Here is a 54,377-nt window from a genome sequence, read left to right on the forward strand (position 1 = left end):
TAGAACCGGCGGAGTGGTGGGCCATGCCTGTCAGTGCACCGCACATAAGCCCACAGTGCACGACGCACCACGCATCAGAGCCTGCGGTTCGGCCTGGTGGACCGGGGTTGGCGCACGGGCGCGAGACGCCGGGCCGGCTGCCCTGAGATAGCCGCAAGGCGGTGGCCCGCTTCCTGGCCGCGGAGCGTGAACGAGTCCGCGGCCAGGAAGCGCTGGAGTTGTTCGCCGAAGAGGAAGAGGCCTGATCTCTGCGAGCCGAAGCTCAGCGTCACGGTCGCACCGGCGTTACCAGCGGAACCACGAATTGACGTGAGGCCCCGTCGCCGTACCGACGCCGATCTCGCGAATTCACGCGATGCACTGGCACCCACACACTGACACGGTGTTTTCAGTAGCACGTAGGCAGAAGGGTGGAGATCATGTCGGCGGATGTTCTGGAAATGAGCGCGTCAGGTAGCTTCCATACCACCGAGTCATTGCCGGTCGCCCGCAGACGAGCCTACTGGCGCGAAGCCCTGTCCCGGACCTTCGGCGCTGTGCACATGACCGTCTCCGACGAGGTGTATTCCGGCACGATCCGCACAGCACAGCTCGGCCGAGTACAGGCAGTCACGGTGGACGGCGACTGCCTGTCTGCCCTGCGGACGCACCGGCTTGTCGCACAAGGCAACGAAGAAGACTTCGTGGTGGTGAAGTTGCTGGACAGAGGAGTTGGCCGAATCGAACAGGACGGCCGCGAAGCATTTCTTGAACCAGGAGGCGTTTTCGTTTACGACATGGCGCGCCCCGTTCGACTGGATCTCCCTCAGGCTTTCCGAACCAAATCCATCGTCATGCCGCGAGGAATCCTTGGGTTGAAGGAATCTGACGTCGCTGAGGTGACGGCTTTCCCGCTCTCGACCGGCACCCCCGTGGGCAGGCTGCTCTGCCCCTTGCTGGCCGGGCTTGTGGATGGCGCGGGAACCTTTCCGCCACACGCCAGCGAACTACTGGTTCGGAACGTCGTGGATCTACTCAGCGTCTTCGCCGACGAGGCGCTCCGCCGGTCAACCACGGACGCATCCGCCGGGAACCGGATTCTGCTGCTGCGAATCCAGACATTCATCGACCACCATCTCGCGGATCCCGACCTGACGCCTCAGGTAATCGCACAGGCCCACCACATATCCCTGCGCTACCTGCATAAAATATTCGAGAGCGAAGATGTCACTGTCGGTCGCTGGATCCAGCAGCGACGCCTGGAGGAATGCCGACGAGACCTGAGGCGCCGTAGGAACAATTCCACCATCGCCGCAGTGGCACACCGGTGGGGTTTTGTCAGCGCCACCCATTTCAGCCGTGCGTTCCGGATCGCCTACGGAATGACGCCTCGTGAATGGCGCGAGAGGCACAGCTGGGCATTGTAGATGCTGCCACCCAATCTGAGCATCACCATCCGGACCCGGCGTTGGTTTCTCTTGCCGCATGCCCTGTGCATTTTGGGGGAGGTTGATGCTCCCCCAGCGCCTTAGGGTCATGCAAAGAAATTCTCTCCTGCATCCTTATTGAGGAACGAAATGAGCCAGTCTCCGCAGTCGGTCACGAGCTCGGTGCGTGTGCACGTCGGCGTCCGGAACGGGTTGCCAGCACCGCTACCCGCAGAGCTGCACTACGACACGACAGACCCTTACGCCGTGCGTCTCTCCCTCGGTGCGCCCGCGACCAGACCCGCGGACTGAGATGATGTCTTAGATGATGATCTTTGTGAGTCTGCGGTAACAGGTGAGGGCTGCTGCGAGGGCGAGCAAGGCGTGGAAGAGGTGGCCGTGGCGTTCGTAGCGGATGCCCAGGCGGCGGTAGCCGAGCAGCCAGGAGATGGTGCGTTCGATCTTCCAGCGATGTGTGCCGAGCCGGTGGCCGGGGTCGATGCCCTTGCGCGCGGTGCGCGCGACGATGCCCCGGTCTCGGATCCAGCGCCGCAGCTCAGCGGACTCGTATGCCTTGTCGGCCCGGATCTTGACGGGGCGCCTTCGGCGGGGTTCTCGCCCGGAGCGGATGCGCGGAATCGCTTCGACGAGCGGCTTGAACATGCGGATGTCGTGAACGTTCGCGCCCGAGACCTCGACTGCCAGGGGCAGGCCGGACGCGTCGGTCAGAACGCGCGAGTTTGCTGCCCTTCTTTGCCTGATCGACCGGATTCGGCCCGGTCAGCGAACCCCCCTTTTCGCCCGGACCGCGGCCGCATCCCCGATCGCACTCGACCAGTCGACCTCACCGCGCCCGCCGAGCTCGTCCAAGACGGCCTGGTGGAACCGAGGCCACAAGCCCTTCTCGGTCCAGAACACGAACCTGCGATGCACCGTCGCCGGCGACACCCCGAACTCCGTGGGCAGATGCCGCCACGCACAACCGCTGGTCAGGACGTAGACGAGCGCGGTGAACACCGCCCGGTCGTCCGACGGCTGCTTCCCGCCGCCCTGAGGCCGCACCGCATACTGCGGTAGCAACGGCTCGACCAACTCCCACAGATCATCCGACACCAACCGCAGCCCGAGAACCGACATCAACACAGTTCCCGATCATCCCACCCGATATCCATCTAAGACACGCTCTAAAGGCGGAATGGGGAGACGAAGTCCCAGATGACGTCGTTCGCGGTGATGTCGTGGGTGGTGCCGCCGAGGAACGGGCCGAGGAAGGGCAGGCCGCCGGGCCAGTTGTGCCCGCCGCCGCGGATCCGGTAGAGGACGACGGGCGCGGCGGCCGGGCAGCCCAGGTAGGTGATGCGGTCGACGGTGGTGCGGTCGGCCGGGTCGAGGTCGGGGAGCGCGGTCTCCTTGGTCTGCGTGGAGCAGCCGTTGCGGGCCGCCCAGAACGCGGCGGCCGGCGGCACCGTCGTGTACGGGACGATCGTGTCGTCGTCGCCGTGCAGGAGGACGATCGGGACGGGGCGGCCCGGCGCGCAGCCCGCGAGGTCGCTGAGCTGCCCGGACACCGGGGCGAACGCCGCGAACCGGGTGTTCTCGCAGGCCAGCGCGCTGGTGAAGAACCCGCCGTTGCTCATGCCGGAGGCGTACAGGCGGGCCGGGTCCGCGTTGAAGCGCTCGACGAGGATGTCCTGAAGGCGGCCGACGAAGCCCGGATCGTCCAGGTCGGGTTCGGCGGTGCCGCCGGGGACGCCCTGCCAGCCGCGCCCGTAGTGCTCGGGGGTGATCATGATGTAGCCGCGGGTCCTGGCGTGGTCGGCCATCCTGCCGAAGAACTCGGCCATCCACGGCGCCTCGATGAGGCCGGGGAAATGGAAGAGGACCGGCCGGGGCGAGCCGTCGTAGTCGTCGGGCAGCCTGAGGATCGCCCGGCGCTCGACCCCCGCGTGGGTGATCCGGATCGCGTGGTCCCCGGGGTCGGGCAGCGCGTCGACCAGGGTGAAGGAGACCGCGCGGCGGGACGTGCCCGCGCCGTCCGTCACCGACGCGGGGCCCTCCCACGCCACCGTCCCGTCCTCGGGGACGGCGACGCCGCGGACGTCGGCCTTGACGAGCACGCCGGAACCCGGATCGGCCAGGGTGAACGACCCGGCGAGCCCGGAGAGCCCGCGCCGCACGTCGAGGCGAGCGGTGGCGTCCCCGCCCGACGGCCCGGGGAACGCCCCCTGCCCGGTGATCCGGACCGTCGCGAAGTCGGCCACCCGGTCGGTGACGGCGAACCCGCCCGAGGTCAGGGCGCCGCCCGCGGCGTACCCGGACCCATCGATCCGGACCGAGAATCGGTCGGCCGCGGGGGGAACGGCCCCGGCCGTGGCCGGGACGGCGGGCGAGAACGCCGCGGCAGCCAGCCCGAACGCCATGCACGACCGTGCGAGCAGCGCTCTCACAGTGCTTCTCCTTCGCTGGGAGCCACGCCGGGGAGCTGGCGGCGGCCGGGTCGGAAAATCGATCGGATACTTTATATAAGTCAGGATCGGCGGATCGGCCAGGCCCAATCGCCCCGCGTCAGCCGGCCGCCGCGCCCGGGCCGAAGAGGGCCTCGGCGCCGAAGAGATCCTTGAAGACCGAGGAGTAGTCGGGGCCTCGGCGCAGGTGGTGGCCGCCGTCGACGTTGAGGATCTGGCCCGTCACCCACGCCGACTCCGGTCCGGCGAGGAAGCGGACGGCCTCGGCGATGTCCTCCGGCTGCCCGATCCGGGCGATCGGCATGCACTCCAGGTAGTCCTGGAGGACGGGGCCCTGGTCGGCGATGCCCGCGACCAGCTCGGTGGCGACGACACCGGGGCGGACGCCGTTGACGCGCACGCCGAAGGCGCCGAGTTCGTCGGCGGCGAGCTGCACGAGATGGTCCACGGCGGCCTTGGAGACGCCGTAGGCGCCGAACCACCTGTGCGTGTTGGACGACGCGATCGAGGAGACCGCGACGATCGCGCCGCCGCCCGCCTCGATGAGCGCCTTCGACCCGTGCTTGATGGTGAACATGGTGCCCGTCGCGTTCAGCTCCAGCGTCGCGCGCCAGGCGTCGGCGTCGAGCGTGCCGATCGGGCCGATCGAGGTCGAGCCGCCCGCGTTGGCGACGATCGCCTTCAGCGGGCCGCGCGCGGCGGCGGCCGCGATGGCCGCGGTGATCTGCGCCTCGTCGGTGATGTCGGCGACCACGTACGCCGCGTTCCGGCCGAGCTTGTCGACGGCGGCCTTCAGCCGTTCCTCGCTCCGTCCGCAGATGGTCACGAGGGCGCCGTCGGCGGAGAACCTCGCCGCGCAGCCGAGCCCGATGCCGCTGCCGCCGCCCGTCACGAGGACGGACGCGCCTTCGAGGGATCCCATTTCCGCTCCTTCTTCCTTCCGGCGGGGTGTGCCGGACTTCTGGGGACGCGCCGCCCGGCCGGGCGCGCGGGTCAGCGGTCTACCGCGGTCGTGCCGCCGTCGACGGTCAGGTGCGCGCCGGTGATGAACGAGGCCTCGTCGCTCATGAGGAAGCGCACCGCGCTCGCGACCTCCTCCGGCAGGCCCATCCGGCCGAGCGGGGACTTGGCGGCGAACTCCGCGCGCATGCCCTCGCCCGCTATCGCCAGCAGAGGCGTGTCGATGTAGCCGGGGCATACGGCGTTCACCCTGACGCCGTCGCCGGCGAGCTGGTGGGCGAGCGCCCGGGTGAGCCCGAGGAGTCCGGCTTTGGAGGCGCAGTAGGACGGGATGAACAACTGCCCGACGAACGCCTCGATGGAGGCGATCCCGACCACCGCCGAGCCGGGGTGGGCCTTGAGGTCGGCGAGCAGCTCCTGCACGAGGAAGGCGTGCGCCCGAAGGTTGACGTGCTGGACGGCGTCCCAGGTCTCCTCGTCGAGGTCGCCTACAGCGGCCGGGCCCGAGATCCCCGCCGCGTGCACGAGCCCCCCGAGGGACCCCAAGGCGGCCCGGCTCCTGCGGACGGCCTCGGGCAGCTCGGCCCTTCGCGTGACGTCGACGGTGACGGCCAGGACGGGCACCTGGAACTCGACGGAGATCTCGGAGGCGACGTCGGAGGCGTCGGAGAGGTCCCACAGGGCCACGGGGCGGCCCACGCGGGCGAGCGCCCTCGCGCACGCCGCGCCGATCCCGGAGGCGGCTCCCGTGACGATCACCCCGGTGTCCGGACCGGGCGAGGGTGTCGGCATTTATATTCCTTATAATTGATACTTGATGCCTTGACCGCTTCACATTAGCGTTCCGTACGGTCCCCGGACAGGGGCCGGATGAGAGCGCCTGGAGGCTCGCCGTGCGGGAACTGCGCGACAGGATCGCGGTCGTCACCGGAGCGGGCAGCGGGATCGGCCGCGCCCTCGCCCTGCGTCTCGCCGACGAGGGCATGGACGTCGCCGTCACCGACATCGACGGCGCGGCGCTCGCCTCCACGGCCGAAGCCGTCGCGGCCAAAGGCGTCCGCACCGTCACGTACGTGGCCGACGTGGGCGAGCAGCCGGAGGTCGAGGCGTTCGCCGAGTTCGTCTACGCCGAACTCGGCGCGGTCCACCTCCTGTGCAACAACGCCGGCGTCTACATGGGCGGGCAGACGTGGACCCGTCCGGCCGCCGACTTCGCCTGGACCCTGCGCGTCAACCTCTGGGGCGTCCTGCACGGGCTGCACGCCTTCGTCCCCCGGATGCTCGACGCGGGCGACGAGGGCCACATCGTCAACACGTGCTCGGTCGCGGGCCTGTTCGTCGGCCCCGGTGCGGCCCCATACACCGTCTCCAAGTGGGCGGCCTTCGCCGCCACCCTCAGCCTCGCGCAGGAGCTCGCCCTGTCCGGCGCGCCCATCGGCGTCTCCGCCCTGTGCCCCGGCGGCGTGACGACCCGCATCCACGAGTCCGAACGCGTCCGCCCCGCCTCGCTGGCCTACGTCCCGGGCGACGACGCGGCCTTCATGCAGACGATGATCGAGCAGACCGTCGAGAACGGCATCTCCCCCGAATCGGTCGCGGACCAGGTCGTCTCGGCGGTCCGCGACCGCCGCTTCCTGGTGCTCACGCACCCCGCGTACGCCGAAGGCCTCCCCGACCAGGCCGCGGCCCTGGCGGACGGCCGCCTGCCCAACATGCCCGACTTCGAATGGCGAGGATAGACATGACGGAAACCGCGAAGCCCAAAGGCATCGACTTGCCCCGCGCGGTCCAGATCATCAAGATCATGTCCCGCGTCAACATCCGCCTCTACCGGCTCACCGGCGGCCGGGTCGGCGGCACCTGGCGGGTGGGCAGCGCCTTCCGCAAACCCGTCCCCGTCTGCCTCGTGACGGTCAAAGGCCGCAAGACCGGCAACCCGCACACGATCCCGCTCCTCTACCTCCCCGACGGCGAGAACGTCATCATCGTCGCCTCCCAAGGCGGCCTCCCCAAGAACCCCATCTGGTACCTCAACATCCTCGCGAACCCCGAGGTGACGATCCAGGTCCGCAAGGACGTCCGCCGGATGACCGCCCGCGTCGCCACCCCCGTCGAACGCGCCGCCCTCTGGCCGAAACTCGTCGCCCAGTACGCCGACTTCGACACTTACGCCGCCCGCGCGAACCGCGAAATCCCCGTCGTCATCTGCACCCCGGCCTGACGGGCCGTCCCCGCCCACCGCGCCACCGGCGAACGGCGTCCGGCGGCGGTGGTCAGCGGGGCGGCGCGCAGACGGCCTGCGCGAAGGCGAGGGAGTGTTCGAAGCAGGCGGTCACCGTCGTGTCGGGCACGCCGGTCCAGAGATGGTCGGCGCCGGGGACGGGGTGGAACTCGACGGGGACGCCCGCGGCGGTCAGCGCCGCCGTCAGCCGCTCGGACTGCGGGTAAGGGACGAGGGAATCGGCGGTGCCGTGCAGGAGGAGAAAGGCGGGGGCGCCGGAGGATACCTGCAAGGCGGGGCTCGCGTCGGCTGCGCGATCGGGTGCGGAGGCCGGAGGAGCGCCGAGGAACAGCGCCTCGAAGGTGCCGGGCGAGGCGGGGTCGAAGCCGCCGCCGGAGTCCTCGGCCAGCGCCGTGAGGTCGGACGGGGCGTACCAGGCGATGCAGCCGGAGAGTTCCGCGCCGGAGGTCCAGGGCCGGGTCAGCGCGGTGAGCGCGGCGAGATGCCCGCCCGCGGACTCGCCCCACAGGACGATCCGCGAGGTGTCGAGGCCGAGTTCGGCGGAGCGGGTGTGCAGCCAGTCCAGCACCCGGCCCAGGTCGTCGCGCTGGGCCGGGTGGACCGCCTCACCGCTGAGCCGGTAGTCCGGGCACGCGACGGCGAAGCCCGCCCGGACGAGCCGCGCGAACGGGCCCGGCCGCCAGGACCGGAAGCGCGGGCCCGGATCGGCGCGCAGGCCGCCGCGCCACGCGCCCCCGTGGACGAACACGATGACCGGCACCGCGGATGTGGGCTCCGCGGGCAGCCAGAGGTCGAGTTCCAGCGGACGGCCGCCTTCCGGCACGTCGTAGACGGCCCCGCCGACGAAGCGGACGCCCTGCTCCGGAGAGGCGGCGGGCGGGAGCGGGAGGACGGCCGGGTCGGGCGGTGCGAGGAGCTCGAACGGGAAGGTCATGCGGAGGTCCCTCCGGTGAGACGGGGCAGGAGGGCGCGCGCGTTGGACGTCGTCAGCGACCTCCAGGTCGCGCCGGGAACGGGCGGCTCGGCCGCGTCGAACGCTCTGGCGGCGGCCAGGGCGGCGGGCGCGGGCGTCCAGCAGTGGTCGGTGCCGAACAGGATCCGGTCCGGCTCCGCCAGGGCCAGCAGCGCCGGGATCTGCCGCGGGAAGGCCGGGCCCGCCGTGTCGTAGTAGAGGCCGCGCAGCTCCGCGAGGGCGTCGGGGGCCTCTGCCCCGGCCGGCATGAACAGCCGCATGAAGCCGTCGATCCGGTCGGCCAGGACGGGCAGCGCCCCGCCGCAGTGCGGCACGATCACCTTGAGGCCCGGGTGCCGCCGCAGCGTCCCGGCGAACAGCAGGTCGGTGACGGTGCGCGCGGTGTCGAAGACGAACTCGATCATGGGCCGGGGCCGTCCGAGCGCCGAGTGCTCCCAGCACACCGGCGACGTCGGGTGCAGGAACACCACGGCCTCGCGCCTGCCGAGTTCGGCCCACACGGGCTCCAGCCGCGCGTCGCCGAGGTAGACGCCGTGCGCGTTGGTCTCCAGCACGACGCCGTCGGCGCCCAGCACGTCGAAGGCGTGGGTGATCTCGGCGAGCGCGCCGTCCACGTCGGGCAGCGGAAGCGAGGCGAACACGCCGAACCTTCCGGGATGCTCGCGGACGAGCTCCGCGCCCTGCTCGTTGACCTCGCGGGCCAGCGCTCGCGCGGCGGCGTCGTCGCCGAAGTGCACGCCGGGCGAGGACATCGACAGAACGGAGGTCGCGATGCCCGCCGCGTCCATCAGCTCCAGGTGGGCGGCCGCGGACCAGGCGGGCCAGGCGGGGACGCCGTCGGGCCGTTCGTGGCCCGCGGCTCTGGCCCGCGCGACGTAGGCGTCGGTGACGAAGTGCGCGTGCACGTCGACGAATCCGTGTTCCACGGGAACCTTCCTCACTTTCGATCTCCAGGGGTGCGCGGCCTTCCGCGCAGGGCGGCGCCGGCCCGTTCGCCGGCGACGATGCCGGCCAGGCCGGTGAGGCCGATCAGCGGTGGCGCGGGCGAGGTGACACCGATCGCCCAGTAGACCCCGCCCATGGCCAGGCCGACGGCGAAGGCGAGCCCGGCCCGCCGGGCGAACCCGCTCACAGCGCCGCCGTCAGGGCGGCCTGGCCCGCGAGCATGCCGAGCAGGCCGAACAGCGCGACCGGCGGAGGCGCGGGGGACTCCACTCGCACGGCCGCGTACAGCAGGCCGACGAGCAGCCCCGCGGCGAGCGCCTGCAGGTGGGCCATCAGGATCGGGTCCGCCATTCCTGGGCGGGGAGGAACCGGACATCGTATGCCTGCGGCACCGTCCCGAACCTGGCGGGCGCGGGCACGACGGGCGCGGGCGGGAGGCCGAGCGCATCGGTGGGCGCGCCGAGGTTCTCGAAGAACCGCTCGAACGTCCCGCCGGGTCCCGCCGCGACGCCGACGATGAGGCTGTGGTGCCGCTCGATCCGGTAGGCGTGCGGGCAGTTCTTGGGAACGAAGCCGAAGTCGCCGGCGCTCAGCAGCCTCTCGTACTGCTCGCCCTCGGTGTCCTCGACGAAGAGACGGACGGCGCCTTGGCCGATGTAGAAGACCTCATAGGTGTCGGGGTGGGAGTGCGCGGGGATGATGTCGCCCTTCGGCCCCTCGCAGGTGAAGAAGTTGAAGGTGTTCTCGGTCTGCTCGCCTCCCGCGTAGATCGTGAACAGGTCGGTGAACAGGTGGGCGCGGTCGCCGAGGCCCTTCTCGATGAAGTAGGGCTTGCCCGGCTCGGGCGGGATCAGCGAACGGCTGCGGTACCGGGTGGCGTACTCGATGGTCATGGGGCGTCTCCTCTCATTATGTCAGGCTACCTGACATAACCTTGCCGGGCTAGGCTCGGCCCGGAGATCTTCAGGAGGAGCGGGCGATGACGCGGAACATTCCCCAGCTGCTCGGCACCGCCCGGCAGTGGTTCGAGACGGCCCTGGGCGCCGCCATGGAGGCCGATGGCGAGCAGCCGATCAGCTGGGCGCAGCAGCTGGTCTTCAGCGCGCTCGATCCCGACGGCACGAGCATCGCCGAACTGGCCCGGCGCATGGGCGTCGCCAGGCAGAGCGCCCACCAGGCCGTGCACGCCCTTATCGCGATGGGGCTGCTCAGCCAGGCGCCCGACCCCGGCTCCGCCCGCCGCCGCCTCATCCGGATGACCGAGGAGGGCCTCCGCGTCGACGCCGTCGCGCGCTCCCACATCGCCCGGCTGGAGCGGATCCTCGCCTCCCGCATCGGCGCCGCCGCGGTCTCGTCCCTCACCGAGGTGCTGCGCGCCGACTGGGGCCCACCGCCCACCCCGCCTTTCACCCAGCCCGGGAGCTGAGATCCGCGGCCGGAAGCGCACGGAAGGAGATCTAGGCGGGCTTCGCCGGAGGATGGGTGTCTCGTGGAGCGAAGGACGGTTTGATTGACATGGGTGCGCGGTCCGGGGGAGGCGTCATGGCGGAGTCCGAGGTCGGGGTTCTGTTCGACGCGGTGGCGGTTCCGCTGGCGTACCTGTCCACCGATCTGGTGTACCTGCGGGTGAACCGGGCCTACGAGCAGGCGGTGGGCAGGTCCAGAGACGATCTGCTGGGGCGGTCGGTGGCCGAGATGTTCCCCGGCAACGAGGACGGGGGAGAGTATCTGGCGCTGCGCAACTCGATGGACCGGGTACTGGCCGACCGCGAGACCGACATCATGGCCGTGCACCGCCACGACGTGGAGGAGTCGGAGAGCTCCGGCGTGATGCGGGAACGCTACTGGAACATCACGAACACCCCGATCCTGGACGGCGACGGCGAGATCGTCGGGATCCTCAACCAGCCCCAGGAGGTCACGTCGTTCATCCGGCCCGATCTCGCCTCGTCCGAGATACCGGTGAACAGGGTGGAGGCACTGGAAGCCCACCTGCTCGCCCAGACCGGCCAGCTGCACGAGGTCAACCAGCGGCTGCGGCGCGCCCAGCTCCGCGAACGCCGCGTCTCGGACGCGCTGCGGCAGGCGGTCAAGGAACAGCGCGAAGCGGTCGCCGACGCCTCCCACGACCTGCGCGGACCGCTCACCGGCCTGCTCACCCGCCTCCAGGTCGCCCTCGACGACCCCGACGCCGACCCCCGCGAGACCCTCCTGGCCACCCTCCAGGATGCCGAACGGCTCGGCGACATCGTCAGCGACATGCTCGAACTCGCCCGTCTCGAAGCCGGCCCGCCCGCCGACACCGAACCCGTCAACCTTCCGCTGCTGGTCGGCGGCGAACTCGTCCACCTCGCGCCGCACAAGTCCGTCACCACCCATCTCGGCGTCGGCGCGATCGTCGCCGCCTCGCGGATCCGGCTGGCCCGCCTCGTCGCCAACCTGCTCGCCAACGCAGAACGCCACGCCCGCTCCCGCCTCGAAGTCACCGTCTGCGTCCAGGACGACCAGGCAGTCCTCGAAGTCATGGACGACGGCCCCGGCATCCCCGACGCCGACAAGGAAGCCGTCTTCCGCCGCTTCTACCGCCGCCCCGACGCCCGCCGCACCGACCCGGGCGGCACCGGCCTCGGCCTCCCCATCGCCCGCGAGATAGCCCGCTCCCACGGTGGCACCCTCGAGGCAGCCGACCGCCCCGACGGCCTACCCGGCGCCCGAATGATCCTCCGCCTCCCCCTCCACCGCACCTGACCTCCGCCGGATGGGCGGACGCGGGCCGGAGGGCGCCGGTGCGGTCAGATCTCCCGTGCCGACTGCGGCGGGTGCTGGTCGTCGGCGTTCGCGGCGGTGAGGAGGCGGGCGGCGAGGGCGCGGCAGCGGTCGGCGAGGGCCGGGGGGTGCAGGGGGCGGAAGGGGTGGCCAAGCCTGACCATGTGCAGGATGACGAAGTCGAGGTCGGCCGCGCCGGCCAGGACCTCGCAGTGGCCGTCGCCCGTGTCGTGCACGACGGCCGCCCCGGCGGGGATCTGGGCGCGGACGGTCGCGGCGGGGGCGTGGACCAGGAAGCGGGCCTGGTGGGGGTAGGCCCGGCTCGCCACCGATTCCTGGACGTACCGGGCCGCGTCGGGCGCGGGACGGGGGCGGAACCGCCAGGTGCGGGCGGTGACCTCGGTCATCCGGTCGACGCGGAAGGTGCGCCAGCCGTCGCGGTCGAGGTCGTAGGCCAGCAGGTACCAGCGCCGGTCGGAGGCGACCAGCCGGTACGGCTCGACCCGCCGCGTCCGCACGCCCTCGCCCGACGGGTAGGCGAAGCCCGCCTCGACCTCGTCGCGGCAGGCGCCGGCCAGCGTCGTCAGCACGGAAGGGTCGACGGGTTCGCGGCCTCCGCCGAAGGACTCCACCGAGCCGGAGAGGCCGCGCACCTCGCCCCGCAGCCGGTGTGGCAGGACGCGGTCGAGTTTCGCCAGCGCGCGCAGCGCGGCCTCGCCGGTGCCGGCGACCGCCCCGGTCCCTGCCGTGAGCAGCGCGACGGCCGTCGCGATCGCCTCCTCGTCGTCGAGGAGGAGCGGCGGGAGGTCACGTCCCGGCCCGAGCCGGTACCCGCCGCCCGCGCCCAGCCCGGCGCGCACCGGGTAGCCGAGCGCGCGCAGGCGTTCCACGTCGCGCCGCACCGTGCGCGGGGTGACCCGCAGTTTCCCGGCGAGTTCGGGGCCCGTCCACACCTGGCGCTGCTGCAGCAGCCCGAGCAGCCGCAGCACCCGTTCCGTCGTGCCGAGTTCTGCGCCTTTTGCCGCGTCCATGACGACACCCTGCCAGAATGCGGACCGATCCTGTCCGCCTACCGTGGCAGCGTGAAGCCCATGAACGCAGACGCTTTCCCGTGGAACCGGACGTTGCGGGAGCAATGGGAGCAACATTGGCAGTACCAGGTGCGCGCCAGGCTTCAGGGACTCACCGACGACGAGTACTTCTGGTCGCCGGTCGCCGACCCCTGGACCGTCCGGCCCCGTGAATCCGCCGGGCCGAACGCGCACGGGGGCGGCGACTTCCTCGTCGACTTCGCCCACCCCGTCCCCGAGCCGGCGCCCTTCACCACGATCGCGTGGCGGCTCGGGCACGTCATCGTCGGTGTGCTCGCGGTCCGCAACGCCGCGCACTTCGGCGGACCACCCGCCTCGTACGAGAGCTGGGACTACGCGGGAGACGCCGCCACCGCCCTCGCCCAGGTGGAGACCCAGCTCGACCGGTGGCTGGCCGGGGTGGCGGCCCTCGGGGAGGGCGGGCTGCGCACGCCGATCGGCCCCGCGGAGCCGTTCCCCGACGCGCCCACCGCCGCCCTCGTCCTGCACATCCACCGCGAACTCATCCACCACATGTCCGAGGTCTGCCTCCTGCGCGACCTGTACCGGCACCAGAGCGGAGCGAGCCGATGAGCCGCCATGTCCAGATCACCTTCGACTGCCACGACCCGCGGGCCCTGTCCCTCTTCTGGCGCGACGTCCTCGGCTACGTCCACCCCGGCCCGCCCGGCGTCGACCTGCCCGAGGGCGCCGACCCGCTCGCCGCCTGGGAAGACTTCCTCGCCCGCATCGGCGTCCCCGAAGCGGCGCGCAACACCCGGTCGGCCATCGAGGACCCCGAAGGGCGGGGGCCGCGCCTGTTCTTCCAGCAGGTCCCCGAAGGCAAGACCGCCAAGAACCGCGTCCACCTTGACGTGCGCGCCGCCCCCGGACTGAGCGGCGACGACCGCATGGCCGCCCTGGAGGCCGAAGCGGACCGTCTCGTCGCCCTCGGCGCGACCCGGGTCCGCCGCCTGGAGCCCGCCCCGCCCCTGGGCGGCGGCCACCTCATCATGGCCGACCCGGAGGGCAACGAGTTCTGCCTCGATTGACGGGCCGCCACTGACGGGCCGCCACTGGCGGCCCGCTAGGGCCGGGCGAAGGGGCCTTCCAAGGCCGCCCAGTGCAGCAGCATGATCGTTTTTCCGTCGGCGACGCGGCCGTCCCGGATCATGGCGAGGGCCTCGGTGAAGGGGACTTCGAGCACCTCGATGTCCTCGCCGTCGTCTTCCAGCCCGCCGCCTTCCGCGGTGCGGTCGGCGGGGGTGTACGGGGCCGCGTAGAAGTGCAGGCGCTCGGTGACGGAACCGGGGCTCATGTACGCGTCGTAGACGTGGGTGAGCGGGCCCAGGGCGACGCCGAGCTCCTCGGCGGCCTCGCGGCGGACCGCGGTGAGCGGGTCGTCGGCGTCGAGGAGCCCGGCGGCGGCCTCGACGAGCATCCCGTCGGGATGGTCGTTGACGTAGGCCGGGAAGCGGAACTGGCGGGTGAGCAGGACGACGCCGCGCCCGGTGTCGTAGGGCAGGACGACGGCCCCGTTGCCGCGGTCGTAGGTCTCGCGCTGCTCGGTCACCCAGCGGCCGTCGCGGCGGCGGTAGTCGAACGTGGTGCGGCGCAGCACGTGCCAGCCCCGCGAGGTCAGCTCGACGTCGCGGACGACGACGCCGGGGTTGCGGTCGAGATCGCGCCCGGCCTGGTCGAGTCCGGTGCGGCCGCGGTGGTCGGGGGTGTCCACGCCGGGGATCACGCGGCCTCCCGGCGGGGGATCTCTGCCACGTCGTGGTAGACGGGCAGGCCGCGGCGGCGGGCCGTGGCGACGTCCTCGTCGGCCCCGGTGGACGCGCCGGGGAGGCGGAGCACCGCGTCGCAGTGGGCGAGGAGCCGCTGCGCGGTCGGGTAGAGGACCGCGTCGGCGAGCGGATCGGTGGGTCCGGCGCCCGCCGAGTGCAGCACGGGCAGGGCGACCCATTCACCGATCATCGGGACGTGGCCCGCCTCGAAGACCGGCCATGCGGCGGCTTCGAGGCGGGCGAGGTTGGCGGCCATGGCGTCCGGGTCGCCGTCGGTGCCGGAGCGGTAGGGGCCGGCGATGAGGATGAGCAGGGGCTTGTCGGTCATGTCCGCTACACTACACGCAGAAACGTGCAGAAACACGAAGGAGTGTGTATGCTCGCCGCTGAGAGGCGCGAACACCTGCTGGGGCTGCTCGCCCGCCAGGGCAAGGTCGTTGCCAAGGACGTCGCCGCCGAACTGGGCATCTCCGAGGACAGCGTGCGGCGCGATCTGCGCGACCTCGCCGCCGAAGGCCTCTGCCACCGCGTGTACGGGGGCGCGCTGCCGGTGTCCCCGGCCGTCGCGGACTACGCGGCCCGCCAGGCCGTCACCCCGGACGGCAAGCGCAGGGTCGCCGCTGCCGCCGCCGCGCTGATCCGCCCCGACAGCGCGGTCATCCTCGACGGCGGCACCACCGCGCTGGCCGTCGCCGAGGCCCTCCCGCCCGAGTTGGCCTGCACCGTCATCACGCACAGCCCGACCATCGCCGCCGCCCTCGTCGCCCACCCGAAGGCCGAGATCTTCCTTCTGGGCGGCAGGATCTTCAAGCACTCCGCGGTCGCCTGCGGCGCCGCCGCCGTCGAGGCGGCCCAGCAGATCTCCGCCGACCTGTGCTTCCTCGGCGTCACCGGCGTCCACCCCGAGGTCGGCCTCACCACCGGTGACGCCGACGAGGCCGCCATGAAACGCGCCCTCGCCGCCCGCGCCGCCGACACCTGCATCCTCGCCTCCTCCGAGAAGATCGGCACCGCCTCCCGCTTCCGCGTCCTGCCGCTCGAAGCAGTGACCGCGGTCATCACCGACGCCACCGGGCACCCCGTCCTCGACGCCCTCCTGGCCCAGGGCGTCGAGGTCCTCACGGCCCCCTGACGCCGGGCCGCCCCGGATGTCCCGGGGCGGCCCGGCGGGGTCAGGCGGCGGCCACGTCGAGGACCCAGGTGATGCCGAACGGGTCGGTGACCATGCCGTAGAGGGGCGCCCAGGCGGCCGGGGCGAGGTCGACCACGACGGTCGAGGGCCCGCTCAGGCGCTTCCAGTAGGCGGTGATCTCCTCGGGGTCCGCGCCGCGGACCGAGACGAAGAAGGGGGCGTCGCCCCGGCTCCACGGACGGGACGACGGGACGTCGTAGGCCATGATGTGGAAGCCGTCGGGGGAGGCGACCTGGCCCCACATGATCTGGTCGGCTTCTGCCGGGTTCTGCACGTTGTGCGCCTCGGCGTAGGTGACGGCGACGAGGTCGCCGCCGAACACCGACCTGTAGAACTCCAACGCCTCCCGGGCGTTCCCGCGCAGGTTGAGGTGCGCGACGGTGCTGATCATCTTTTCCTCCGGTCGTTCGTGGAGGCACCACCATCACGTGAGTAGCGGCCAGGATGTGTCCGCTACTTGGGGCAGGATCTCGGCATGCCGAAAACGTCCGCCCGCCTCCTGGCGCTGCTGTCCCTGCTGCAGACCCGCCGCGACTGGCCGGGCCGGCTCCTGGCCGACCGGCTGGAGGTCAGCCCGCGCACCGTCCGGCGCGACGTCGACCGGCTGCGCGAACTCGGCTACCCCGTCGCTTCGGTCAAGGGCCCCGACGGCGGCTACCGGCTCGACCCCGGAACCCGGATGCCGCCGCTGCTGTTCGACGACGACCAGGCCGTCGCCCTCGTCGTCGCGCTCCGCCTGGCCGCGCATTCCGGCGCCGGGATCGAGGAGGGCGCGGAGCGCGCGCTGCACACGATCCGGCAGGTCATGCCGAGCCGCCTGCGCCACCGCGTCGACGCCGTGCCTGTCGTGCCCGTCCGGCCGCCCGGACCGGAGCCCCAGGTCGACGCGGGCGTGCTGGTCGCGCTCGGCGCGGCGGTCCGCGACCGCGAGACCCTCCGCTTCGACTACCCGTCGGCCGATCCGGACGCGAAGGGGACCGGCCGGCCCCGCCGGACCGAGCCGCACCACCTGGTCGCCTGGAAGGGCCGCTGGTACCTGCTCGCCTGGGACCTCGACCGCGCCGACTGGCGCACCTTCCGCGCCGACCGGATCGGCCTCCGCACCCCGAACGGCCCCCGCTTCGGCCCCCGCCCCCTCCCCGCCGACGACGTCGCCTCCTTCGTCACCGCCCGGTTCCGCGGGTCCGACGGCACCGTGGACTGGCCGTGCCGAGGCGAGGTCGTCCTGGACCTCCCGGCCTCCGCCGTCGCCGCCCACGCCGCCGACGGACTCGTCGAGGAACTCGGCCCCGGCCGCTGCCGCCTGCACGCCGGATCCTGGTCCTGGGCCGCGCTCGCCGCCGCCCTCGGCCGCTTCGACACCGACATCGAGGTCGTCGGACCGCCGGAACTCAAGGACGCGTTCGCCCGCCTGGCCCGCCGTTACGCCGCCGCCGGAGCCTGACCGGCCCACGGGCCGTGCGGACGCGTCAAGGGGCGGAACGTTCCGGAGGGGCCTCCGACAGGCTGTACTTGCCGGGCGGCAGGTCGGCTCGGGCACCGAGGCGGGCGACGAAGAAGGCGCGGAGGCCGGCGAGGTCGGCCTCGTAGGTGGGGAAGTCCGAGTGCGGGAAGGGAAGGCGCGGCATCGTGCCGTCCCGGAGGCGCAGGGCGGGGCAGCGGATGCGGCGGGTGGACTGGGCGTAGGAGGTCTCGGCGAGGCCGGCGATCTCGGACCAGGGGACGTGCCTTCGCCGAAACGTGCGGAACACGACGCCTTCGTCATCGACGCGGACGAACATCCGGTACGCCAGCGGGAAGACGACGGCCGAGGAGAGGAACCCCAGGCCGAGCGTGAAGGCGAGCGGCAGGAGCGTCGACTCCGCCAGCGACAGGAGCACGCCCGCGGCCCCGGTGCCACCGAACGACAACACCACGGGCAGCCACAGGCGCATGCCCGTCGCACGGAACTCCAGGAACGCCGGTGCGTCGGCCATGGTCTCCTCCGGAGGGACGCGTTCCCGGCAGCGTGCCACGCCGCGCCCTCCGGTGTCCGCTTCACCCGGCCGACGCGGGACCCAGGCCCCAGAAGATCAGGACCAACCGCTTGCTTCGGGGACGGTGGAAGGCTCGGCGCGGGGTGGGGGATGCTGGGGAGGTGGACGGATTCGAGGTGCAGCGGCCGCGGCTGATGGGGCTGGCCTACCGGATGCTGGGCCGGGTCGCGGACGCCGAGGACGTCGTCCAGGAGGCGTGGCTGCGGTGGGCGGCGGCGGACCGGGAGAACGTGGCCGATCCGGAGGCGTTCCTGGTCCGGACGACCACCCGGCTGGCCATCGACCGGCTGCGCAGGGTCCAGGCACGGCGCGAGGTGTACCCCGGCGAGTGGCTGCCCGAGCCCGTCCTCACCGCGACGGACGACGCCGCCGACCAGGTCGTGCGGACCGAGTCGGTGACGATGGCGGTCCTCGTCGTGCTGGAGCGGCTGTCCCCGCTGGAACGGGCGGTGTTCGTGCTGCGGGACGTGTTCGAGGAGCCCTATCCGGTGATCGCCGAGGCGCTGGGCAAGGCGGAGCCCGCGGTGCGGCAGCTCGCGGCGCGGGCGCGGGCGCACGTCCGGGAGGGGCGCCCGCGCTACGAGGTCGACCGGGAGCGGTGGGGGACGGCCGCGGCCCAGTTCTTCCTCGCCTGCGCGACCGGCGACATGGACGCGCTCCTCGCGACCCTCGCCCCCGACGTCACGCTGACCGGCGACGGCGGCGGGCTCGCGCCCAACGCCCTGCGGATCGTGCGCGGCGCGGCCAAGACCGCGCGGCTGCTGGTCGGCATCGTCCACGGCCAGGGCATGGCGCACTACCTGGCCCGGCTCGGCCTGCGGGACGCGCAGCCGGGCTTCCAGCTCGTCGACGCCAACGGCAGGCCCGCCGTCGTCCTGACGATGGACGGCCGCCCGGCGGTGTTCTTCCAGCCCACGATCGTCGACGGGCGCGTCCAGGAGGTGTTCGTCATCACCAATCCCGCGAAGATGGCGGGCCTGATGTCACAGAAGGCGGGCCCGCTGCGTCCTTGACGCATGACGACCCTCACCATCATCGGCGGCGGCCTCGCCGGCCTGACCGCGGCGATCAGCGCCGCCGAGCGGGGCGCGTCCGTCGTCCTGCACGAAGCGCACGCCGAACTGGGCGGACGCGCCCGCACCACCGACGGCCCCTACCGCGCCAACGACGGCGCGCACGCCTTCTACGCCGACGGCGCCCCCTGGCGCTGGCTGAAGAAGCGCGGCCTCGTCCAGCCCTTCCATGCCATCCGGCCCTTCTCCCTGACACGTCTGTACTTCCGCCGCGACGGCGCGACGCGGCACCTCCCGCCCGCGCCGCTCCTGCGCGCGATCCTCCTGAGCAGGCGGCACCGCGCGCCCGTCGACCTGCCGTTCCGGCAGTGGGCGACCGAGCGGTTCGGCGAGGCCGCGGCCGAGGCCGCGATCGGCCTCCTCGGCCCCGCCACCTACTTCCACGACCCGGGGGTCCTCTCGGCGGCGTTCTGCCAGGAACGCCTGCACCGGGTCGCCGCGCTGTCCTACCCCGTCACGCGCTACCCCCGCGGTGGCTGGGCGACGATGGTCGGCCGCATGCGGCGGCGCGCCGAAGAACTGGGCGTGCGGATCGAGACGGGCTCCCGCGTCACCGCGCTCCCCGAGGACGGGCCCGTCATCGTCGCCACCTCCCTGGACGCGGCCCGCGGCCTCCTGGACGACCCGTCCCTGACGTGGGAGAGCGGCCGGGCCGCCTGCCGCGACGTCGCCCTGCGCACCGGGCCCGGGGACGCGTTCCTCGTCTTCGACCTCGATGAGCGCTCCCTGGTGGAGGACTACTCCGCCGCAGACGCCATGCTCGCCCCGGCCGGGCACTCGCTCGTGCAGGGCTTCGTCCCGGCGCGGCCCGAGGAGTCCAAGGCCGACGCCCTCCGCCGGCTGGACCGCGCCTTCGACGGGGCGTTCCCCGACTGGAGGACGCGCACCGTGTGGGAGCGCGACCAGATGTCCCACCACCGCACCGGCGCCCTCGACCTGCCGGGCCGCACCTGGCGCGACCGCCCCGCCGTCTCCCGGGGCGACGGCCGCTTCCTGGCCGGAGACGCGGTCGCCGCCCCCGGCATGCTCGCCGAGGTCTCCGTCACCAGCGCGCTGCGGGCCGCCGAGCTCGCCGTGTCCCTGGCGCGCCGGACCTCTGCCGGAAGCCGAGGCCGGTCCGCCTCCTGACCCGGCACGCCCGCCGGGACCGCGCCCGATCGCAGTCCCGGTGGGACGCGCGGGCGGACCCGCGTCAGGTGGGCGGAGGCGGCGGGGCGGCCATGACGGCGGCGAGGGCGGTGGCGAAGCGGGAGGGGGCGACGTCGGCGGGGGAGCGGCCGAAGTAGCCCTGGAGGAGGTGGTAGCCGGTGAGGGCGGAGACCGCCACGGTGAGCAGCGCGTGCGGGTCGTCGTGGGCGGGGCCGCCCGGGAGGTCGCGCACCAGGTGCGCCGCCTCCTCCATGATCCCCTGGTCGACGAGGACGCCGCCGATCTTCAGGGTCAGGTCGGGGAATCTGCCGTGCTCGCGGGCCAGCAGGTTGATCAGCGGTCTGACCCTGGCCATGTAGTCGAGCTGCTGGAGGAAGCGGCGGGTGAGCGCCTCGCGCGGATCGGCGACGGCGCCGCGCTCGAACTCCTCCCGGAAGGCCTGCGCCCGTTCCAGTTCGCGTTCGAGGACCGCCCGGAACACCTCCTCCTTGGAGCGGAAGTGCCGGTAGAAGCTGCCGCTGCCGGGGGAGAGCCCGGCGAGTTCCTCGATGCCGGTGACTGTGGTGCCGTTGAAGCCGTGCCGCTGGATCAGTTCCAGCGCGGCGTCCAGGATGCGTGCGCGCGTAGGGGAGGCCACAGGGGCAACGTAGCCCTTGCCCTTGCAAGAAGGTTCTTGCACACTGAGGCCGCAGAGGCCACCCACCCCCCGAAAGGCCCTCTCATGCCAGCGAAGCATGTTCTCTCCCTGCGTTCCTTCCGGCTGACCGCCGCCGCCGTGCTGGCCGCGGGCGCCGTCGTCGCCACCGCGGCGCCCGCGCACGCCGACGGCGCCGTCACCGTCTCGGCAAAGCAGCAGAACTGGGTGTTCCGCGACGCCCAAGGCCGCGAGGTCACCCTGCGCGGCTTCAACGTCGCGGGCAGCACCAAGCTCTACGAGAACGGGCTTCTCCCGTTCAAGAGCGCCGCGGACGCCGCCAAGTCCGCGCAGGCGATGCGGGACCTCACCGGCGCGAACGCCGTCCGCTTCCTGATCAGCTGGGAGGGCGTCCAGCCCGCCGCGAACACCATCGACCACGCCTACCTCGACAAGGTCGTCGCACAGGTCCGGGAGTTCACCGACCGCGGCATCCGGGTCCTCATCGACTACCACCAGGACCTCTACTCCGCGCACCTGTTCAACACCGGAAGCTGGTACACCGGCGACGGCGCGCCCAAGTGGGTGATCCAGGCGGGCGGGTACCCGAAGGAGTCCTGCGGGATCTGCATCCTGTGGGGGCAGAACATGCAGACCAACAACGCGGTGCGCAAGGCCGCCTACGACTTCTGGCGCGACCGGGTCCTCACCACCCCGTCCGGGACGGTGGGCGTCCAGTCCGCCTACCTGACGCAGGCCAAGGCCATGATGACCCACCTCCGCCAGCAGCTCCCCGCCGCGTCCTTCGCCAATGTCGTCGGCCTCGACCCGTTCAACGAGCCGTTCGACGGCGGCCTGGACGGCGGCAGCGGCGTCGAGTGGGAGAAGAACCACCTGATGCCCTTCTACCAGCGGATCCGCACCGCCATGGACGAGGCGGGCTGGACGGCCAAGCCCGCCTTCGTCGAGCCGCTGGTGTTCTGGAACACCTGGGCCGCCGAGGAGGGCGGCATGACGACCGTCGGGCAGCTCGGCAGCCGCATGGTCTTCAACAGCCACTACTACGACGGCGCCCGCCTCACCCTCGACGTCTCGGCCGCCTCCGACGGCGTCTACACCGACGAGATGAACGAGATCCGCCAGCGCGCCGCGTCCCTCGGGACCGCGCCGATCCTGTCGGAGTTCGGCGGCAAGATGACCGGCAACGGCAGCGACCGCACCCCGTGGATGATGCGCGCGACCTACCAGGCCGCCGACGCAGGGGTCGCGGGCAAGACCTGGTGGACGAACCCCGCCGCGGGCGGCAACGTGCTTTCGGCCCTGCAATGGCACTGGGACATCTACAGCGGACGCCACAACGAGCTGATGAACTTCAACCCGAACAAGGTCAAGACCGCGGGCGACGCCTGGAACGACGAGGACCACTCGGTGGTGAGCACCGACGCGGCAGGGGCCGTCACGATCCGGCTCGACCAGCGCGTCCTCGACCGGCTCTACCCGTCGGCGGTGAACGGCGACACCCTCGGCTTCGCCTACGAGGACCTCGCCCGCTCCGGATTCGGCGGCGCGGGCACCCAGACGCAGTGGCTCATCGCCCCGTCCTCGCTGCCGAACACCGCGTCCCTCACCCAGAACCGGCAGCACGGCGTCCTGGTCTGGAAGTCCGCGTCCGCCGACGTCCCGACCGAGCTCCACCTGCCCCGGTCCTTCGCGAACGGCTCCACCACCGTCGTCAGCGATCTGGCCTCCTTCACCGGCATCCCCGGCGCCGGCCCGATCACCGCAGCCGTCGAGACCGGCTCCACCACCGCCCGGAAGCTGAGCGTCTCCGCCGCCCCCGGCACCCACTACGCCCTCATCGTCAACACCGCGACCGGCACCGCCCCCACCGCGGCCCAGCTCACCGCGGTCCGCACCGAACTGGCCGCCTGGCTCACCCAGAAGTTCCCGGGCTGACGTCCGCGGTTCCGCGACCCCCGAGCGGGGGTCGCGGAACCCGCGGTCAGGCGCGGCAGAGGATCTCGCCGTGCGGGACGGCGAACCAGCCGTCCGGGTGGTCGGCGAAGGACTGCCAGGCGCGGGACAGGCGCGCCAGGTCCTCCCGGGTGGCGAATCCCGCGGCCAGCGCCTGGTCGGCCATCGCCGACTCGCGGATCCTGTCGCGCCACATCTCGCCCCACCAGCGGCGCTCCTGCGGGGTGGCGTGGCACCACACCGACGCCGACGGCGCCACTTCCGTGCAGCCCGCCGCGTGCGCCCAGGCCAGCAGGCGCCTTCCGGCGTCGGGCTCGCCGCCGTTGGCCCGCGCGCACTTCAGGTAGAGCGCCAGCCATTCGTCCAGCTCCGGCGCCGCGGGATGCCAGAACATCCCGCTGTAGTCCGCGTCGCGGGCCGCGACGATCCCGCCCGGACGGCACACCCGGCGCATCTCCCGCAGCGCCGCGACGGGATCGGCCACATGCTGCAGCGTCTGATGGGCGTGCACGACGTCGAAGGCCCCGTCCTCGAAGGGCAGCGCGTAAACGTCCGCGGCCTGGAACGAGACGTTCGCGACGCCTTCCGCCCGCGCCCGCGCCTCGGCCAGCACCCCTTCGGCCAGATCGACCCCGACGACCCGCGCGACCCGCCCCGCCAGATCGACCGTGATGCTCCCCGGCCCGCACCCGACGTCCAGCACGACGTCGTCCGGCCGCAGATGCGGCGCCAGATACGCCGCCGAGTTCGCGACGTCCCGCCACCGGTGCGAGCGCAGCACCGAATCGTGATGCCCATGCGTGTACTTCTCGTGGTCGGCCATGCCGGCCACTGTAGCCGGGCGTCTCATTAAATGAGAACTGTATCTCATTATTTGGACAGTAGGCAGAGATCTCCTCGGCGCTGACGCGGATTTGGGGATCGCGGGCGGATCATTGAAGAGTGGGAGGCGAAGGGGACGAGGAGACGCTCGCGAGGCTGAGAGCCGCCGCGCTGCCCCTGTTCGCGAACCTGGGCTACGACGGCACCGACACCCGGATGATCATGAATGCCGCGGGCCTGCCGCGTGCGGCCGTCGCCGCTGCGGGCGGCCGCAAAGGCCTGTACCTGGCCATCGTCGACATTTACTACCGGGAGCAGGTCGCGGCGCTCGACGCGATCGCCGAGCACTTCACCCCGGACGAGCCAGGGGTCCTCCGTCTCCTGGAGGGCATGCTGGAGTTCTACCTCGACCACACCTCCGAGATGGCGATCTGGCAGCACCGCTATCTCCGCGACGCCGCCGACCTGATCGACATCGACGCCGTCTACCGGGAGCCGATGTTCCGGCGCATCGTCGATCTGCTCGGCCCCGAGATCACCGAGCGGATCGACCTTCCCATGGCCATCAGCATCGTCAGCTGGAGCCTGCGCGGCTTCATCAGCGAGGGCGTCGTCCGGCCGGGCGAACCGCCGCTCGGCCCGCACACCCCCGAAGGCAAGCGTCGCTTCCGCTCCTACCTTCCCCATCTGGCCAGCCTGTTCTTCCCCGAGGAAGATCGCCGCCGTTGACGGAACCGGCCCGGATACGCCGGCGATACGGGCCTGCTTCTAGCATCGAGGGCATGCGCGTGTTGATCGTCGAGGACGAGCCCTATATGGCGGAGGCGATCCGGGACGGCCTGCGCCTTGAGGCCATCGCGGCCGACCTCGCCGGAGACGGCGACACCGCCCTGGAACTGCTGGGCGTCAACCGCTACGACATCGCCGTCCTCGACCGCGACATCCCCGGCCCGTCCGGTGACGAGATCGCCGCGCACATCGTCGCCTCCGGCAGCGGCATGCCCATTCTCATGCTCACCGCCGCCGACCGGATCGACGACAAGGCCTCGGGCTTCGAACTCGGCGCCGACGACTACCTCACCAAGCCCTTCGCCATGCGGGAACTCGTCCTGCGGCTCAGGGCCCTCGACCGCCGCCGCGCCCACCACAGGCCGCCCGTGCGGGAGATCGCCGGCCTCCGGCTCGACCCGTTCCGCCGCGAGGTCCACCGCGACGGCCGCCATGTCGCGCTCACCCGCAAGCAGTTCGCCGTGCTGGAGGTCCTCGTCGCGGCAGGAGGCGGCGTCGTCAGCGCCGAGGAACTGCTGGAGCGGGCCTGGGACGAGAACGCCGACCCGTTCACCAACGCCGTCCGCATCACCGTCTCGGCCCTGCGCAAACGCCTCGGCGAACCCTGGATCATCGCCACCGTGCCGGGTGTCGGCTACCGCATCGAGGCCCGGGGAGGGGACGGTGCCTAGGCGGCCGGGGCTGAGCGTCCGCCTCAGACTCGCCCTCAGCTACGCCGGATTCCTCATGCTCGCGGGCGTCCTCCTGCTCGCCACCGTGTACTTCTTCCTCCTGGGCGACCTGCGCGTCGCCCAGAGCGCCCCCGGCACCGGTTTCGTGCCGCTCCGCCATATCGTGATGAACTCCTACCTGCCCGCGACCGCAGTGGCGCTGGCGTTCCTGCTGGTCTTCGGCCTCGTCGGCGGATGGCTCCTCGCCGGCCGGATGCTCGCCCCGCTGGACCGCATCACCGAGGCGACCCGCCTCGCCGCGACAGGCTCCCTCTCCCACCGGATCCGGCTGCCGGGCCGCGGCGACGAGTTCCGCGAGCTCGCCGACTCCTTCGACGGCATGCTCGCCCGGCTGGAGGCCCACATCGCCGAGCAGCGGCGGTTCGCCGCGAACGCCTCGCACGAGCTGCGCACCCCGCTGGCGATCTCCAAGGCGCTCCTCGACGTGGCCCGCGCCGACCCGACCCGCGACACCCACGTCGTCATCGACCGCCTCACCGCCGTCAACACCCGCGCGATCGACCTCACCGAGGCCCTCCTGCTGCTCAGCCGCGCCGAACAGCGCTCCTTCGGCCGGGAGCGGGTGGATCTGTCCCTGCTGGCGGAGGAGGCGACCGAGACGCTCCTCCCGCTCGCCGAGAAGCGCGGCGTCGCCGTCGAGACCTCCGGCGACATCGCCCCCGCCCTCGGCTCGCCCGCACTCCTGCTCCAGCTGACCATGAACCTCGTGCAGAACGCGATGGTCCACAACCTGCCCGACGGGGGCTCGGTCCGGGTGACGACCGCCGCGACCCCGGGACGCGCGGTCCTCACCGTCGAGAACACCGGCGCGTTCCTCCCGCCGCAGCTCGTCGCCACCCTCACCGAGCCGTTCCAGCGCGGCACCGAACGCGTCCATGCCGACCACGCGGGCGTCGGCCTCGGCCTGGCCATCGCCAAGACCATCACCCGCGCCCACGACGGCACCCTCACCCTCACCCCCCGCCCCGGCGGCGGCCTGCAGGCCACCGTCGTGCTCCCCGCCCCGCCCCCTGCCTGAGGGGGCGGGCGCAGGTCGCACGCCCGCACCCTCGGGGCTCAGCCGAGCGGCAGGTCGGTGAAGGACGGGTGGAGGCGGCGGGTGTGGTCGACGCGGCGGGCCTCGCCGGTGAGGACCACCTCGGCCGTCAGGCGCACGTCGGCGCTGGAGGCGCTGAGGCGCAGCTCCAGCGCGCCGGGCTCGACGCGGCGCGTGCCGTCGCGGCCGGTGAAGGACGCGAGGTCGGCGGGGACCGCGACGGAGACCCGCCGGGCCTCGCCCGCGCCGAGCGCCACCCGGTGGTAGCCGACGAGCCGCTGCACGGGCTGCACGACGGACGCGACGGGGTCGTGCAGGTACAGCTGGACGACCTCGGCCCCGGCCCGCGCCCCGGCGTTGCGGACGGTGAACTCCAGGAGGAACTCCCCGTCCGTGCCGGCCTCGGCGGCGCGCACGGCGAGATCGGTCCAGTCGAAGGCGGTGTACGACAGCCCGTGCCCGAACCCGAACGCCGGAGTCGGGTCGGTCGCCGACACTTCGGTCGCGTGGCCCAGCCGGGCCGCCAGGTACGTCGACGGCTGGACGTTCGGTCGCGCCGGAACGCTGACCGGAAGCCGCCCCGACGGATTGATCCGCCCGCTCAGCACGCCCGCGACCGCCGCGGTGCCCTCCTCACCGGGGAAGAACGCCTGGACGATCGCGGCGGACTCGCCGACCGCCCGCCCGAGGGCGTAGGGGCGTCCGGCCAGGAGGACCGCGACGAGCGGCGTCCCGGCGTCCAGCAGTGCGTCGAGCAGCGCCTGCTGGACGCCCGGAAGGACGAGCGACTCGGTGTCGCATCCCTCGCCGCTGGTGCCGCGCCCAAACAGCCCGGCCCGGTCGCCGAGCGCGACGACCACGAGGTCCGCGTCCCGCGCGGCGGCGACCGCCTCGGCGAATCCGGAGGTGTCGTCCTCGTCGACCGGGCATCCGCGCGCGTAGACGAGGTCGGTATCGGGGAATTCGGCGGCGAGCGTCTCCCGCAGGGTCGGCAGGGCGATGCCCGTCGCGACCTCCGGGTGCTGCACGCCGACGTGCATCGGGAACGAGTAGCAGCCGAGCACCGCCGTCGGCGTGTCCGCGTTCGGGCCGATCAGGGCGATCCGTCCGGGCCGGGTCAGCGGGAGCGTCCCGTCGTTGCGCAGCAGCACGACCGCTTGTTCGGCGAGCTCCCGCGCCAGCGCGCGGTTGTCCGGCCCGTCGAGGTCGACGGTCCCGCGCAGCGCCTCGGGGTGGGCGAGGTCGGCTCCGGCGAGCGCCTCGGGCACCGCGTCCCAGCCGGGATCGAGCAGGCCCAGTTCGGCCTTCTGGGTGAGAATCCGCAGGACGGCCCGGTCGATGACCTTCTCCGGGACGCGTCCGGCGGCCACCTCGGCGAGCAGCGGCGCGCCGAAGGCCTTCACCGTCGGCAGCTCCACGTCGAGGCCCGCCGCGAGCGCCTGTCCGGCCGCCTCGCCGGAGCTCCCGGCGACCCCGTGGAGGGTCCTGAGGAAGTCGACCGCGAAGTAGTCCGAGACGACGGTCCCGGTGAACCCCCACGTGTCGCGCAGCAGCCCGGTGAGCAGCCGCTCGTCCGCCGCCGAAGGCACTCCGTCAAGGTCGGTGTAGGAGTGCATGACCGACCGCGCGCCGCTCTCCCGGATCGCCATCTCGAACGGCGGCAGGATCACGTCGGCGAGCTCACGGGGCCCCATGCCCACGGGCGCGAGGTTCCGCCCCGCCCGCGAGGCCGAGTACCCCGCGAAGTGCTTGAGCGTGGCGACGATCCCGGCCGACTCCAGCCCCCGCACATAGGCCGAGGCGATGCTCCCGACCAGGTACGGGTCCTCGCCGATCGTCTCCTCGACCCGGCCCCAGCGGCCGTCGCGCGTCACGTCGAGCACCGGGGCGAGCCCCTGGTGGACGCCCAGCGCCCGCATGTCGCGGCCGATCCGCGCGGCGACCCGCCCGACCAGCTCGGGGTCGAACGAGGCGCCCCACGACAGCGGCACCGGGTAGGCGGTGGCCCGCCAGGCGGCGAACCCGGCGAGGCACTCCTCGTGCGCCATCGCCGGAATGCCGAAGCGGGACGCCGCCGCGATCCGCCGCTGCGTCCGCAGCAGCGACAGCGCGCCGAGCGCCGGATCGACCGGCGCGGTGCCGAACGGACGGGTCAGCTGGCCCAGCCCGTGCGGCAGCAGTTCCTCCAGCGCGGGCGGCTCCTCCATCTCGTGCTGGTACGGGGCGACCTCGCCGCCTTCGTCGGACGCGCCGACCCACAGGCCGTAGAGCTGGGCGGTCTTCTCTTCGAGGGTGAGCAGGGGGAGCAGGGCCTCGGCGCGGGCGCGCGGATCGAGGGAGACGTCCCGCCAAGCGGGCACGGCGTCCGTGCCGGTGGTCGAGTCGGTGGCGGTGTTCAAAGGAGTGTCTACTTTCCCCCGACGCCCATCAGCCCCTGGATCAGGGCCCGCCGGGCGAACAGGTAGACGATGAAGATGGGGAGCATGGACAGCACGACCGCGGCGAGCAGGCCGGGCACGTTCATGCCGAACTGGGTGCGGAAGTCGTAGAGGCCGAGAGTGATGAGCTTGCTCTCCTGCGACTGAGTGAGGACCAGCGGGAACAGGAACCCGTTCCACGCCTGGAGCGCGGAGAACACGGTGATCGTCGACAGGCCGCCCTTGGACAGCGGCAGCACGAGCTGGAAGAACGTCCGCCACGTCGAGGCCCCGTCGATCGCCATCGCCTCGTACAGCTCGGTGGTGATCTCCCGCATGACGCCGCAGATCACCAGCGTGCACACGGGCAGCGCGAACGCCGCGGTCGGCAGGATGATGCCGATGAGGCTGTCGTACAGGCCGACCTCGCTCATCAGGTAGAACATCGGCACCAGCACGGCCTGCGACGGGATCGCCAGGCCCAGCAGGAAGACGCGGAACACGAACGTCGTCGCCCCGCCCCTGCTGCGCACGATCGCGTAGGCCAGCGGCGGCACCACCAGCAGCACGATCGCGACCACCGCGCCGGTGACGACGAAGGTGTTGACGAAGTAGCGCCGGAACCCGCCGGTGAACAGGTCGACGTAGTTCTGGAGCGTGAGGTCGTCGGGCACGCCGAGCGCGCCCGTCTTCGCGTAGCCCGTCCGCGTCTGGAGCGAAGCGGCGAGCATGACGTACAGCGGCAGCCCTATGAGCGCGAGCCAGACGACGGAGCCGATCCCGGCGAGATAGTTCGGACGGCGTCGCATCACAGTCCCTCCGTACTGGATCGCATCCGGTCGTAGCCGGACAGGCGGACCATGACGAGCGAGACCAGCGACGCCGTCACCACCAGGACCATCGCGACCGCCGAGGCCAGGCCGAAGTCGAAGCCCTTGAACGCCTTGTCGTACATGTAGTAGGCGGTGATCGTGGTGTCGGTGCCCGGCCCGCCCTGGGTGAGGATCAGCACCGTGTCGAACGTGGTCAGGCCGCCGACGACCATGAGGATCATCGAGGTGATCATGGCGTTGCGCAGCTGCGGCAGGGTGATGTGCCAGAACGCGCGCACCCGGCCCGCGCCGTCGATCGCCGCGGCCTGGTACAGCACCTGCGGGACGCCGCGCGCCGCGCCCTGGTAGATCAGCGTGTGGAACGGGGTGAACTGCCAGACCCCGACGAACACGAGCACCGCGATCGCCGTGCTCTGCTCGCCCATCAGGTTGCCGTCGCCGAACAGCCAGGTGGCCTGCGACGGGACGCCCCAGTTCGGGTCGAGGAGCGTCCGCCACAGCACCGCGACGGCGGTCGAGGACAGCAGCAGCGGAATGAAGTAGATCGCGGACAGCACGGCCCGGTTACGCTGTTTCCCGGCCGCCCACACGCCCAGCAGGATGCTGATCGGCGTCTGGAACGCGACGCCGAGCGCGGTGAGCAGCAGGCTCAGCCAGATGCTGTTGACCATGGTCGGGTCGGCGAGCAGCGCCGACCAGTTGTCCAGCCCGACGAACCGGGGATCGCCCAGGCCGTTCCACGCGGTGAAGGACAGCACCGCGACCCCGGCCAGCGGGATCAGGGCGAACAGGACGAAGAAGACTGTGGCGGGCAGCGCCCAGAGGAACCCGGGGCGGGTGGACGCGGCGCCGGACCGGCGTGCGGCCCGGCGCCTGCCCGCAAGAGCTGCGGAGAGGGAGGTCATCGGCGGGTCCGGTCAGGACGCCTTCGGCAGGGCCTGCATGGCCTTGATGAAGCCGTCGGCGTCGACCGAGCCGTCGAAGAAGCCCTGCATGGCCGCGAGCATCGGGGTGCCGGCCGCGGGCGGGTAGGCCTGGTCCCAGGAGAGCTGGAAGGCCGGGGCCTGCTTCACCAGGCCGAACTGGAACTTCGAGTACTCGGGGCTGGCCGAGGTGTCGAGGAACTGCTCGGTGTTCGTGGTCGTCGGCAGGTTGCCGATGCCGAGCTGGGCCTGCACGAACTCGTCGGAGTACATGAGCTTCAGGAACTCCGCGACGGCCTCCGGGTGCTCGGTGTCCTTCAGGACCGAGTAGAAGTTGTTGGTGTTGCCGACGATGTCCGCCGGGTCGCCCTTGCCGCCGGAGATCGTCGGGAAGGCGCCGTAGCCGAGGCCGTCCTTGGCGAAGTCGGGGTCGATGTTCTGGTGGGCGGCGTAGGCCCAGGAGCCCATCAGCTCGAAGGCCGCCTTGCCCCGGGAGACGAGCGTGGGGGAGCCGTCGTCGGTCCAGCGGACCGAGTTGAAGTTCGTGCCGAAGGCGCCCGCGTCGATCAGCTCCTTCAGCTTGGCCAGCGCGGCCCGGCTGTCGGCGCCGTCCCACACCGCGGTGTCACCGGCGATGGCCTGCCTGAACAGGTCGGGGCCGGCCACGCGGTCGTAGACGTACTCGAACCACATGAGGATCGGCCACTTGTCGCCGCCGCCCAGCGCGATCGGCGTGACGCCCGCGGCCTTCAGCTTCGCGACCGCCGCCAGCAGCTCCTCCCACGTCGCGGGCAGGGAGATGCCGTTGTCGGCGAGCACCTTCTTGTTGTGGAACAGCATGACGGGCTGGGTGCCGCGCATCGGGACGCCGTAGGGCTTGCCGTCGACGGTCGCGGTGTCGAACACCGAGGGGAGGAAGCTGGACTTCAGCGCCGGGTCCTTCGCGATGAACTCGTCGAGCGGCAGGAGCAGGCCGGCCTGCACGAACGGGGCGATGCTGCCGCCGCCCCAGTTGAAGAACACGTCCGGCGCCTGGTCGGAGGCGATGACCGTCTGGAGCTTCGCCTGGTAGTCGGCGCCCGGGATCGTGTCGAGGACCGCCTTGACGTCGGAGGTCTTGTTGAACGTCTCGACGAGCTGCGTCTCGACGGTGTTGCCGGTGTCGCCGTAGACCAGGACGTGGATCTCTCCTCCGGCTTCGCCGCCGTCGTCGGAGTCTCCGCCGCACGCGGTGAGGGCCAGGCTCAGGGCGAGTGCCGCGCCGCCTGCCGCGGTGCGGGTGAGCCAGGTACGTCTCTTCATCGCTGACCTTTCGAAAAGTTTCGAGCGGGGAATCGAAACATCGTGTGACCCGGGACACTAGAGCGCGCTCTTGAAGCGGTCAAGTCCCAACTTTTCGATCACGGACGTACCTGTGTTCCTGGTGGGAAGGCCTTATGCTGCTCCCCATGCAGGAAGACGAGGGAGCAGGCCGGGTCACCTTGGCCCAGGTGGCCGACGAGGCAGGCGTCTCTGTTTCGACAGTTTCGAAAGTTCTCAACGGGCGGCAGGACGTGTCCCGGCCGACCCGCCTCCGGGTCGAACGCCTCCTGGAGGAACACGGCTACCGCCGCGCCCCCATGTCGGCGGGGGAGGCCCCCCTCATCGAGATCGTCTTCCACGAGATCGAGAGCCTGTGGGCGATGGAGCTCATCCGGGGCGTCGAGACCGTCGCCAAGGCCAACGACGCGAGCGTCGTGCTGACCGCGAGCGGCACACGGCACGCCCCCGGCCCCGAGTGGCTCGACGGGGTCCTGCGGCGGCGCCCCCTCGGCGTCGTCCTCGTCTTCTCCAGCCTTCCCGCGGAGATCAAGCAGCAGCTGCGGTCGCGGGCGATCCCCTTCGTCGTCATCGACCCGGCGGGCGACCCGGCCCCCGACGTCCCGTCGGTGGGCTCCGCCAACTGGTCCGGCGGCCTCGCCGCCACCCGCCACCTCATCGAATGCGGCCACCGCCGCATCGCGATCATCACCGGCCCCGAGGACATGCTCTGCTCCCTGGCCCGCCTCGACGGCTTCCGCTCCGCCATGAACATGGCGGGCCTCGAAGTCGACCCCACCCTCGTGGCCTACGGCGACTTCCACGTCGAAGGCGGCCACCGCCACGCCCTGGAGATGCTCTCCCGCCCCGACCGCCCCACGGCGATCTTCGCCGGCAGCGACCTCCAGGCCCTCGGCGTCCTCGAAGCGGCCCGGATCCACAACCTCCGCGTTCCCGAAGACCTCTCCGTCGTCGGCTACGACAACGTCGCCGTGGCCCGCTGGTCCAGCCCCGCCCTGACGACCATCCACCAGCCGCTGCGCGAAATGGCCGAAGCCGCAGCCCAGATGCTCCTCGCCCTCCGCACCGGCGCCCCCACCACCACCCGCCTGGAACTGGCCACCAGCCTGGTCCTCCGCAAGAGCACCGCCCCACCGCCCGAGAACCCCTGACCCACCCCGCGTCCCCCCCATTGTGGATCTTTGTTGATTTTCGGACATTCCGAAGCCGTGACCCGGCATACTCGCGAACGGCGCGCACCGGCGCGCCGGGACGGGGTCGGGCATGCGCCGCTGGGTGACGCTCCTGGTGTGGGCTTCGATGACGCCCTTCGCGGTGTGGGCGATCCTCCGCCTGGCCGGCTGGGACCTGGGCTTCCGCTGGACCCAACTGGTCGCCTTCACCCCTTATGTCGCGGCCCTCTCGGTCTTCGCCCCGCTCCTCGCCCTCGCCCTCCGCCGCCGGCCCGCCGCCCTCACCGGCCTGGCCGTCACCCTCGTCCTCGCCTCGCTGCTCGTCCCGCGCGTCCTGACCGACGGCGAGCCCCCCGCCGCAGGGCCGGAAATCCGCGTCCTCAGCGTGAACACCCTCCACGGCAAGACCCGCCCTTCCCGCATCATCGAACTGGTCCGCGAACTCCGCCCCGACGTCCTGTCGGTGCAGGAACTCTGGACCGACGACCGCGCCGAACTCGACGCCCTGGGCCTCGGCGCGACCCTCCCGCACCGCCTCGACGGCACCAACGGCACGTCCCTCTTCTCCCGCTTCCCGGTCACCTCACCCGGCCCGTCACCCGAAGGCTCCATCCGAGCCGAGGCGGCGGTCCCGGGCTACGAGGCCCCCGTCGAGTTCGTCGCCGTCCACGCCTGCGCCCCCGTCCACCCGGGCAAGGCAGCCTGCTGGCGAGCCGGCCAGGAGACCATCCCACCGGCCACTCCGACCGGCCGCCTCCGCATCCTCATCGGCGACTTCAACGCCACCTTCGACCACCCCACCTTCCGCCGCGTCCTGGACACCGGCTACCGCAGCGCGGGAGCGGCGCTCGGCAAGGGCCTCACCCCCACCTGGCACGACCGTAAGCGCCCCCTCCCCGGAGTGGCCATCGACCACGTCCTGGCCGACCGCCGCATCGCCTTCCTCGACTTCTCCACACACGACCTCCCCGGCAGCGACCACCGCGCCGTCCAAGCCCGCCTCCGCCTCCCCTGACCCCCGCGCCCGGGGCCGCACCGTGAGCCGTCGCGAGTGCCGCGGGACACGGGTCCCTTGCGGGACGGGTGGAGGGAGGCAAGGGTCGGGCTATGAGGATTCGAGGTGCTGTGGTCGCGGTGTGCGCGGTGGTGGCGGGCGGGGGATGCCAGGGGGAGCTGGGCCCGCCGTATCCGGAAGGGCCGCCGCCGTCGATGCGACCGACCTTCGTCCCGCCCCGATCGCTGGAAGTGGGCGGGGCGACCTGGGTGCGCGACGAGCAGGCCGAACGCCTGGGCCGGTGGCGACGGCTTCTCCCGGGCTGGATGGCCGAAGGCGAACTGTACGGGGAGCGGTGGGCCGTCTACCGCGGCGCGAACGGCGGCGCGCGCCTGGAGTTCCTCGGCGGAGTCGCCGTCGGGCATCCGGCCTCGGTGCTCGGCGAGATCGAGGAGTCCGTGGCCGCGCACGACGCCGCGTCCATCGAGCCGACGACGACGGAGGGCGGGCCCACCGGCCTGTGCTTCGACTTCTCCGAACCCTCCCGATCCGCCTGCGCCTGGGCCACCGACGGAACAGTCGCCGTCATAGCGACCACCCACCCCGAAACCCTCCCAGCCGACCTCCCCGCCTACTACACCGCCTTCTCCTCCACCCTGACCCCACCCACCCCCGCCCCCCGCTGACCCCCGTGCGTGTCAGAGGAGGTCGGGGTCCGTGGTGATCTCGACGACGATCCATGGGGTGTAGGGCAGGGCTGCGAGGTCGTCGTGCAGGGAACGGCGCACGCGGTCCTCGTCGGCGATGTCGCAGCGGCCCGGCGGGACCACGAAGCCGACCTCGACGTAGACCCTGTTGCCCATCTTGGAGGTGCGCAGCACCGGCTCGGGAAGCCCTTCGGAGGCCCGCGCCCGTTCGACGGCGGCACCGATCCGCTGCTGCACGGCAGGGTCGGGAGCGGACTCCAGCAGCTCCGACACCGCCTGGCGGAGCATGCGCACGGGCAGCCCGACGAGCATCACGCAGGTCACCAGGACCAGCACCGAGTCGGAGTACGCCGCCGCGCCGCGCCAGCCCGCCTTGACCAGCAGGAGCGCCACGACGCCGCCGACCGCGATGAGAAGACTGGACACGGCGCCCGCGAACCAACCCGCCGCCTCCGCCCGGATCAGGTCCGACCGCGGCCCGCGCCGCGCCAGGTACCCGTACGTCGCGAGACTCGCGAGCCCGCCCACCGCCCCGTACGCGGCAAGGCTCGCGGGCGCCACCTCCGACCCGCCGCCCAGGACGACCCGGACGGCCTCCACCGCCGCGTAGGCCAGCGTCCCGAACAGCGCGAGACCCTGCACGCCCACGACCATCGGCACGAGCGGCTCCCGCCCGAACGGGAACCGCGGCGTGGGCTCGGCGGAGGCGGCCCGCGAGGCGTACAGCGCGAGCGCCGACAGCCCCAGCCCGAGAACGACATAGACCCCGTCGAGCAGGATCACCTGCGAGCCTGCCGCGAACCCCCACCCCAGGGCCACGACCCCGAGCCCGACCGACACCGCCATCGAGAACCCCAGCCCACGGCGCTCACGCCGCGTGGCCCCGACCCGCTCCCCGTCCCCCACCACACCATGATCACAGCCACCCACCCCCACGACAACGACCCCGCCCCCGACCCGCGCCGCCGCCCCGGACCGGGACGCCCCTCTACGATGGCGACCATGACCGAACCGAGTTCGCTTCAGGAGATCCGCGACCGCATCGACGCCCTGGACACCGGCCTCGTCCGCCTCCTGGCCGACCGCCAGGCCCTGGTGCGGCAGGCCGCCCGCTTCAAGCGCGACGAGGACGCCGTCCGGGCCCCGGCCCGCGTAGACCAGGTCATCGCCTCGATCCGCGCCCGCTCCACCGAAGCGGGCCTCTCTCCCGACATCGCCGAAGCCATCTGGCGCACCATGATCACCTCTTTCATCACCATGGAGCTCAACGAACACCGCACCCCGGCCCCGCACGCCCCCTGAACCCTCCGACCGCGCACGCGCCGACCCGGCGTCAGCGGTCCGGGGACGGCGCGCTCGAGCTCGTCCCGCTCAGCGCGCCGGGACCGACCGCGCCCCGAATCGACGGTCCCGGGCCCGCCGCCCCGCGCCCGGCCCCGCGGACGTCACTGGCCCATGACGTACTTGACCGTCGGTCCCGCGGTCCAGCCGCCGTCGACGGCCAGCTCCGCGCCCGTGATGTAGGAGGCGGCGTCGGACAGCAGGAAGACGACGGCCGCGGCGATCTCCTCCGCCTCGCCCACCCGGCCCATCGGGGTGTTCGGGTAGTTGCCCTCGCCCTGCTGGATGCCGGTCTGCGCGGTCATCGGGGTGTACGTCATGCCCGGGTGCACCGAGTTGACGCGGATGCGCTCCGTGCCGAGCTCCACCGCGCCGATCTTGGAGAGGCCGCGCACGCCCCCTTTGGAGGCGCCGTTGCCGGCCGTCAGCGCGAGCCCCATCAGCCCGGCCGCCGAGGAGATGTTGACGATCGAGCCGCCACCGCGCGCCCGGAACGCGGGGACCGCGGTCTTCATGCCGATGAAGACGCCCGTCAGGTTGACGTCGAGGATGGTGCGGAAGCGCTCGACGGACTCGTCCGCGAGCGGCACCCCGGTGGCGATGCCCGCGTTGTTGACCAGGCCGTCGAGGCCGCCGAAGTCCGCGACGGCGAAGCCCACCGCGGAGTTCGGTGGCCTCGGACACGACGAGGACGGCGAGCAGCGTCCGCGCGTGACGGTCAGAAGGGACCGCTGATCACGGGCGACCGCCTCAGTCCGGATACGGGCAGCACCCCGACCGGGTCAGCGGGGGGTCCAGGTGATGCGTCGGCCTGAGTGGAAGGTTCTGGCGCCTTCGATGAGGGAGGCGTCGTCGGTGCCCAGTTGGATGAGGGACTGGCCCATTTCCAGGGCGGCTCGGTAGCTGGACTCCTGGGCGGTCCAGATGGACTTCACCGTCGTCTCGGTGGCCAGGGCCGGTTGGGACGCGATCTGGGCGGCCAGCTCCAGGGCCCGGGGGAGGAGGGCTTCGGGGGCGGTCAGCTCCTGAACCAGGCCGATCTGGTGGGCGCGCCCGGCGGTCATGCGTTCGTAGGCGCCCATGAGGGACATGCGCATGATCTCGCCCAGGGGCATGCGCTGGAGCATCATCATGGGTTCGAAGACGGCGGCCATGCCGTAGGTGGTGTGGGGGTCGAAGAAGCTGGCGGTCTCCGCGGCGATGATGAACTCGACCTCGCCCAGGAGGTAGAAGGCGCCCGCGCAGGCCATGCCGTTGACGGCGGCGATCACCGGTTTGTAGAGGTGGCCCGCGGTTTTCGGGGGCAGGAAGTGGCCCGGGTCGTTGTGGTGCAACGGGACCGCGCCGTTCTCGCCCACCGCTTCGGCTTTGCGGTCCAGGCCGGTGCAGAAGGCCCGGTCGCCTGAGCCGGTGAGGACGATGGCGCGGATCTGCTCGCGGTCGCGCAGGTGGCGCCAGCAGGAGGCGATCTCGCGCATCATCACCGAGTCGAAGGCGTTGAGGACCTCCGGGCGGTCGAGGGTGATCACCGCCACTCGGTCGATTTCCTCGTATTTGACGGTCTTGTACCGGGGGAGGTCGGTGGAGGTCATGCGGGGTCCTCTACGCCTGGATGAGGGACAGGGAGTCGAGATCGCGGATCATGGCGCAGGAGCGACGGGCCATGGTCAGGAACATGGCGTCGCCGCGTTCCGTGGCGGTGCCGTAGGCGCAGCCCAGGACGGTGATCAGGGGGCCCTGGACGGCGGCGAAGCGGTAGTCCTCGTAGCAAGCTTCGAAGGTGTAGCCGGTGACGCCGTGGGCCGTCAGCTCCGAGTGGTAGGCGGCGACCACGTCGCGTTCGCAGGAGGCGCGGGCGGCGGGGTCGAGGCCGGTGCCGAGGAGGAAGGCGACGTCACGGAGGGGGTGGCCGAGGCTGAGGGTCTGCCAGTCGACGGCGGTGACCTCGGCGCCCGACGGGGGGAAGAGGAGGTTGTCGAGGCGGTAGTCGCCGTGGACCAGGCCGAAGCGGTCGGGGCGGGCGACGGCCCAGGCGACGACCGAGGCGGCCACGTCGCGGAGGGTGGCGGCGTCCTCGGGGGCCAGGCGGCCGGGGAAGCGGGAGATGAAGGTTTCGACTGCCGGGACGAAGGCTTGGCCCAGCAGGTCGGCTTCCTCTTCGCCGACCTTGCCCAGCCAGTCGTGGTCGAGGAGCGTCGGGTCGCACCAGCGGGGGCCGTGGAGCCCGGCGAGGTTGCGAGCGGCGGCTTCGGCCTGGGCGGCGTCGCAGCCGGAGAGCTGGTCGCCCTGGACGGACGGGGCCGCGTCCTCCAGGAGGAGGGTGAAGGCTGTGCCGTCGTCTGAGATGGCGCTGTAGTGGCACTTCGGGGCGCGGACGGCGACTGTGGGGGCGATGTCCTGGTAGAAGCGGACTTCGGTGCGGTAGGCGGAGCCGAGGAAGGCGCGGGAGGCGGGGTCCTCTGCGGGGAGTTTGGCGATGAGGCGGGACGGGACGCCGGGGCCGCCGGCCAGTTCCAGGCGGTAGCAGGTGCCGATCTGGCCCGAGCCGACGCGCGTCGCGGAGACCGCGGTCACCGGGGCGCCGAGGGCCGCGGTCAGCCAGGCCGCGTCGAGGAGTTCGGGGGAGTCGACGACCGGCGGAGGGCCGCCGGAAGCTTCAGAGAGGTCGACGCGCACGGTGGGCTCCTTTGCGTGGGCGCGGTGCCGTGGGAGGGGCGGGCGGCAAGGGGTGGGGCGCACCGGCCGCTGGACCGGCGGCCGGTGCGCCGGAGGGGGTCAGGCCTGGAAGCGGGCCGGGTTGAGGTCGGTGCGGACGCCGAAGGAGTCGGGGCGCATCTTCCGGTAGGCCTCGACCACCGGCTCCAGTTCGGCAGGGGTGGCGCCGTGGAGGATGACGCCGTCGGCGCCGTGCGCGAACTGGTCGAGGACCTTCGCCGCGCACTGCTCGGCGGAGCCCGTCGCGGAGGCGGCGAGCCATTCTGCGGGGATCAGCGTGCCCAGGTGTTCGAGCTGGTCGGTGGTGGCGGTGGCGTCGAAGGCCCCGGCGAAGGTGCTGACCATGTCGTCGGCCCGGAAGCGGGCCAGGACCTCGGGGTCCCAGCCGTTCAACCCGACGAGGAGGTCGCCGTAGCCCTGGAGGTAGGTCGCCAGACGGCCGGTGAGCTTCTTCAGGCGCAGGTCGTAAGGGATGTGGTCGCCCACGACGGCCAGCACCGACCACACGCGGACCGACGAAGGGTCGCGGCCCGCCTGCTCGGCGCCGCGCCGCACCGCCGCGACCGAGCGCTCCAGCAGTTCGTCGCCGAAGAAGGTGTGCAGGACGACGCCGTCGGCGACCCGGCCCGCGAACTCCAGGGTCTTCTCGCCCATCGCGGTCAGCAGGATGGGGATGTCCTCGTTGAAGGAGGAGTCCTGCATCAGGTAGGGGAACTTGCCTGCGGGGCCGTCGTGGCCGAGGACGGGCTGCCCCTTCCACAGGGTCCGCAGGATGCCGATGACGTCTTCCAGTTGGGCGCTCGTCACGCGGGGCACGCCCATGACGTCGAAGAGCATGTCGAAGCCGCGGCCGAAGCCCAGCGCGAAGCGGCCGCCGGTGAGGCGGTGCATCGTCGTCGCGAACGTCGCGGTGAGCAGCGGGTGCCGTGTGTTGTGGTTGGTGGCCGCCGTCGCTATGCCGAGCCGCTCCGACGCCGCGCCCGCGGCCCCCGAAAGCGTGGCCGCCTCCTTGGCGTTGAACCTTTCGGAGAGGAACACCGCGCCGAGGCCGAGGCGTTCGCCGTCGCGTACTTCGGAGAGGAGGTCGCGGGGGGTGGCGGAGTGGCCGGCGAGGCCGTAGAAGCCGAGTTCCCAGAGGTCGTCCATAGAGAAGGACTCCGTTCAGTGCGCGATCTTGGGGGTGGGGGTGAAGCGCACCTTCATGCTCTCGTAGCCGGACACGAAATTGGCGGGCCGATAAGCGGGTTCTGTGCCGTCGACGGGTTCGAGGTCGGGGAGCCGCGCCAGGAGGCGTTCGAACATCACCTTCAGCTCCAGCCGGGCGAGGCTGTTGCCGAGGCAGAAGTGCGGGCCGTTGCCGAAGGCGATGTGGTCGTTCGGGGTGCGGGCGACGTCGAAGGCGAACGGGTCGGCGAACACGTCGGCGTCCCGGTTGGCCGAGGGGTACAGCAGGAGCACGTTGTCGCCCTCGTTGATGAGACTGCCGTTCAGTTCGAAGTCCCGGGCGGCGGTCCGGTTCATGTTCTTGATCGGCGACACCCACCGCAGCATCTCTTCGACGGCCGTGGGGATGCGCGAGGGGTCGTCGATGAGGCTCTGCCGCTGGGCGGGGTGCAGGGCGAGCTGGTACATGCCGCCGGAGATGACGTGCCGGGTGGTCTCGTCGCCGCCGATGAGGATGAGCAGCGACTCCTGGATGAGCGAGTCCTGGTCGAGGCGGTCGCCGTCGATCTCGGCGTGCACGAGGATGCTGAGGAGGTCGTCCATCGGGCAGCCGCGCCGCTCGGAGATCGCGCCTGCCGCGTACTCGTTGAACCCGGTGAACGCCTCGCCCGCCTTGACCAGAAGGTCGGGGTCGTCGCCTCCGGTGAGGCCGGACAGCATGTCGTCCGACCACTTCAGCAGCGTCGCCCGGTCGGACGGCGCGACGCCGAGCGCGTCGGCGATGACGATGAGGGGCAGCAGCGCGGCGATGTCGGAGACGAAGTCGCACTCGCCCTTCTCGCACACGTCGTCGATGATCTCGTCGCAGATCCGCCGCAGGTAGGCCTCCTGGTCCGAGACGCGGCGGGGCGTGAAACCCGCCGAGACGAGCTTGCGCCGCATCTTGTGCTGCGGATCGTCCATGTCGATCATCATCGGCATGGGGAAGGAGTCGGCGCGGATGCCCTGGGCGTTGGAGAACACCTCGGGCATGCGGGAGGCGCGCTTGAGGTCGGCGTGCCTCGACACCCCCCAGACGCCCGCGTTGGCGTCCCAGTAGACCGGGACGTTCTCCCGCATCCACGACATCTCCTCGTGCGGGTTCCTGCCCCAGAACTCGCCGCTGATCAGATTGATCGACGGGTTGACGGGCTGGTCGGCTCTACCGGGCATGGGCAACCTTCCTCAAGGGGTGGGGGCGAAGGCCTTCAGGCGGTGACGCGCACGGGCAGCTTGGACAGGCCCCGGACGTTGCTGGAGTAGGCCCACTCGATCCCGGACTCGTCGTAGTCGAAGTCGGGGAAGCGCTTCAGCAGCTCCTCGAACGCGACGCGCGTCTCCAGCCGGGCGAGGGACGCGCCCAGGCACAGGTGGCGGCCGAAGCCGAAGCTGACGTGCCGGTCGATGTCGCGGGAGAGGTCGAAGACGTCCGGGTCGGCGTACTTGCGCTCGTCGCGGATGGCCGACCCCGTCACGAGGATGACCCGCTGGTCGGCCGGGATGACGGTGCCGTGCAGTTCCACGTCGCGGGCCGTCCACCGCCCCTGGTAGTGCGACGGCGGGTCCCACCGGAGCATCTCCTCGACGGCGTTGCCGAGCAGCGCGGGGTCGGCGACGATCGCGCGCCGCGCCTCGGGGAACCGGCTGAGCGCCATGACGCCGTTCGGGATGAGCTTGGCGACGGTCTCGTGCCCGGCGAAGGCGAGTTCCAGGAACCGTGAGGCGAGCTCACTGTTACCCAACGACCGGGTTGAGCCGTCCTCCTCCTCGACCGGCGTGTTCATGAGGAGGGTGATCACGTCGTCGCCGGGGTTCGCGCGGCGCTCCTTCACCAGGTCCGAGAGCAGCCCGAGGAGTTCCGCGCTGGCGACGAAGGCGTCCTCGGGCGTCTTGTTGTCCTCGGTCCGGTGCGCGACCCGGTCGCTGAGGTGGTGGATCCGCTCGCGCTGCTCGGCGGGGATCCCGATCAGCTCGCTGATCACGTCCAGCGGAAGCCGGAACGAGAAGTTCTCGACGAGGTCGAACTCGCTGACGCCGTCGAGCTTGTCGAGGAGGTCGGCGGCCGTCCGCCGGATGAACGGCTCCAGCGCCGCGATCCGCCGGGGGGTGAACAGCCGCGCGACGATCTTGCGGTGCATGGTGTGCTCGGGCGGGTCCTTGACGATGAGGAACGGCGCGCCCCGGTCGACGCCCTCGATCGTCACGCCGTGCGCGCTGGAGTACGTCTCGACGTCAAGGTGGGCGGCGACGACGTCCTCGTACCGGGTGAGCGCCCAGAAGCCGAGTTCCTCGTTGTGGTAGACGGGCGCCTCGTCCCGCAGCCGCTTGTAGACCGGGAACGGGTTCCGGACCGTCGCCCGGTGGAACGGGTTGTACTCGATCACGGGGTCTCTCCAGAGAACGGGGCCAGCGAGTCGGCGAAGGTGCCCACGACGGGCGAGGGGGAGCGGACCGTGAGGTGCTCCAGGCAGACGCCCGGCCTGCCGAGCGCGGTGGCGGCGGTGCCGAGCAGGACGTCGGCGACGTCCTGCGGGTCCATCATCTGCTCCTGGGCGAGTCCGCGGACGCCCCAGTCCTCCAGCGCGCGCATGAGGATGTCGCCTTCGAAGCCGTTGCCGAAGTCGGTGGGGAAGGTCGCGCCGATCGTCACCGTGGTGAACCGCTTCCACGGGTGCTCGGTCCGCCAGGAGACGAGCAGCCTTTCGAGAGCGGCCTTGGACGCCGCGTACGCGCCGAGCCCTGTGCGGGGCTGCACGACGGTCTCGGACGACAGCGCCATCACCATCGCGGAGGCGTCCAGCAGAGGCAGGCACGCCTTGAGCAGCCGGTGGGTGCCGACGACGTTGGCCGCGAAGACCCGTTCCCAGTCCGCGTCGTCGGTGTCGACGAGCATCTTCAGCGGCGCGACCCCGACGCAGGACACGACGAGATCGAGCCCGCCGAGTTCCTCCCGCACCGCCGCGGCGATCCGGCCCGGCCCGTCCGGCTCGGTGAGGTCGACCGCGACGGCCAGGCCGCCGCCCGCCTCGTCGCAGGCCTTGTCGAGTTCGGCCTGCCGCCGGGCGGCGAGCACCACCCGGGCGCCGGCCCGCACCGCACCGACCGCGAAGGCCCGCCCGATGCCCGCCGACGCCCCGCTCACCAGGACGCGTGCGCCCTCCAAGCCCATGGTCTTCCCTTCGTCGGGGAGGTCAGCGGCCATAAGCGATGGCCTTGATCTCCAGGTACTCCTCGAATCCGGCGAGGCCGCTCTCCCGGCCCACGCCGCTCTGCCGGTAGCCGCCGAAAGGCACGTCGGCGCCGTAGTAGAGGCCGCCGTTGACCGACATCGTGCCGGTGCGCACCCGCTCGGCGACGGCCCGCGCCCGGTCCTCCGACGCGCTCACGACCATGCCGGAGAGCCCGTAGGCCGAGTTGTTGGCGATGCGGACGGCGTCGTCGTCGCCGTCGTGGGCGAGGACCGCGAGGACGGGCCCGAAGATCTCCTCCTGCGCGACGGTCGCGTCCGGGGCGACGCCGGTGAGGACGGTCGGCTGCACGAAGTAGCCGCGCGGCAGGTGCTCGGGGATCCCGCCGCCGAGCGCGACCTTCGCCCCTTCGGAGACGCCCTTGTCGATGTAGCCGAGGACCCGCTGCCGCTGCCGCTCGCTGATGACCGGGCCCATGAGGTTGCCCGGGTCGGTCGGGTCGCCGTACGGCCAGTCCTTGAGCATGTCGACGAGCAGTTCGACGCCCTCGTCGTAGCGCGCTCGCGGCAGGACGAGCCGGGTGAGGATCGCGCAGCCCTGCCCGGCGTGCGTGGTGATCTGGAAGGCGGCGTTCCCGACGGCGGCCTTGAGGTTGGCGTCGTCGAGGGCGAGGAGCGCTGACTTGCCGCCGAGCTCCAGGAACACCTTCTTGATGGTCTCTGCGCCCGCCCGCATGACGCTGCGGCCGGTGTTGGTCGAGCCGGTGAAGGACACGAGGTCGACGCGCGGGTCGGACGCGAGCTGCGCGCCCAGCTCGTGCGACGAGCCGACGACCACGTTGAACACGCCGGCCGGGAGGTCGGTCTCCTCCGCGACGATCCGCCCCAGGATGGTGGCGTTCCACGGGGTGTCCGGCGCGGGCTTCAGCACGACGGTGTTGCCCGCGGCCAGCGCCGGGCCGACCTTCGCGAGGATGATCTGCATCGGGAAGTTCCACGGGGTGATCGCGCCGACGACCCCGACGGCCTCCCTGCGGATGACGCGCCGGGTGCGGATGCCCATCGGGGACGCCTCCCCGAGGTCGGTCTCCCACGCGTAGGACTCGGCGACGTCGGCGATCCAGCCGAGGCCCTCGACGGGGGCGTCGAGCTGGGGTCCGTGGGTGAGCATGACGGGGGTGCCGACCTCGGCGACGACGACGCCGCGCAGCTCGTCGGCGTGCCGCTCCAGGCCCTCGCGGAGCTGGCGCAGGCAGCGGACGCGGAACGCGAGGTCGGTCGACCAGGCGGTGTCGTCGAAGGCGCGGCGGGCCGCGGCGATAGCGCGGTCCATGTCGGCGGCTCCGGCGTCGGCGGTGGCGCCGATGACCTCCTCGGTCGCCGGGTTGACGTTCTCGAAGGTGCGGCCGTCGGCGGCGGCCGTCACCGATCCGTCTATGAGAAGCAGTTCCTCGCGGGGGGCGTCCGATGTCATGGTGTCTCCACGGGGTGGTCGGAGGCGCGAGCCCGGCGCGGGTAGGGTCGCGAATCTGATTTTGAAAACTTGATGATGTATATTATTAGCAATTCGTGGGTCCTGCCAATGCCCACCGGGCGACGGGCCCCGACCCCCACCCCACGCTCCAGTGGTCCCCCGGAGGAGGCGCGCACATGCGCTTTGCAGACAAGGTCGCCATCGTGACCGGCGCAGGACAGGGCATCGGCGAGGCGTACGCCAAGTCCCTGGCCGAGGAAGGCGCGAAGGTCGTCGTCGCCGATCTCAACGAGGAGCAGGCGCGCCGCGTCGCCAAGGAGATCGAGGCGGCGGGCGGCAGCGCGCTCGCGATCCGCACCGACGTCTCCGACGCCGAGAGCACCGCCGCGATGGCCGCCGCCACCGAGGACGCGTTCGGCGGCGTCGACTACCTCGTGAACAACGCCGCCATCTACGGCGGCATGCAGATCGAGTCGCTGCTGAAGGTGGACTTCGCCTACTACGAGAAGTTCATGGCCGTGAACATGAACGGCGCCCTCCACTGCACCCGCGCCGTCTACCGCAGCATGCGGGGGCGCGGCGGCGGCGCGATCGTCAACCAGTCGTCGACGGCGGCCTGGATGGCCGGCGGCTTCTACTCGATCGCCAAGGCCGCCATCAACAGCCTCACGGTGAACCTGGCCGCCGAGATGGGCTGGATGAACATCCGCGTCAACGCCATCGCCCCCGGCCCGACGGACACCGCGGCCACCCGCCAGGTAGTCCCCGAGGGCTTCGTCGAGCCCATGGTCCAGGGCCTCGCCCTCAAGCGCCTCGGCACCCCTGAGGACCATGCGGGCGCCCTCAAGTTCCTCCTCTCCGACGAGGCCTCCTGGGTCACCGGCCAGATCTTCGCCGTGGACGGCGGCCACATCGTCCGCATCTGACCCCCTCCACGCAGGAGGCCCGCCCCAGGACGCGCCGGGGCGGGCCTCGCCGTCGGCGGGTCACATGGGGATCGGGTGCAGCAGGGCGAACGGGGCGCCCTGGGGGTCGGTGACGACCGCCATGCGGCCGGCAGCCATGTCGAAGGGCGCGGTGAGGACCTTGCCGCCGTGCTCGGTGAGGACGGCGACGGTGGCGTCGACGTCGTCGGCGGCGAAGTAGACGCGCCAGTGCGGCGGGACGCCGGGCGGGTCGCTCTCCAGGAGGCCGGCTCCGCCGACCGTGCGCCCGCCCGCCTGCAGCTCCCAATAGGAGTCGCCGCCCTGCATCGGCACGATCTCGATGCCGAAGACCGCCCCGTAGAACGCGGCGGCCCGCTCGATGTCGGGAGTGTGCAGCTCGTGCCAGACCGGCGCGCCGGATTCCCCGACGATCCGGGTGCCGGGGAAGGTCCCGGCCTGCCAGACGCCGAAGACGGCGCCCTGGGAGTCGGCGGCGACGAGCATCCGGCCGAGGTCGCCGATCTCCATGACGGGCGCGATGAGGGTGCCGCCCGCCGCGACGATCGCGTCCTGCGTGCCCGAGATGTCGGTGCTGGCGAGGTAGGTGGTCCAGACGGTCGGAGGCTCCGGCATGCCTTCGGGCGCCATCGTCGGGCCGATTCCGGCGACGGCCTTGCCGTGCAGCTCGCACGTCGAGTACCCGCCGAACTCGGCGGGCCCGACCTCGCCCTGCCAGCCGAACAGGTCGTGGTAGAACTCCAGCGCCGCCGGGTGGTCCTTCGCCATCAGGTCGACCCAGCACGGCGTTCCGGTCGCGTACGGGTCGGTGACTTCGGACATGCGCGCTCCCCCTGGTGAGATCCCCCTGCCGACCCACCCCTGCCCCGGGACGCGTCCGCCGACACGTCCCGAACACGTCCCCGACACGCTCCCCCGGTTCAGTCCTTGCGGCCGGTGACGGCGACCGTCACGCCCAGGCCGATCATGGTGACGCCGCCGATGCCGCCGACGAGGGACAGCCGCTCGGGCGAGCGGGTGAACCATTCCCGCGCGGTGGAGGCGGCGAGGCCCCAGACGCCGTCCGAGGCGATGGCGATGGCGTTGAAGACGAGGCCGAGGACGAGCATCTGCACGGCGACGTGGCCCTGACCCCGGTCGACGAACTGGGGCAGAACCGCCGCGAAGAACACGATGGTCTTCGGGTTCGACACCCCGACGGTGAAGCCCTCCCAGAACGTCCGGAGCCCGCCGCGCGCCGCCCCGCCGTCGGCGACCGCCGCGCGCAGCGCCCCGCGGTCCCGCCACGCCCGGAATCCGAGGTACACCAGGTAGGCGGCGCCCGCGAGCTTGAGCGCCGTGAAGACGGCCACCGACCGCTCCACCACGGAGCCGATTCCCACGGCCACCGCGACGACCAGGACGTACCCACCGGCGGTGTTGCCGAGGACCGTCGTCAGCGCGGCCCGCCGCCCGTGCGCCAGCGCCCGCCCGATCACGAACAGCACGCTCGGACCCGGGACGGCGATGAGAAGGAACGACATGGCGGCGAAGGCGAGAAGCCGATCAAGGGAGACCATGCGCCCATGCAAACACGAACCACCGCGAACCGCAGCTGTGCCCGTCCCGGGCACAGGCACTGCGCGACGGCGGGGAGGGCGAAATGAGGGTCCCGGTGGCCGAGTGTGGTCGGCACTTACCATAAACCTTGACGGTTTACGGTATCCGGCCGCATCCTCCAAGGGTGAGCAGAGCACCGAGAGCGCGCCGGACCCAGGCGCAGCGGACCGCGGAGACCCGGCAGGCGCTGCTGGACGCCGCCCATGACGCCGTCGTCGAGCTGGGATACCGGGCGACGACCACGACCGAGGTGGCGCACCGCGCGGGCGTGTCGCTCGGCGCGCTGCTGCACCACTTCCCGACGAAGACCGACCTCGTGGTCGCCGCCGCCGAGCACGCCTTCACCCGCCGCCAGGCCGAGTACCTGGACGCGATGGCGGCCTTCGCCCAAGGCTCAGGCAAATACGCAGGCTCCGGCAAGCTGGACGCGTCGGTCGATCTGCTGTGGACGATGATGTCCGGGCCCGGGTTCGCCGTCTGCATGGAGTTGGTCGTCGCGGCCCGTTCCGACGCGGTGCTGGCGGCGGCGTTCGCCGAGGTCAACACCCGCTTCCTGGCGGCCTGCGAGCAGAGCTATGCGCGCCTGTGGACGGGCCCGGACGGCACGCCCGACCCCGCGTTCCCGCCGGTCGGGTTCCACCTGGTGTGGGCCCTCATGGAAGGGCTCGCGGTGTCCCGGCTGGTCCCGGGGCACCGGTGGCATCCCGCCGAAGAGGTCATCGGCACGATCAAGGCGCTGCTGCACCTCGGCGTCGAAGCCCTGCGACAAGCACCCCCGACCCTTTTGGAGGAGTGACATGCCCTCAGCCGCCGAACCTCCGCCCGTCCAGGAAGACCTGCCCCGCGTCGAGCGTGACGACTACACGAGGCTCCTCGCCCGGCTCAGCGAGTCGTCGGTCACCCGGCACTTCGACGCCTACGCCGACATCGCCTGGGATGACCCCGCGTTCGCGGTCTCCGCCGCCGACCCCCGATGGGTCCTCCCCGAACACGACCCCCTGGGCGGCACCGCCTGGTACCGGAACCTGCCCGAGGAGGACCGCGCCCGGCTCGGCCTCGCCCGCGTCGCCTCGATGATGAAGCTCGGCCTGGAGTTCGAGCGGGTGCTCAAGAAGGGCCTGCTGGAGTTCACCGGGGCGCTCCCGAACGGCGCGCCGGAGTTCCGCTACGCCTACCACGAGCTCATCGAGGAGGCGCAGCACTCCCTGATGTTCCAGGAGTTCGTCGACCGCAGCGGCTATGACGCCGCCGGGATGCCGTGGCCCCTCCGGCCGGGGAACGCGCTGATCGTCCGGCTCGGCCGCAGGTTCCCGCCGCTGTTCTTCCTGTTCGTCCTGGGTGGCGAGGAGCCCATCGACCATGTCCAGCGCAGCACCCTGCGCACCGTCCCCGACCTGCACCCGCTCTTCGAGCGCATCATGCGCATCCACGTCATCGAGGAGGCCCGCCACGTCTCCTTCGCACGCCACTATCTCCGCCGCCACGCCGCCGCGGCCGGACGTTTCGGACGGTGCGCCCTTGCCGTCGCCGCGCCCGTCCTCCTCGCCATCACGACCCGCGTGATCCTCCGGCCCCCCGCCCGGCTGCTGCGCGACTTCGGCGTGCCGCGCGACGTCGTCCGCGAGGCCTACTCCCGCGACCCCGCCCACCACGCCGACCGTCTCGACGCGATCCGGCGCGTCCGGAAGCTCTGCGCGGACCTGGGCCTCCTCGGCCCCGCCGTCCGCCCCCTCTGGCGCGCCTTCGGCCTGCTGGACGCCTAGCCTGCGCCGGGCGGCCTGACCGCCGCGCCCATGAGGCCGCCGGCCCTCAGGTCACGGCGGACAGGGTCTGCTTGGCGATGACGAGCTGCTGGATCTGGGACGTGCCCTCGTAGATGCGGAAGAGGCGGGCGTCCCGGTAGAGGCGTTCCACGGGGATGCCGCGCATGTAGCCTGCGCCGCCGTGGACCTGGACGGCGCGGTCGGCGATGCGGCCCACGGCCTCGCTCGCGAAGTACTTGGCGCAGGAGGGGCCCATGCGGGTGTCGGTGCCGGCGTCGAAGGCGCGGGAGGCTTCCAGCAGGAGGGAGCGGCTCGCGTAGAGGTCGGTCTGGGAGTCGGCGATGAGGGCCTGGATGAGCTGGAAGTCGGCGATGGGCCTGCCGGACTGCTTGCGGGACAGGGCGTAGGAGACCGTCTCGTCGACGAGGCGCCGGGCCATGCCGGTGCACAGGGCGGCGATGTGGAGGCGGCCGTGGGCGAGGCAGCGCATGGCCGTCAGGTAGCCCTGGCCCTTGCCGGCCGGGCCGCCGATGAGGGCGTCGGCGGGGACGGGGACGTCCTCCAGGAAGACCTCGGCGGTCCACGCTCCGTGCTGGCCCATCTTCGCGTCCTTCGGGCCGACGCTCAGGCCGGGGGCGTCGCGCGGGACGAGGAAGACGGAGATGTCGCGGGACGCCTTCTCGTGTTCGCCGTGCCGGGCGAAGACCATGAACACGTCGGCGACGGGCGCGTTCGTGATGTACCGCTTCGCCCCGTTCAGGAGCCAGCCGCCGCTTCCGTCGGGCCGGGCCGTCGTCTTCAGCCCCGAAGGGTCGGAGCCCGCGTCGTCCTCGGTGAGGGCGAAGGAGGCGGTCCACTCGCCTGACGCGAGCTTCGGCAGGTGCGCCTTCTTCTGGGCCTCGGTGCCGCCCTCCATGAGGACGTGCCCCGCGATCCCGTTGTTCGTCCCGAACAGCGAGCGGAAGGCGGGCGTCGTGTAGCCGAGCTCCATGACGAGCAGGGCCTCCTGCGCCATGGTGAGGCCGAGGCCGCCGTGCTCCTCGGGCAGCGCGAACCCGTACAGGCCCATCTCGGCCGCCGCCGCGCGCAGCTCCGGCGGCATCTCGTCGGTCTCGTCGATCTCGGCCTCGCGCGGCACGACCCGCTCGCGCACGAGCGCCCGCACCGCAGCGACGATCTCCGCGACGTCCGCGTCCTGCATGTCTCCTCCGGTCCGTTCGGGAAAGGCGAGGGGCGGGCTCAGCCGCGCGGTACCTCGCGCCAGGGCAGGCCTTCGTACTGGTCGGGTTCCTTGGGCAGTCCGAGGACCCGTTCGGCGAGGATGTTCTTGTTGACCTCGCTGGTGCCGCCCTCGATGGTGTTGGCGCGGCTGCGCAGCAGGCCCCTGATCTCGGCGGGGATGCCGTCGGCGTACTCCTCGCCGCCCTCCCACGCGGTACCGGCGAGGCCGAGCATCCGCGCGGCGGCCTCCTGGACGCGCTGGTTCAGCTCCGAGCCGTGCACTTTGCCGATGGAGCTCTCCGGGCCGGGCGGCAGGCCCGCCTTGAGCCCGGCGCGCACCCGGACGTTGGTCCACGCCCGGATCTGCTCCTCGCCCCACAGCTTGACGAGCCGGTGACGGGTCTCGTGGTCGTCCCAGCCGTAGGGAAGTCCTCGCTCGGACCGCTCGATGGCGAGCCCGATCAGACGACGGGTGCCGGAGCCGCCGATGCGGTCGACGCCGCCCGAGCCGGAGCCGGAGACCATCTGGCGCTCCCCGCTGAGCGTCGCCCGGGCGACCTTCCAGCCCTCGTCGACGGGTCCGATCCGCTGCTCGTCGGGCACGTACGCGCCGTCGAGGTAGACCTCGTTGAAGTCGACCTCGCCGCCGATGTGCTTGAGCGGCCGGACGTCCACGCCGGGCTGGTCGAGCTTGATGAGGAAGTAGGTGATGCCCTTGCGCTTGGGCACGTCGGGGTCGGTGCGGGCGAGGAGGACGCCGTAGTCGGCGAGGTGCGCCCACGTCGTCCAGACCTTCTGGCCGGTGATCCGCCAGCCGTCGCCGTCGCGCTCGGCCCGGGTGGCGAGGGACGCGAGGTCGCTGCCCGCGCCGGGCTCGCTGAACAGCTGGCACCACACCTCGGTGCCCGCGACGATCGGCGGCAGGAACCGCAGCCGCTGCTCGTGCGTGCCGTGCGCGAACAGGGCGGCCGCCGTGAGGTTGAGCCCGAGGGGGTTGAGCCGGGGCAGGTGGTAGGGAGCGAGCAGCCTTTCGGCGCTCTGCGCGAGCCGCCGGTCCCATCCGAGTCCGCCGTACTCGACGGGCCACTGCGGCACGACGAGCCCGGACGCCGCCAGCGCCGGGTACCAGGCCCGGTACTCGTCCGGCGTCCTGACCTTGCGGACCTCCTGCGGCCCGCCCCTCTCGCCCGCCTCGCGCCAGGCCGCCGGGACCTCGGCCGCGATCCACGCGCGGACGGCCTCGCGCACCTCCGCGTCCGTCGCACTGCTCCGCAGGGCCTCGCTCATCGCGGGATTCCTCTCGCCTCGCTCAGTCCGGTCTCTTGCGCGCGCCACAGGGCGCGTTTCACCGCGGCGAGCACCTCGGGCGGGTGCTCGGCGATCCGTTCGGCCAGCGCCTGGGCGGTCGGCCGCAGGGCGTCGGGGGAGACGACCTCGCTCACCCAGCCGAGCCGCAGCGCCTCGGCCGCGCTGATCCGCTCGTGCGCGCCGGTCAGGGCCATGCGGGCGACGGGGGCGAAGCTCGCGCGGCGGGCCAGGCCGATCGTCTCGAACGCGCTGACCTGGCCGACGCTGACGTGCGGGTCGAGGAAGGTCGCGCGGTCCGAGGCCAGGCAGAGGTCGGTGTCGGCCACGAAGTGCAGGCCGCCGCCCGCGCAGACGCCGTTGACCGCGGTGACGACGGGCTTGGTGACGCCGCAGTGCCAGCCGGTGAGCCGCAGGTCGGCCTGTTTGGTGCGCCGGGACATCTCGCGCAGCGCGCCGGGGTCCTTGGCGAGCTGCGCGACGTCGAGGCCGGTCTGGAAGGCCCTGCCGGCGCCCGTCACGCAGATGACGCGGACGGCAGGGTCGGCGTCGAGTTCGGCCCACGCCTCGGGGAGGTGGGCCATCATCGCGGCGTCCATCGCGTTGCCCCGGTCAGGCCGGTCGAAGACGAGCCAGCCGACGGGGCCGTCCCGTTCGATGCGGAGCCCGGGGGGCTCGGCGTTGGGGGGCCTGGCGGTATTCTTCATATTTGATACATTTATCACACCGGTGCTAGCGTCGTCAGGGTTCACTGAGGCCGCGCCAGGCGCGGCAGGCGTGAGGGGACGGTCGGGTGGCTTCGGAAAGGCCCGTTTCTGGGAAGTCCGTTTCTGGGAAGATCACTGATGAGGGCGTCGCCCTGCTGCGGTCCCGGATAGGCGTCCCGCAGCTGTATCCCGCGCCGCCGCACTACCGGCGGCCCGGCGAGGACGCGTTCCGGCACGTCGCCCGCTCCTACGGCGACGACAACCCGCTCTACTGCGATCCGGCCTACGCCGAGTCGACCCGCTGGAAGGCCGCGATCGCGCCTCCGGCCCTGGTCGGGGGCGACAGCCTCATCGGTGAGGACGCGCTCGACGAGGCGGAGATCGCGCGGCAGGACGCGCTGAAGGGCGACCCGCTGCGCGGCGTCCACGCCTTCTACGCGGCCAGCGAGCGCGAGTGGTGGGCGCCGCTCACCGCGGGGCAGGGCATCCGCCGGCGGACCGCGCTCGTCGGGGTGAAGGACCGCCCGAGCGAGTTCGGCGGACGCGGCGTCCAGGAGTGGACGGCCCAGGCGTTCCAGACGGAGTCGGGCACGCTGCTGGGCGCGCAGTACCGGATGATGTACCGGACCGAGCGCGAGAAGGCCCGCGAACGTAGAAAATATGCAGAGGTGACGGTCGAGCCCTGGACCGAGGAGGGCATCGCGGAGCTCGATGCCCAGTACGAGGCGGAGAAGCCGCGCGGCGCCGAGCCCCGGTACTTCGAGGACGTCCAGATCGGCGACAGGGTCGGCCCGCTCGTGAAGGGCCCGCTGACGGTCACGGACATGGTCTGCTGGCACGTCGGGATGGGCATGGGCATGTACGACGTGGCCCCGCTGCGCCTGGCGTACCGGAACCGGAAGCGGATTCCGCGCTTCTACCACCGCGACGAACTGGGCGTCCCCGACGCGATGCAGCGCGTCCACTGGGACCCGGCCTACGCCCGCAAGTCGGGCAATCCGACCACCTTCGACTACGGCAGGATGCGCGAGACGTGGATCATCCACGCCTGCACCGACTGGATGGGCGACGACGCCTGGCTCTGGCGGATGCGGGTGGAGTTCCGCAAGTTCAACTACGTCGGCGACGTGCAGTGGGTCGAGGGCGAGGTCGTCGGCAAGCGCCTCGTCGAAGGCCGCCCCGCCGTCGACCTGGAGCTGCGCACCAGGAACCAGCGCGGAGAGGTCACCTCCCCGGCGACCGCCACGATCCTGCTGCCCAGCCGTGAGCACGGGCCCGTCCGGCTGCCGGACCCGCCGGGCGCGGCCACCGACCTGGAATCGGCGTTCGCCGCGGTCATCGACCGGTTCGAGCGGGAGTAGCGGATGAGCGAGAACGACCTGAGGCTGCTGCGCGACTCCCTGCGCGACGCCTTCGCCGACCTCTCACCGTCCGAGGCGGTGCGCGCCCGCATGGACTCGGCCCGCGGTTGGAGCCCCGAGGAATGGCGGCGGCTCTGCGGGGAGCTGGGCCTCGCCGGGTTCCTCGTGCCCGAGGAGTTCGGCGGCGGCGGCTTCTCCGCCGTCGAGGCGGGCGTCGTCTTCGAGGAGGCCGGGCGGGCCCTGCTGTGCGCTCCGCTCTTCGCCGTCGCGGGCCTGGCCGTCCCTCTCCTGCTCGCCTTGGACGACGAAGAAGCCGCCAAGAGGTACCTGCCCGGACTCTGCGCGGGGTCCCTCGTCATGACGGTCGCCACGGCCGACGCGGTAGGCCGCCCCCTGCCTGACGGCGACGTGCCCGAGGCCGTCATGGGCGCCGAAGGCAAGGTGCTCACCGGGACTGCCGGTTTCGTCGTGGACGGAGCCTCGGCCGACGTCGTCCTGGTCCCTGCGCGGACCGGCGACGGGATAGGGGTCTACGCGGTGGAGACCGCGGCCCCGGGCGTCGCCGTGACCCCGCTGACCAGCCTCGACCTCACCCGCAAGCAGGCCCGCATCGACCTCGACAGGGCCCCGGCCGTCCGCGTCGGGGAAGGCGACGCGGCCGAGCCGTTCGCCCTGGCGCTCGACGTCGCGCGCGCGTTTCTGGCCGCCGAACAGGCGGGCGGGGCTGCGCGCTGCCTTGAGGAGACCGTCGCCTACGGCAAGGCGCGCGTCCAGTTCGGCAGGCCGATCGGCTCGTTCCAGGCGTTCAAGCAGAAGTGCGCCGACCTCCTCATCAAGACCGAGTCGGCGAGGTCGGCCGCCGAGGCCGCCGCGCAGGCCGCGGCCCTGGCGCTGGACGGAGACGCCTTCGTACGCCTGCCCGGTCTCCCGAACCTGCCCATCGTCTCGGCCGTGGCCGCCTCCTACTGCGCGGACGCCTACGTGGCCGTCACCGCCGAGATGATCCAGCTGCACGGAGGCATCGGCTTCACCTGGGAGCACGACGCCCACCTGTACTACAAGCGCGCATGGACCGGACGCGAGCTGCTGGGCCGCCCCGAGGAGCACACCGAGCGCCTCGCCCGCCTCCTGGCCGCGC

57 protein-coding genes and 1 pseudogene (1 of these 58 running past the window's edge) are annotated in these 54,377 nt (G+C 72.1%); 24 read left to right on the forward strand and 34 right to left on the reverse strand.

Features of this window, described 5'->3' with window-relative positions; all coding sequences use genetic code 11:
• The first annotated feature begins 419 nt into the window (after positions 1–419).
• Positions 420–1,406 carry an AraC-like ligand-binding domain-containing protein gene (locus tag ACYVOM_RS35725; protein ID WP_460308200.1) on the forward strand — a complete coding sequence of 329 codons (987 nt, stop codon included), beginning with the start codon at positions 420–422 and terminating at the stop codon, positions 1,404–1,406.
• Positions 1,407–1,727: 321 nt separating this feature from the next.
• Here ACYVOM_RS35725 and ACYVOM_RS35730 read toward each other — a convergent pair.
• The 4 genes and pseudogenes from ACYVOM_RS35730 to ACYVOM_RS35745 all read right to left on the reverse strand — a co-directional run bounded on the left by ACYVOM_RS35730 (position 1,728) and on the right by ACYVOM_RS35745 (position 5,623).
• Positions 1,728–2,543, reverse strand: a pseudogene (locus tag ACYVOM_RS35730) (IS5 family transposase).
• Between the two features lie 47 nt (positions 2,544–2,590).
• Positions 2,591–3,853 carry a CE1 family esterase gene (locus tag ACYVOM_RS35735; RefSeq protein ID WP_460308018.1) on the reverse strand — a complete coding sequence of 421 codons (1,263 nt, stop codon included), beginning with the start codon at positions 3,851–3,853 and terminating at the stop codon, positions 2,591–2,593.
• A gap of 118 nt (positions 3,854–3,971) precedes the next feature.
• Positions 3,972–4,793: an SDR family oxidoreductase gene (locus ACYVOM_RS35740; RefSeq protein WP_460308019.1), complete on the reverse strand. Its 822-nt coding sequence runs from the start codon at positions 4,791–4,793 to the stop codon at positions 3,972–3,974.
• 71 nt (positions 4,794–4,864) lie between these two features.
• The gene (locus tag ACYVOM_RS35745) at positions 4,865–5,623 is read right to left on the reverse strand and encodes an SDR family NAD(P)-dependent oxidoreductase (protein WP_460308020.1); all 759 of its coding nucleotides are present in this window, start codon (positions 5,621–5,623) and stop codon (positions 4,865–4,867) included.
• Between the two features lie 101 nt (positions 5,624–5,724).
• Between ACYVOM_RS35745 and ACYVOM_RS35750 the strand changes: the two genes are divergently transcribed.
• Both ACYVOM_RS35750 and ACYVOM_RS35755 read left to right on the forward strand, forming a co-directional pair.
• A complete protein-coding gene (locus ACYVOM_RS35750) occupies positions 5,725–6,570 on the forward strand; it encodes an SDR family NAD(P)-dependent oxidoreductase (RefSeq protein WP_460308021.1) in 846 nt (281 codons plus the stop codon).
• Positions 6,571–6,572: 2 nt separating this feature from the next.
• Complete coding sequence (locus tag ACYVOM_RS35755; RefSeq protein ID WP_460308022.1) at positions 6,573–7,052, forward strand: nitroreductase family deazaflavin-dependent oxidoreductase; 480 nt, start codon at positions 6,573–6,575, stop codon at positions 7,050–7,052.
• Positions 7,053–7,104: 52 nt separating this feature from the next.
• Here ACYVOM_RS35755 and ACYVOM_RS35760 read toward each other — a convergent pair whose 3' ends face one another.
• From ACYVOM_RS35760 to ACYVOM_RS35780, 5 genes are read right to left on the reverse strand one after another with little or no spacing between them, the layout of a single operon-like run.
• Entirely contained in the window at positions 7,105–8,007 is a 903-nt protein-coding gene (locus ACYVOM_RS35760) for an alpha/beta hydrolase fold domain-containing protein (protein WP_460308023.1), read from the reverse strand.
• Positions 8,004–8,972, reverse strand: coding sequence for an amidohydrolase family protein (locus ACYVOM_RS35765; RefSeq protein WP_460308024.1), 969 nt, complete (start codon positions 8,970–8,972; stop codon positions 8,004–8,006). The genes ACYVOM_RS35760 and ACYVOM_RS35765 overlap by 4 nt, the downstream gene beginning before the upstream one ends.
• Before the next feature lie 11 nt (positions 8,973–8,983).
• The gene (locus ACYVOM_RS35770; protein ID WP_460308025.1) at positions 8,984–9,178 is read right to left on the reverse strand and encodes a DUF1427 family protein; all 195 of its coding nucleotides are present in this window, start codon (positions 9,176–9,178) and stop codon (positions 8,984–8,986) included.
• A complete protein-coding gene (locus tag ACYVOM_RS35775; RefSeq protein WP_460308026.1) occupies positions 9,175–9,324 on the reverse strand; it encodes a DUF1427 family protein in 150 nt (49 codons plus the stop codon). The genes ACYVOM_RS35770 and ACYVOM_RS35775 overlap by 4 nt, the downstream gene beginning before the upstream one ends.
• Positions 9,324–9,884 carry a quercetin 2,3-dioxygenase gene (locus ACYVOM_RS35780; protein ID WP_460308027.1) on the reverse strand — a complete coding sequence of 187 codons (561 nt, stop codon included), beginning with the start codon at positions 9,882–9,884 and terminating at the stop codon, positions 9,324–9,326. The genes ACYVOM_RS35775 and ACYVOM_RS35780 overlap by 1 nt, the downstream gene beginning before the upstream one ends.
• A gap of 86 nt (positions 9,885–9,970) precedes the next feature.
• Between ACYVOM_RS35780 and ACYVOM_RS35785 the strand changes: the two genes are divergently transcribed.
• Positions 9,971–10,417, forward strand: a complete 447-nt coding sequence (locus tag ACYVOM_RS35785; RefSeq protein ID WP_460308028.1) for a MarR family winged helix-turn-helix transcriptional regulator — start codon at positions 9,971–9,973, stop codon at positions 10,415–10,417.
• 116 nt (positions 10,418–10,533) lie between these two features.
• The gene (locus tag ACYVOM_RS35790) at positions 10,534–11,739 is read left to right on the forward strand and encodes a sensor histidine kinase (protein ID WP_460308029.1); all 1,206 of its coding nucleotides are present in this window, start codon (positions 10,534–10,536) and stop codon (positions 11,737–11,739) included.
• A 44-nt stretch (positions 11,740–11,783) separates the two neighbouring features.
• On the opposite strand, the gene ACYVOM_RS35795 is transcribed toward ACYVOM_RS35790, so the two are convergent.
• Positions 11,784–12,788: a helix-turn-helix transcriptional regulator gene (locus tag ACYVOM_RS35795; protein ID WP_460308030.1), complete on the reverse strand. Its 1,005-nt coding sequence runs from the start codon at positions 12,786–12,788 to the stop codon at positions 11,784–11,786.
• A 60-nt stretch (positions 12,789–12,848) separates the two neighbouring features.
• On the opposite strand from ACYVOM_RS35795, the gene ACYVOM_RS35800 reads away from it, so the two are divergent.
• A complete protein-coding gene (locus ACYVOM_RS35800) occupies positions 12,849–13,421 on the forward strand; it encodes a DinB family protein (RefSeq protein WP_460308031.1) in 573 nt (190 codons plus the stop codon).
• On the forward strand, positions 13,418–13,879 hold the full coding sequence (locus ACYVOM_RS35805; RefSeq protein WP_460308032.1) for a VOC family protein: 462 nt from the start codon (positions 13,418–13,420) through the stop codon (positions 13,877–13,879). The genes ACYVOM_RS35800 and ACYVOM_RS35805 overlap by 4 nt, the downstream gene beginning before the upstream one ends.
• 35 nt (positions 13,880–13,914) lie before the next feature.
• Here ACYVOM_RS35805 and ACYVOM_RS35810 read toward each other — a convergent pair whose 3' ends face one another.
• Positions 13,915–14,574, reverse strand: a complete 660-nt coding sequence (locus ACYVOM_RS35810) for an NUDIX domain-containing protein (RefSeq protein ID WP_460308033.1) — start codon at positions 14,572–14,574, stop codon at positions 13,915–13,917.
• Entirely contained in the window at positions 14,571–14,945 is a 375-nt protein-coding gene (locus ACYVOM_RS35815) for a hypothetical protein (protein WP_460308034.1), read from the reverse strand. The genes ACYVOM_RS35810 and ACYVOM_RS35815 overlap by 4 nt, the downstream gene beginning before the upstream one ends.
• A 48-nt stretch (positions 14,946–14,993) precedes the next feature.
• Here ACYVOM_RS35815 and ACYVOM_RS35820 point away from each other — a divergent pair, with 48 nt between their 5' ends.
• Positions 14,994–15,749, forward strand: a complete 756-nt coding sequence (locus ACYVOM_RS35820) for a DeoR/GlpR family DNA-binding transcription regulator (RefSeq protein ID WP_460308035.1) — start codon at positions 14,994–14,996, stop codon at positions 15,747–15,749.
• Between the two features lie 40 nt (positions 15,750–15,789).
• Here ACYVOM_RS35820 and ACYVOM_RS35825 read toward each other — a convergent pair whose 3' ends face one another.
• Positions 15,790–16,200, reverse strand: a complete 411-nt coding sequence (locus ACYVOM_RS35825; protein WP_460308036.1) for a VOC family protein — start codon at positions 16,198–16,200, stop codon at positions 15,790–15,792.
• 84 nt (positions 16,201–16,284) lie between these two features.
• On the opposite strand from ACYVOM_RS35825, the gene ACYVOM_RS35830 reads away from it, so the two are divergent.
• Entirely contained in the window at positions 16,285–17,253 is a 969-nt protein-coding gene (locus ACYVOM_RS35830; protein WP_460308037.1) for a helix-turn-helix transcriptional regulator, read from the forward strand.
• A 25-nt stretch (positions 17,254–17,278) separates the two neighbouring features.
• Here ACYVOM_RS35830 and ACYVOM_RS35835 read toward each other — a convergent pair whose 3' ends face one another.
• Positions 17,279–17,785, reverse strand: coding sequence for a hypothetical protein (locus ACYVOM_RS35835; protein WP_460308038.1), 507 nt, complete (start codon positions 17,783–17,785; stop codon positions 17,279–17,281).
• Between the two features lie 161 nt (positions 17,786–17,946).
• Here ACYVOM_RS35835 and sigJ point away from each other — a divergent pair, with 161 nt between their 5' ends.
• Together sigJ and ACYVOM_RS35845 are read left to right on the forward strand one after the other, a co-directional pair.
• Entirely contained in the window at positions 17,947–18,858 is a 912-nt protein-coding gene (gene sigJ, locus ACYVOM_RS35840; protein ID WP_460308039.1) for an RNA polymerase sigma factor SigJ, read from the forward strand.
• A gap of 3 nt (positions 18,859–18,861) precedes the next feature.
• Positions 18,862–20,046: an FAD-dependent oxidoreductase gene (locus ACYVOM_RS35845; protein WP_460308040.1), complete on the forward strand. Its 1,185-nt coding sequence runs from the start codon at positions 18,862–18,864 to the stop codon at positions 20,044–20,046.
• 64 nt (positions 20,047–20,110) lie between these two features.
• On the opposite strand, the gene ACYVOM_RS35850 is transcribed toward ACYVOM_RS35845, so the two are convergent.
• Entirely contained in the window at positions 20,111–20,704 is a 594-nt protein-coding gene (locus ACYVOM_RS35850; RefSeq protein WP_460308041.1) for a TetR/AcrR family transcriptional regulator, read from the reverse strand.
• A gap of 84 nt (positions 20,705–20,788) precedes the next feature.
• Between ACYVOM_RS35850 and ACYVOM_RS35855 the strand changes: the two genes are divergently transcribed.
• A complete protein-coding gene (locus ACYVOM_RS35855) occupies positions 20,789–22,657 on the forward strand; it encodes a cellulase family glycosylhydrolase (protein ID WP_460308042.1) in 1,869 nt (622 codons plus the stop codon).
• 46 nt (positions 22,658–22,703) lie between these two features.
• Here ACYVOM_RS35855 and ACYVOM_RS35860 read toward each other — a convergent pair whose 3' ends face one another.
• Positions 22,704–23,498 carry a class I SAM-dependent methyltransferase gene (locus ACYVOM_RS35860; protein ID WP_460308043.1) on the reverse strand — a complete coding sequence of 265 codons (795 nt, stop codon included), beginning with the start codon at positions 23,496–23,498 and terminating at the stop codon, positions 22,704–22,706.
• Positions 23,499–23,617: 119 nt separating this feature from the next.
• Here ACYVOM_RS35860 and ACYVOM_RS35865 point away from each other — a divergent pair, with 119 nt between their 5' ends.
• From ACYVOM_RS35865 to ACYVOM_RS35875, 3 genes are read left to right on the forward strand one after another with little or no spacing between them, the layout of a single operon-like run.
• Complete coding sequence (locus tag ACYVOM_RS35865; RefSeq protein ID WP_460308044.1) at positions 23,618–24,226, forward strand: TetR/AcrR family transcriptional regulator; 609 nt, start codon at positions 23,618–23,620, stop codon at positions 24,224–24,226.
• Positions 24,227–24,279: 53 nt separating this feature from the next.
• On the forward strand, positions 24,280–24,957 hold the full coding sequence (locus tag ACYVOM_RS35870; protein ID WP_460308045.1) for a response regulator transcription factor: 678 nt from the start codon (positions 24,280–24,282) through the stop codon (positions 24,955–24,957).
• On the forward strand, positions 24,950–26,035 hold the full coding sequence (locus ACYVOM_RS35875) for a sensor histidine kinase (protein WP_460308046.1): 1,086 nt from the start codon (positions 24,950–24,952) through the stop codon (positions 26,033–26,035). Before ACYVOM_RS35870 ends, ACYVOM_RS35875 begins: the two co-directional genes overlap by 8 nt.
• A 38-nt stretch (positions 26,036–26,073) precedes the next feature.
• On the opposite strand, the gene ACYVOM_RS35880 is transcribed toward ACYVOM_RS35875, so the two are convergent.
• The 4 genes from ACYVOM_RS35880 to ACYVOM_RS35895 are packed head-to-tail and all read right to left on the reverse strand — an operon-like array spanning position 26,074 to position 31,528.
• Positions 26,074–28,452, reverse strand: coding sequence for a beta-xylosidase/alpha-l-arabinosidase (locus ACYVOM_RS35880; RefSeq protein ID WP_460308047.1), 2,379 nt, complete (start codon positions 28,450–28,452; stop codon positions 26,074–26,076).
• An 8-nt stretch (positions 28,453–28,460) separates the two neighbouring features.
• Positions 28,461–29,279 (reverse strand): carbohydrate ABC transporter permease, encoded by an 819-nt coding sequence (locus tag ACYVOM_RS35885; RefSeq protein WP_460308048.1) that lies wholly within the window; start codon positions 29,277–29,279, stop codon positions 28,461–28,463.
• Positions 29,279–30,208 (reverse strand): carbohydrate ABC transporter permease, encoded by a 930-nt coding sequence (locus ACYVOM_RS35890; protein WP_460308049.1) that lies wholly within the window; start codon positions 30,206–30,208, stop codon positions 29,279–29,281. The genes ACYVOM_RS35885 and ACYVOM_RS35890 overlap by 1 nt, the downstream gene beginning before the upstream one ends.
• 12 nt (positions 30,209–30,220) lie before the next feature.
• A complete protein-coding gene (locus tag ACYVOM_RS35895; RefSeq protein WP_460308050.1) occupies positions 30,221–31,528 on the reverse strand; it encodes an ABC transporter substrate-binding protein in 1,308 nt (435 codons plus the stop codon).
• Between the two features lie 146 nt (positions 31,529–31,674).
• Between ACYVOM_RS35895 and ACYVOM_RS35900 the strand changes: the two genes are divergently transcribed.
• From ACYVOM_RS35900 to ACYVOM_RS35910, 3 genes are all read left to right on the forward strand, one after another.
• Positions 31,675–32,697, forward strand: a complete 1,023-nt coding sequence (locus ACYVOM_RS35900) for a LacI family DNA-binding transcriptional regulator (protein ID WP_460308051.1) — start codon at positions 31,675–31,677, stop codon at positions 32,695–32,697.
• Between the two features lie 112 nt (positions 32,698–32,809).
• Positions 32,810–33,733: an endonuclease/exonuclease/phosphatase family protein gene (locus ACYVOM_RS35905; RefSeq protein ID WP_460308052.1), complete on the forward strand. Its 924-nt coding sequence runs from the start codon at positions 32,810–32,812 to the stop codon at positions 33,731–33,733.
• Positions 33,734–33,825: 92 nt separating this feature from the next.
• Complete coding sequence (locus ACYVOM_RS35910; RefSeq protein WP_460308053.1) at positions 33,826–34,398, forward strand: hypothetical protein; 573 nt, start codon at positions 33,826–33,828, stop codon at positions 34,396–34,398.
• A 12-nt stretch (positions 34,399–34,410) separates the two neighbouring features.
• On the opposite strand, the gene ACYVOM_RS35915 is transcribed toward ACYVOM_RS35910, so the two are convergent.
• Positions 34,411–35,265 (reverse strand): cation transporter, encoded by an 855-nt coding sequence (locus ACYVOM_RS35915; RefSeq protein ID WP_460308054.1) that lies wholly within the window; start codon positions 35,263–35,265, stop codon positions 34,411–34,413.
• Positions 35,266–35,421: 156 nt separating this feature from the next.
• On the opposite strand from ACYVOM_RS35915, the gene ACYVOM_RS35920 reads away from it, so the two are divergent.
• Entirely contained in the window at positions 35,422–35,721 is a 300-nt protein-coding gene (locus tag ACYVOM_RS35920) for a chorismate mutase (RefSeq protein ID WP_460308055.1), read from the forward strand.
• Between the two features lie 143 nt (positions 35,722–35,864).
• Here ACYVOM_RS35920 and ACYVOM_RS35925 read toward each other — a convergent pair whose 3' ends face one another.
• From ACYVOM_RS35925 to ACYVOM_RS35960, 8 genes are all read right to left on the reverse strand, one after another.
• Entirely contained in the window at positions 35,865–36,419 is a 555-nt protein-coding gene (locus tag ACYVOM_RS35925) for an SDR family oxidoreductase (RefSeq protein ID WP_460308056.1), read from the reverse strand.
• A gap of 123 nt (positions 36,420–36,542) precedes the next feature.
• The gene (locus tag ACYVOM_RS35930; RefSeq protein ID WP_460308057.1) at positions 36,543–37,352 is read right to left on the reverse strand and encodes an enoyl-CoA hydratase/isomerase family protein; all 810 of its coding nucleotides are present in this window, start codon (positions 37,350–37,352) and stop codon (positions 36,543–36,545) included.
• 10 nt (positions 37,353–37,362) lie between these two features.
• Positions 37,363–38,436 carry a phosphotransferase family protein gene (locus ACYVOM_RS35935; RefSeq protein WP_460308058.1) on the reverse strand — a complete coding sequence of 358 codons (1,074 nt, stop codon included), beginning with the start codon at positions 38,434–38,436 and terminating at the stop codon, positions 37,363–37,365.
• A 99-nt stretch (positions 38,437–38,535) separates the two neighbouring features.
• On the reverse strand, positions 38,536–39,621 hold the full coding sequence (locus tag ACYVOM_RS35940; RefSeq protein WP_460308059.1) for a TIGR03857 family LLM class F420-dependent oxidoreductase: 1,086 nt from the start codon (positions 39,619–39,621) through the stop codon (positions 38,536–38,538).
• Positions 39,622–39,636: 15 nt separating this feature from the next.
• On the reverse strand, positions 39,637–40,851 hold the full coding sequence (locus ACYVOM_RS35945; RefSeq protein WP_460308060.1) for a cytochrome P450: 1,215 nt from the start codon (positions 40,849–40,851) through the stop codon (positions 39,637–39,639).
• 35 nt (positions 40,852–40,886) lie between these two features.
• The gene (locus tag ACYVOM_RS35950; RefSeq protein ID WP_460308061.1) at positions 40,887–42,062 is read right to left on the reverse strand and encodes a cytochrome P450; all 1,176 of its coding nucleotides are present in this window, start codon (positions 42,060–42,062) and stop codon (positions 40,887–40,889) included.
• Positions 42,059–42,880: an SDR family oxidoreductase gene (locus ACYVOM_RS35955; protein ID WP_460308062.1), complete on the reverse strand. Its 822-nt coding sequence runs from the start codon at positions 42,878–42,880 to the stop codon at positions 42,059–42,061. Before ACYVOM_RS35955 ends, ACYVOM_RS35950 begins: the two co-directional genes overlap by 4 nt.
• Positions 42,870–44,339, reverse strand: a complete 1,470-nt coding sequence (locus ACYVOM_RS35960) for an aldehyde dehydrogenase (protein ID WP_460308063.1) — start codon at positions 44,337–44,339, stop codon at positions 42,870–42,872. Before ACYVOM_RS35960 ends, ACYVOM_RS35955 begins: the two co-directional genes overlap by 11 nt.
• A gap of 176 nt (positions 44,340–44,515) precedes the next feature.
• Here ACYVOM_RS35960 and ACYVOM_RS35965 point away from each other — a divergent pair, with 176 nt between their 5' ends.
• Entirely contained in the window at positions 44,516–45,265 is a 750-nt protein-coding gene (locus ACYVOM_RS35965; protein WP_460308064.1) for an SDR family oxidoreductase, read from the forward strand.
• Positions 45,266–45,325: 60 nt separating this feature from the next.
• Here the strand turns inward: ACYVOM_RS35965 and ACYVOM_RS35970 are convergent, their stop codons facing one another.
• Entirely contained in the window at positions 45,326–46,105 is a 780-nt protein-coding gene (locus ACYVOM_RS35970; RefSeq protein ID WP_460308065.1) for a VOC family protein, read from the reverse strand.
• A 98-nt stretch (positions 46,106–46,203) separates the two neighbouring features.
• Positions 46,204–46,842 carry a LysE family translocator gene (locus tag ACYVOM_RS35975; RefSeq protein ID WP_460308066.1) on the reverse strand — a complete coding sequence of 213 codons (639 nt, stop codon included), beginning with the start codon at positions 46,840–46,842 and terminating at the stop codon, positions 46,204–46,206.
• A 164-nt stretch (positions 46,843–47,006) separates the two neighbouring features.
• Between ACYVOM_RS35975 and ACYVOM_RS35980 the strand changes: the two genes are divergently transcribed.
• Positions 47,007–47,678 (forward strand): TetR/AcrR family transcriptional regulator, encoded by a 672-nt coding sequence (locus ACYVOM_RS35980; protein WP_460308067.1) that lies wholly within the window; start codon positions 47,007–47,009, stop codon positions 47,676–47,678.
• A 1-nt stretch (position 47,679) separates the two neighbouring features.
• Complete coding sequence (locus ACYVOM_RS35985; RefSeq protein WP_460308068.1) at positions 47,680–48,645, forward strand: AurF N-oxygenase family protein; 966 nt, start codon at positions 47,680–47,682, stop codon at positions 48,643–48,645.
• Between the two features lie 46 nt (positions 48,646–48,691).
• Here the strand turns inward: ACYVOM_RS35985 and ACYVOM_RS35990 are convergent, their stop codons facing one another.
• Genes ACYVOM_RS35990 through ACYVOM_RS36000 form a run of 3 tightly spaced genes read right to left on the reverse strand, consistent with a single transcriptional unit; the run spans position 48,692 to position 51,878 of the window.
• A complete protein-coding gene (locus ACYVOM_RS35990) occupies positions 48,692–49,846 on the reverse strand; it encodes an acyl-CoA dehydrogenase family protein (protein ID WP_460308069.1) in 1,155 nt (384 codons plus the stop codon).
• A gap of 38 nt (positions 49,847–49,884) precedes the next feature.
• Positions 49,885–51,153 carry an acyl-CoA dehydrogenase family protein gene (locus ACYVOM_RS35995; RefSeq protein WP_460308070.1) on the reverse strand — a complete coding sequence of 423 codons (1,269 nt, stop codon included), beginning with the start codon at positions 51,151–51,153 and terminating at the stop codon, positions 49,885–49,887.
• Positions 51,150–51,878: an enoyl-CoA hydratase/isomerase family protein gene (locus tag ACYVOM_RS36000; RefSeq protein WP_460308071.1), complete on the reverse strand. Its 729-nt coding sequence runs from the start codon at positions 51,876–51,878 to the stop codon at positions 51,150–51,152. Before ACYVOM_RS36000 ends, ACYVOM_RS35995 begins: the two co-directional genes overlap by 4 nt.
• 86 nt (positions 51,879–51,964) lie before the next feature.
• Between ACYVOM_RS36000 and ACYVOM_RS36005 the strand changes: the two genes are divergently transcribed.
• Both ACYVOM_RS36005 and ACYVOM_RS36010 read left to right on the forward strand, forming a co-directional pair.
• Complete coding sequence (locus tag ACYVOM_RS36005) at positions 51,965–53,239, forward strand: FAS1-like dehydratase domain-containing protein (RefSeq protein WP_460308072.1); 1,275 nt, start codon at positions 51,965–51,967, stop codon at positions 53,237–53,239.
• A 3-nt stretch (positions 53,240–53,242) separates the two neighbouring features.
• Positions 53,243–54,377, forward strand: partial view of an acyl-CoA dehydrogenase family protein gene (locus ACYVOM_RS36010; RefSeq protein ID WP_460308073.1) — the 5' portion only. The gene runs 5 nt beyond the window's last position; 1,135 of the gene's 1,140 nt are visible here — the first part of the coding sequence; the start codon lies at positions 53,243–53,245; its stop codon lies beyond the right edge, outside the window.

The sequence above is a fragment of the Actinocorallia aurea genome, assembly GCF_054783995.1.

Bases quoted from the DNA above. Each gene is read 5' to 3' on its own strand.
- ACYVOM_RS35815 (WP_460308034.1), bottom strand. From the start codon at position 14,945: ATGACCGACAAGCCCCTGCTCATCCTCATCGCCGGCCCCTACCGCTCC.
- ACYVOM_RS35835 (WP_460308038.1), bottom strand. From the start codon at position 17,785: ATGGCCGACGCACCGGCGTTCCTGGAGTTCCGTGCGACGGGCATGCGC.
- ACYVOM_RS35890 (WP_460308049.1), bottom strand. From the start codon at position 30,208: ATGACCTCCCTCTCCGCAGCTCTTGCGGGCAGGCGCCGGGCCGCACGC.
- ACYVOM_RS35945 (WP_460308060.1), bottom strand. From the start codon at position 40,851: ATGCCCGGTAGAGCCGACCAGCCCGTCAACCCGTCGATCAATCTGATC.
- ACYVOM_RS35830 (WP_460308037.1), top strand. From the start codon at position 16,285: ATGCCGAAAACGTCCGCCCGCCTCCTGGCGCTGCTGTCCCTGCTGCAG.
- ACYVOM_RS35870 (WP_460308045.1), top strand. From the start codon at position 24,280: ATGCGCGTGTTGATCGTCGAGGACGAGCCCTATATGGCGGAGGCGATC.
- ACYVOM_RS35970 (WP_460308065.1), bottom strand. From the start codon at position 46,105: ATGTCCGAAGTCACCGACCCGTACGCGACCGGAACGCCGTGCTGGGTC.
- ACYVOM_RS35755 (WP_460308022.1), top strand. From the start codon at position 6,573: ATGACGGAAACCGCGAAGCCCAAAGGCATCGACTTGCCCCGCGCGGTC.
- ACYVOM_RS35900 (WP_460308051.1), top strand. From the start codon at position 31,675: ATGCAGGAAGACGAGGGAGCAGGCCGGGTCACCTTGGCCCAGGTGGCC.
- ACYVOM_RS35860 (WP_460308043.1), bottom strand. From the start codon at position 23,498: ATGGCCGACCACGAGAAGTACACGCATGGGCATCACGATTCGGTGCTG.
- ACYVOM_RS35745 (WP_460308020.1), bottom strand. From the start codon at position 5,623: ATGCCGACACCCTCGCCCGGTCCGGACACCGGGGTGATCGTCACGGGA.
- ACYVOM_RS35990 (WP_460308069.1), bottom strand. From the start codon at position 49,846: ATGCAGGACGCGGACGTCGCGGAGATCGTCGCTGCGGTGCGGGCGCTC.
- ACYVOM_RS35725 (WP_460308200.1), top strand. From the start codon at position 420: ATGTCGGCGGATGTTCTGGAAATGAGCGCGTCAGGTAGCTTCCATACC.
- ACYVOM_RS35825 (WP_460308036.1), bottom strand. From the start codon at position 16,200: ATGATCAGCACCGTCGCGCACCTCAACCTGCGCGGGAACGCCCGGGAG.
- ACYVOM_RS35800 (WP_460308031.1), top strand. From the start codon at position 12,849: ATGAACGCAGACGCTTTCCCGTGGAACCGGACGTTGCGGGAGCAATGG.
- ACYVOM_RS35845 (WP_460308040.1), top strand. From the start codon at position 18,862: ATGACGACCCTCACCATCATCGGCGGCGGCCTCGCCGGCCTGACCGCG.
- ACYVOM_RS35905 (WP_460308052.1), top strand. From the start codon at position 32,810: ATGCGCCGCTGGGTGACGCTCCTGGTGTGGGCTTCGATGACGCCCTTC.
- ACYVOM_RS35940 (WP_460308059.1), bottom strand. From the start codon at position 39,621: ATGGACGACCTCTGGGAACTCGGCTTCTACGGCCTCGCCGGCCACTCC.
- ACYVOM_RS35910 (WP_460308053.1), top strand. From the start codon at position 33,826: ATGAGGATTCGAGGTGCTGTGGTCGCGGTGTGCGCGGTGGTGGCGGGC.
- ACYVOM_RS35855 (WP_460308042.1), top strand. From the start codon at position 20,789: ATGCCAGCGAAGCATGTTCTCTCCCTGCGTTCCTTCCGGCTGACCGCC.
- ACYVOM_RS35775 (WP_460308026.1), bottom strand. From the start codon at position 9,324: ATGGCCCACCTGCAGGCGCTCGCCGCGGGGCTGCTCGTCGGCCTGCTG.
- ACYVOM_RS35785 (WP_460308028.1), top strand. From the start codon at position 9,971: ATGACGCGGAACATTCCCCAGCTGCTCGGCACCGCCCGGCAGTGGTTC.
- ACYVOM_RS35895 (WP_460308050.1), bottom strand. From the start codon at position 31,528: ATGAAGAGACGTACCTGGCTCACCCGCACCGCGGCAGGCGGCGCGGCA.
- ACYVOM_RS35975 (WP_460308066.1), bottom strand. From the start codon at position 46,842: ATGGTCTCCCTTGATCGGCTTCTCGCCTTCGCCGCCATGTCGTTCCTT.
- ACYVOM_RS35930 (WP_460308057.1), bottom strand. From the start codon at position 37,352: ATGACCTCCACCGACCTCCCCCGGTACAAGACCGTCAAATACGAGGAA.
- ACYVOM_RS35820 (WP_460308035.1), top strand. From the start codon at position 14,994: ATGCTCGCCGCTGAGAGGCGCGAACACCTGCTGGGGCTGCTCGCCCGC.
- ACYVOM_RS35955 (WP_460308062.1), bottom strand. From the start codon at position 42,880: ATGGCCGCTGACCTCCCCGACGAAGGGAAGACCATGGGCTTGGAGGGC.
- ACYVOM_RS35790 (WP_460308029.1), top strand. From the start codon at position 10,534: ATGGCGGAGTCCGAGGTCGGGGTTCTGTTCGACGCGGTGGCGGTTCCG.
- ACYVOM_RS36000 (WP_460308071.1), bottom strand. From the start codon at position 51,878: ATGAAGAATACCGCCAGGCCCCCCAACGCCGAGCCCCCCGGGCTCCGC.
- ACYVOM_RS35920 (WP_460308055.1), top strand. From the start codon at position 35,422: ATGACCGAACCGAGTTCGCTTCAGGAGATCCGCGACCGCATCGACGCC.
- ACYVOM_RS35960 (WP_460308063.1), bottom strand. From the start codon at position 44,339: ATGACATCGGACGCCCCCCGCGAGGAACTGCTTCTCATAGACGGATCG.
- ACYVOM_RS35915 (WP_460308054.1), bottom strand. From the start codon at position 35,265: ATGGCGGTGTCGGTCGGGCTCGGGGTCGTGGCCCTGGGGTGGGGGTTC.
- ACYVOM_RS35795 (WP_460308030.1), bottom strand. From the start codon at position 12,788: ATGGACGCGGCAAAAGGCGCAGAACTCGGCACGACGGAACGGGTGCTG.
- ACYVOM_RS35965 (WP_460308064.1), top strand. From the start codon at position 44,516: ATGCGCTTTGCAGACAAGGTCGCCATCGTGACCGGCGCAGGACAGGGC.
- ACYVOM_RS35805 (WP_460308032.1), top strand. From the start codon at position 13,418: ATGAGCCGCCATGTCCAGATCACCTTCGACTGCCACGACCCGCGGGCC.
- ACYVOM_RS35995 (WP_460308070.1), bottom strand. From the start codon at position 51,153: ATGAGCGAGGCCCTGCGGAGCAGTGCGACGGACGCGGAGGTGCGCGAG.
- ACYVOM_RS35760 (WP_460308023.1), bottom strand. From the start codon at position 8,007: ATGACCTTCCCGTTCGAGCTCCTCGCACCGCCCGACCCGGCCGTCCTC.
- ACYVOM_RS35985 (WP_460308068.1), top strand. From the start codon at position 47,680: ATGCCCTCAGCCGCCGAACCTCCGCCCGTCCAGGAAGACCTGCCCCGC.
- ACYVOM_RS35885 (WP_460308048.1), bottom strand. From the start codon at position 29,279: ATGCGACGCCGTCCGAACTATCTCGCCGGGATCGGCTCCGTCGTCTGG.
- ACYVOM_RS35740 (WP_460308019.1), bottom strand. From the start codon at position 4,793: ATGGGATCCCTCGAAGGCGCGTCCGTCCTCGTGACGGGCGGCGGCAGC.
- ACYVOM_RS35780 (WP_460308027.1), bottom strand. From the start codon at position 9,884: ATGACCATCGAGTACGCCACCCGGTACCGCAGCCGTTCGCTGATCCCG.